At 58.2% G+C, this 55,173-nt stretch carries 59 protein-coding genes and 1 tRNA gene (2 of these 60 running past the window's edge); 30 read left to right on the top strand and 30 right to left on the bottom strand.

Annotation, left to right across the window (positions count from 1 at the left end; translation table 11 throughout):
* Together EV660_RS06945 and EV660_RS06950 are read right to left on the bottom strand one after the other, a co-directional pair.
* Positions 1-187 carry the beginning of a metal ABC transporter ATP-binding protein gene (locus tag EV660_RS06945; protein ID WP_071482162.1) on the bottom strand. Its footprint begins 572 nt before the window's first position, so only the first 187 of its 759 coding nucleotides appear in the window; its start codon is at positions 185-187; the stop codon falls past the left edge of the window.
* Entirely contained in the window at positions 184-684 is a 501-nt protein-coding gene (locus tag EV660_RS06950) for a transcriptional repressor (protein ID WP_084634913.1), read from the bottom strand. Before EV660_RS06950 ends, EV660_RS06945 begins: the two co-directional genes overlap by 4 nt.
* Positions 685-751: 67 nt before the next feature.
* Between EV660_RS06950 and EV660_RS06955 the strand changes: the two genes are divergently transcribed.
* The 6 genes from EV660_RS06955 to EV660_RS06980 all read left to right on the top strand — a co-directional run bounded on the left by EV660_RS06955 (position 752) and on the right by EV660_RS06980 (position 5,003).
* Positions 752-1,804 (top strand): zinc ABC transporter substrate-binding protein, encoded by a 1,053-nt coding sequence (locus tag EV660_RS06955; protein WP_100319165.1) that lies wholly within the window; start codon positions 752-754, stop codon positions 1,802-1,804.
* Between the two features lie 70 nt (positions 1,805-1,874).
* Entirely contained in the window at positions 1,875-2,828 is a 954-nt protein-coding gene (gene ispH, locus EV660_RS06960; protein ID WP_071480981.1) for a 4-hydroxy-3-methylbut-2-enyl diphosphate reductase, read from the top strand.
* The gene (locus EV660_RS06965; RefSeq protein WP_071480982.1) at positions 2,825-3,271 is read left to right on the top strand and encodes a DUF3429 domain-containing protein; all 447 of its coding nucleotides are present in this window, start codon (positions 2,825-2,827) and stop codon (positions 3,269-3,271) included. The genes ispH and EV660_RS06965 overlap by 4 nt, the downstream gene beginning before the upstream one ends.
* A gap of 27 nt (positions 3,272-3,298) precedes the next feature.
* Positions 3,299-3,916: a glutathione S-transferase family protein gene (locus tag EV660_RS06970; protein ID WP_232727278.1), complete on the top strand. Its 618-nt coding sequence runs from the start codon at positions 3,299-3,301 to the stop codon at positions 3,914-3,916.
* Positions 3,916-4,383 carry a ribonuclease HI gene (rnhA, locus tag EV660_RS06975; protein ID WP_071480983.1) on the top strand — a complete coding sequence of 156 codons (468 nt, stop codon included), beginning with the start codon at positions 3,916-3,918 and terminating at the stop codon, positions 4,381-4,383. The genes EV660_RS06970 and rnhA overlap by 1 nt, the downstream gene beginning before the upstream one ends.
* Complete coding sequence (locus EV660_RS06980) at positions 4,380-5,003, top strand: trimeric intracellular cation channel family protein (protein WP_071480984.1); 624 nt, start codon at positions 4,380-4,382, stop codon at positions 5,001-5,003. The genes rnhA and EV660_RS06980 overlap by 4 nt, the downstream gene beginning before the upstream one ends.
* Positions 5,004-5,011: 8 nt before the next feature.
* Here the strand turns inward: EV660_RS06980 and EV660_RS06985 are convergent, their stop codons facing one another.
* The 3 genes from EV660_RS06985 to EV660_RS06995 form a co-directional block, all read right to left on the bottom strand.
* Entirely contained in the window at positions 5,012-5,251 is a 240-nt protein-coding gene (locus EV660_RS06985) for a GlsB/YeaQ/YmgE family stress response membrane protein (protein ID WP_071480985.1), read from the bottom strand.
* Positions 5,252-5,254: 3 nt separating this feature from the next.
* The gene (gene rlmN / locus EV660_RS06990; protein WP_071480986.1) at positions 5,255-6,433 is read right to left on the bottom strand and encodes a dual-specificity RNA methyltransferase RlmN; all 1,179 of its coding nucleotides are present in this window, start codon (positions 6,431-6,433) and stop codon (positions 5,255-5,257) included.
* 94 nt (positions 6,434-6,527) lie between these two features.
* Complete coding sequence (locus EV660_RS06995) at positions 6,528-7,058, bottom strand: invasion associated locus B family protein (protein WP_375781716.1); 531 nt, start codon at positions 7,056-7,058, stop codon at positions 6,528-6,530.
* 184 nt (positions 7,059-7,242) lie between these two features.
* Between EV660_RS06995 and EV660_RS07000 the strand changes: the two genes are divergently transcribed.
* Together EV660_RS07000 and EV660_RS07005 are read left to right on the top strand one after the other, a co-directional pair.
* Positions 7,243-8,262, top strand: coding sequence for an asparaginase (locus EV660_RS07000; RefSeq protein ID WP_232727279.1), 1,020 nt, complete (start codon positions 7,243-7,245; stop codon positions 8,260-8,262).
* A 102-nt stretch (positions 8,263-8,364) separates the two neighbouring features.
* Positions 8,365-8,598: a hypothetical protein gene (locus tag EV660_RS07005; RefSeq protein WP_071480987.1), complete on the top strand. Its 234-nt coding sequence runs from the start codon at positions 8,365-8,367 to the stop codon at positions 8,596-8,598.
* Positions 8,599-8,700: 102 nt separating this feature from the next.
* On the opposite strand, the gene rpsI is transcribed toward EV660_RS07005, so the two are convergent.
* Together rpsI and rplM are read right to left on the bottom strand one after the other, a co-directional pair.
* The gene (rpsI, locus tag EV660_RS07010; protein WP_071482166.1) at positions 8,701-9,180 is read right to left on the bottom strand and encodes a 30S ribosomal protein S9; all 480 of its coding nucleotides are present in this window, start codon (positions 9,178-9,180) and stop codon (positions 8,701-8,703) included.
* 2 nt (positions 9,181-9,182) lie between these two features.
* Positions 9,183-9,644 carry a 50S ribosomal protein L13 gene (rplM, locus tag EV660_RS07015; RefSeq protein ID WP_071480988.1) on the bottom strand — a complete coding sequence of 154 codons (462 nt, stop codon included), beginning with the start codon at positions 9,642-9,644 and terminating at the stop codon, positions 9,183-9,185.
* Between the two features lie 199 nt (positions 9,645-9,843).
* On the opposite strand from rplM, the gene EV660_RS07020 reads away from it, so the two are divergent.
* Positions 9,844-10,602 carry a methyltransferase family protein gene (locus tag EV660_RS07020; protein ID WP_232727280.1) on the top strand — a complete coding sequence of 253 codons (759 nt, stop codon included), beginning with the start codon at positions 9,844-9,846 and terminating at the stop codon, positions 10,600-10,602.
* A 79-nt stretch (positions 10,603-10,681) separates the two neighbouring features.
* Here the strand turns inward: EV660_RS07020 and EV660_RS07025 are convergent, their stop codons facing one another.
* On the bottom strand, positions 10,682-11,467 hold the full coding sequence (locus EV660_RS07025) for a hypothetical protein (RefSeq protein ID WP_071480989.1): 786 nt from the start codon (positions 11,465-11,467) through the stop codon (positions 10,682-10,684).
* Positions 11,468-11,572: 105 nt separating this feature from the next.
* Here EV660_RS07025 and EV660_RS07030 point away from each other — a divergent pair, with 105 nt between their 5' ends.
* The 5 genes from EV660_RS07030 to EV660_RS07045 all read left to right on the top strand — a co-directional run bounded on the left by EV660_RS07030 (position 11,573) and on the right by EV660_RS07045 (position 15,730).
* On the top strand, positions 11,573-12,520 hold the full coding sequence (locus tag EV660_RS07030; RefSeq protein WP_244927314.1) for a DMT family transporter: 948 nt from the start codon (positions 11,573-11,575) through the stop codon (positions 12,518-12,520).
* Between the two features lie 247 nt (positions 12,521-12,767).
* A complete protein-coding gene (locus EV660_RS07035; RefSeq protein WP_071480990.1) occupies positions 12,768-13,700 on the top strand; it encodes a sulfurtransferase in 933 nt (310 codons plus the stop codon).
* Between the two features lie 88 nt (positions 13,701-13,788).
* Positions 13,789-14,904 carry a YeeE/YedE family protein gene (locus EV660_RS07040; protein WP_071482169.1) on the top strand — a complete coding sequence of 372 codons (1,116 nt, stop codon included), beginning with the start codon at positions 13,789-13,791 and terminating at the stop codon, positions 14,902-14,904.
* Positions 14,901-15,074 (top strand): hypothetical protein, encoded by a 174-nt coding sequence (locus EV660_RS18590; RefSeq protein ID WP_168800290.1) that lies wholly within the window; start codon positions 14,901-14,903, stop codon positions 15,072-15,074. Before EV660_RS07040 ends, EV660_RS18590 begins: the two co-directional genes overlap by 4 nt.
* A gap of 77 nt (positions 15,075-15,151) precedes the next feature.
* On the top strand, positions 15,152-15,730 hold the full coding sequence (locus EV660_RS07045; RefSeq protein ID WP_134013889.1) for a hypothetical protein: 579 nt from the start codon (positions 15,152-15,154) through the stop codon (positions 15,728-15,730).
* Positions 15,731-15,789: 59 nt separating this feature from the next.
* Here the strand turns inward: EV660_RS07045 and pgi are convergent, their stop codons facing one another.
* The 8 genes from pgi to EV660_RS07085 form a co-directional block, all read right to left on the bottom strand.
* On the bottom strand, positions 15,790-17,397 hold the full coding sequence (gene pgi, locus EV660_RS07050; RefSeq protein WP_071480992.1) for a glucose-6-phosphate isomerase: 1,608 nt from the start codon (positions 17,395-17,397) through the stop codon (positions 15,790-15,792).
* 67 nt (positions 17,398-17,464) lie between these two features.
* Entirely contained in the window at positions 17,465-18,136 is a 672-nt protein-coding gene (pgl, locus tag EV660_RS07055; RefSeq protein ID WP_071480993.1) for a 6-phosphogluconolactonase, read from the bottom strand.
* On the bottom strand, positions 18,136-19,581 hold the full coding sequence (zwf, locus tag EV660_RS07060; RefSeq protein WP_071480994.1) for a glucose-6-phosphate dehydrogenase: 1,446 nt from the start codon (positions 19,579-19,581) through the stop codon (positions 18,136-18,138). The genes pgl and zwf overlap by 1 nt, the downstream gene beginning before the upstream one ends.
* Positions 19,582-19,695: 114 nt before the next feature.
* Complete coding sequence (locus EV660_RS07065; RefSeq protein ID WP_071482170.1) at positions 19,696-20,280, bottom strand: HNH endonuclease; 585 nt, start codon at positions 20,278-20,280, stop codon at positions 19,696-19,698.
* Positions 20,281-20,728: 448 nt separating this feature from the next.
* Positions 20,729-20,804: transfer RNA gene (locus EV660_RS07070), tRNA-Thr, on the bottom strand.
* Positions 20,805-20,851: 47 nt separating this feature from the next.
* Entirely contained in the window at positions 20,852-22,309 is a 1,458-nt protein-coding gene (locus tag EV660_RS07075; RefSeq protein WP_071480995.1) for a heme biosynthesis protein HemY, read from the bottom strand.
* Between the two features lie 10 nt (positions 22,310-22,319).
* Positions 22,320-23,819, bottom strand: coding sequence for a hypothetical protein (locus tag EV660_RS07080; RefSeq protein WP_071480996.1), 1,500 nt, complete (start codon positions 23,817-23,819; stop codon positions 22,320-22,322).
* 56 nt (positions 23,820-23,875) lie between these two features.
* Complete coding sequence (locus tag EV660_RS07085; protein WP_071480997.1) at positions 23,876-24,619, bottom strand: uroporphyrinogen-III synthase; 744 nt, start codon at positions 24,617-24,619, stop codon at positions 23,876-23,878.
* 99 nt (positions 24,620-24,718) lie between these two features.
* Between EV660_RS07085 and tsaD the strand changes: the two genes are divergently transcribed.
* Genes tsaD through EV660_RS07105 form a run of 4 tightly spaced genes read left to right on the top strand, consistent with a single transcriptional unit; the run spans position 24,719 to position 27,507 of the window.
* The gene (gene tsaD, locus EV660_RS07090) at positions 24,719-25,852 is read left to right on the top strand and encodes a tRNA (adenosine(37)-N6)-threonylcarbamoyltransferase complex transferase subunit TsaD (RefSeq protein ID WP_071480998.1); all 1,134 of its coding nucleotides are present in this window, start codon (positions 24,719-24,721) and stop codon (positions 25,850-25,852) included.
* A complete protein-coding gene (locus tag EV660_RS07095) occupies positions 25,849-26,799 on the top strand; it encodes an NAD(P)H-dependent glycerol-3-phosphate dehydrogenase (protein ID WP_071480999.1) in 951 nt (316 codons plus the stop codon). Before tsaD ends, EV660_RS07095 begins: the two co-directional genes overlap by 4 nt.
* A gap of 13 nt (positions 26,800-26,812) precedes the next feature.
* Positions 26,813-27,088, top strand: a complete 276-nt coding sequence (locus EV660_RS07100) for a YciI family protein (protein ID WP_071481000.1) — start codon at positions 26,813-26,815, stop codon at positions 27,086-27,088.
* Positions 27,088-27,507 carry an EVE domain-containing protein gene (locus EV660_RS07105; protein ID WP_071481001.1) on the top strand — a complete coding sequence of 140 codons (420 nt, stop codon included), beginning with the start codon at positions 27,088-27,090 and terminating at the stop codon, positions 27,505-27,507. The genes EV660_RS07100 and EV660_RS07105 overlap by 1 nt, the downstream gene beginning before the upstream one ends.
* 107 nt (positions 27,508-27,614) lie before the next feature.
* Here EV660_RS07105 and EV660_RS07110 read toward each other — a convergent pair whose 3' ends face one another.
* From EV660_RS07110 to ccmI, 7 genes are all read right to left on the bottom strand, one after another.
* Positions 27,615-29,231 (bottom strand): ABC transporter ATP-binding protein, encoded by a 1,617-nt coding sequence (locus EV660_RS07110; protein ID WP_071481002.1) that lies wholly within the window; start codon positions 29,229-29,231, stop codon positions 27,615-27,617.
* Positions 29,232-29,236: 5 nt separating this feature from the next.
* Complete coding sequence (locus EV660_RS07115) at positions 29,237-30,151, bottom strand: ABC transporter permease (RefSeq protein WP_084634916.1); 915 nt, start codon at positions 30,149-30,151, stop codon at positions 29,237-29,239.
* A gap of 2 nt (positions 30,152-30,153) precedes the next feature.
* Positions 30,154-31,107: an ABC transporter permease gene (locus tag EV660_RS07120; protein WP_071481003.1), complete on the bottom strand. Its 954-nt coding sequence runs from the start codon at positions 31,105-31,107 to the stop codon at positions 30,154-30,156.
* Between the two features lie 83 nt (positions 31,108-31,190).
* Positions 31,191-32,753 carry an ABC transporter substrate-binding protein gene (locus tag EV660_RS07125; protein ID WP_071482172.1) on the bottom strand — a complete coding sequence of 521 codons (1,563 nt, stop codon included), beginning with the start codon at positions 32,751-32,753 and terminating at the stop codon, positions 31,191-31,193.
* 220 nt (positions 32,754-32,973) lie between these two features.
* Positions 32,974-33,207, bottom strand: a complete 234-nt coding sequence (locus EV660_RS07130) for a DUF1289 domain-containing protein (protein ID WP_084634918.1) — start codon at positions 33,205-33,207, stop codon at positions 32,974-32,976.
* Positions 33,208-33,279: 72 nt separating this feature from the next.
* Positions 33,280-33,762 (bottom strand): Holliday junction resolvase RuvX, encoded by a 483-nt coding sequence (ruvX, locus tag EV660_RS07135; RefSeq protein ID WP_071481004.1) that lies wholly within the window; start codon positions 33,760-33,762, stop codon positions 33,280-33,282.
* Positions 33,762-35,027, bottom strand: coding sequence for a c-type cytochrome biogenesis protein CcmI (gene ccmI / locus EV660_RS07140; RefSeq protein WP_071481005.1), 1,266 nt, complete (start codon positions 35,025-35,027; stop codon positions 33,762-33,764). Before ccmI ends, ruvX begins: the two co-directional genes overlap by 1 nt.
* Positions 35,028-35,242: 215 nt before the next feature.
* On the opposite strand from ccmI, the gene EV660_RS07145 reads away from it, so the two are divergent.
* From EV660_RS07145 to EV660_RS07170, 6 genes are all read left to right on the top strand, one after another.
* Positions 35,243-36,490: a sarcosine oxidase subunit beta family protein gene (locus EV660_RS07145; RefSeq protein ID WP_071481006.1), complete on the top strand. Its 1,248-nt coding sequence runs from the start codon at positions 35,243-35,245 to the stop codon at positions 36,488-36,490.
* A gap of 106 nt (positions 36,491-36,596) precedes the next feature.
* A complete protein-coding gene (locus EV660_RS07150) occupies positions 36,597-36,782 on the top strand; it encodes a hypothetical protein (RefSeq protein WP_071481007.1) in 186 nt (61 codons plus the stop codon).
* 36 nt (positions 36,783-36,818) lie between these two features.
* Positions 36,819-37,142, top strand: a complete 324-nt coding sequence (locus tag EV660_RS07155; RefSeq protein ID WP_071481008.1) for a sarcosine oxidase subunit delta — start codon at positions 36,819-36,821, stop codon at positions 37,140-37,142.
* The gene (locus EV660_RS07160) at positions 37,139-40,156 is read left to right on the top strand and encodes a sarcosine oxidase subunit alpha family protein (protein ID WP_071481009.1); all 3,018 of its coding nucleotides are present in this window, start codon (positions 37,139-37,141) and stop codon (positions 40,154-40,156) included. Before EV660_RS07155 ends, EV660_RS07160 begins: the two co-directional genes overlap by 4 nt.
* Complete coding sequence (locus EV660_RS07165; RefSeq protein WP_071481010.1) at positions 40,149-40,733, top strand: sarcosine oxidase subunit gamma; 585 nt, start codon at positions 40,149-40,151, stop codon at positions 40,731-40,733. Before EV660_RS07160 ends, EV660_RS07165 begins: the two co-directional genes overlap by 8 nt.
* Before the next feature lie 82 nt (positions 40,734-40,815).
* Positions 40,816-41,415, top strand: coding sequence for a superoxide dismutase (locus EV660_RS07170; RefSeq protein ID WP_071482173.1), 600 nt, complete (start codon positions 40,816-40,818; stop codon positions 41,413-41,415).
* A 100-nt stretch (positions 41,416-41,515) separates the two neighbouring features.
* Here EV660_RS07170 and EV660_RS07175 read toward each other — a convergent pair whose 3' ends face one another.
* The 4 genes from EV660_RS07175 to ugpB form a co-directional block, all read right to left on the bottom strand.
* Positions 41,516-42,568, bottom strand: coding sequence for a sn-glycerol-3-phosphate import ATP-binding protein UgpC (locus EV660_RS07175; RefSeq protein WP_071481011.1), 1,053 nt, complete (start codon positions 42,566-42,568; stop codon positions 41,516-41,518).
* A gap of 3 nt (positions 42,569-42,571) precedes the next feature.
* Positions 42,572-43,420, bottom strand: coding sequence for a sn-glycerol-3-phosphate ABC transporter permease UgpE (gene ugpE, locus EV660_RS07180; protein WP_071481012.1), 849 nt, complete (start codon positions 43,418-43,420; stop codon positions 42,572-42,574).
* Between the two features lie 13 nt (positions 43,421-43,433).
* The gene (gene ugpA, locus EV660_RS07185; protein WP_071481013.1) at positions 43,434-44,318 is read right to left on the bottom strand and encodes a sn-glycerol-3-phosphate ABC transporter permease UgpA; all 885 of its coding nucleotides are present in this window, start codon (positions 44,316-44,318) and stop codon (positions 43,434-43,436) included.
* Between the two features lie 77 nt (positions 44,319-44,395).
* A complete protein-coding gene (gene ugpB / locus EV660_RS07190) occupies positions 44,396-45,718 on the bottom strand; it encodes a sn-glycerol-3-phosphate ABC transporter substrate-binding protein UgpB (RefSeq protein WP_071481014.1) in 1,323 nt (440 codons plus the stop codon).
* Between the two features lie 180 nt (positions 45,719-45,898).
* Between ugpB and EV660_RS07195 the strand changes: the two genes are divergently transcribed.
* From EV660_RS07195 to EV660_RS07205, 4 genes are all read left to right on the top strand, one after another.
* On the top strand, positions 45,899-46,819 hold the full coding sequence (locus EV660_RS07195; RefSeq protein WP_071482174.1) for a LysR substrate-binding domain-containing protein: 921 nt from the start codon (positions 45,899-45,901) through the stop codon (positions 46,817-46,819).
* Between the two features lie 145 nt (positions 46,820-46,964).
* Positions 46,965-47,129 carry a hypothetical protein gene (locus EV660_RS18595; RefSeq protein WP_157798936.1) on the top strand — a complete coding sequence of 55 codons (165 nt, stop codon included), beginning with the start codon at positions 46,965-46,967 and terminating at the stop codon, positions 47,127-47,129.
* A 47-nt stretch (positions 47,130-47,176) separates the two neighbouring features.
* Entirely contained in the window at positions 47,177-48,718 is a 1,542-nt protein-coding gene (locus EV660_RS07200; RefSeq protein ID WP_071481015.1) for an acyl--CoA ligase, read from the top strand.
* 4 nt (positions 48,719-48,722) lie between these two features.
* Entirely contained in the window at positions 48,723-49,700 is a 978-nt protein-coding gene (locus EV660_RS07205) for a 2-dehydropantoate 2-reductase (protein WP_071481016.1), read from the top strand.
* A gap of 128 nt (positions 49,701-49,828) precedes the next feature.
* Here the strand turns inward: EV660_RS07205 and EV660_RS07210 are convergent, their stop codons facing one another.
* Positions 49,829-50,494, bottom strand: coding sequence for an alpha/beta hydrolase (locus EV660_RS07210; protein WP_071481017.1), 666 nt, complete (start codon positions 50,492-50,494; stop codon positions 49,829-49,831).
* Positions 50,491-51,123, bottom strand: coding sequence for a DNA-3-methyladenine glycosylase family protein (locus EV660_RS07215; protein WP_071481018.1), 633 nt, complete (start codon positions 51,121-51,123; stop codon positions 50,491-50,493). The genes EV660_RS07210 and EV660_RS07215 overlap by 4 nt, the downstream gene beginning before the upstream one ends.
* A 71-nt stretch (positions 51,124-51,194) precedes the next feature.
* Here EV660_RS07215 and EV660_RS07220 point away from each other — a divergent pair, with 71 nt between their 5' ends.
* Both EV660_RS07220 and EV660_RS07225 read left to right on the top strand, forming a co-directional pair.
* Complete coding sequence (locus tag EV660_RS07220) at positions 51,195-52,412, top strand: MFS transporter (RefSeq protein ID WP_071481019.1); 1,218 nt, start codon at positions 51,195-51,197, stop codon at positions 52,410-52,412.
* A gap of 97 nt (positions 52,413-52,509) precedes the next feature.
* Positions 52,510-54,393 carry an acyl-CoA synthetase gene (locus tag EV660_RS07225; protein WP_071481020.1) on the top strand — a complete coding sequence of 628 codons (1,884 nt, stop codon included), beginning with the start codon at positions 52,510-52,512 and terminating at the stop codon, positions 54,391-54,393.
* Between the two features lie 43 nt (positions 54,394-54,436).
* On the opposite strand, the gene EV660_RS07230 is transcribed toward EV660_RS07225, so the two are convergent.
* Positions 54,437-55,173, bottom strand: the 3' portion of a protein-coding gene (locus EV660_RS07230; protein WP_071481021.1) for a glutamate-5-semialdehyde dehydrogenase. The gene runs 520 nt beyond the window's last position; the window shows 737 of its 1,257 coding nt (coding positions 521-1,257); the start codon falls outside the window, past its right edge — the gene reads right to left on this strand; its stop codon occupies positions 54,437-54,439.

Raw genomic sequence — 55,173 nt, forward strand, 5'->3', positions numbered from 1 at the left:
CCCGGGTGACGCGCCCGCGCGAGGGGGCAACGACCCCCAGAAGCGCGCGCAAAAATGTGGTCTTGCCAGATCCATTCGGCCCGACAATCGTCACGATCTCGCCGCGCTCCAGCTGGAAATCAATATCGAACAGAACCTTGCGCCCGCCATAGCTGACGCCCAAGCCTACCGCTGAAATCAGGCTCACGCTTGCGCCCCCTGACAAGCGCGACACAACCCGACCGCTTCGATCGTTGCACGATCAAGCGCAAATCCTGCTGCATCGGCCGCGGCACTCAGCGCGGCATTGACCGCACCGGCCTGCGCCTCGGTCACACTGTCGCAGGATTCGCAAATCAGAAAGGCCGCGCGATGGTCTTCGCTGGGCTGCGCGCAGGCCGTAAATGCATTCAGCCGCCTGATCCGATGTGCCAGCCCATTCTCTACCAGAAAGTTCAATGCTCGATAGGCAACCGGAGGCTGCGTGCCAAAACCCTCCGCCGCCAGCCGCTCCAACACATCATATGCACCAAGGGCCCCATGCGCCTGAAGCAGGATTTCCAAGGTTCGCCGGCGCACAGGGGTCAGGCGCACCCGTCGGTCTTTTGCGCGGGCCTCGGCCAGATCAAGAATTGCCTGCACATTCGCTGTGCCACTATGGCTGGCACAGCAAAAACCACCCTGCCTTGCATGCTCTGTCATCATTGCCGCCTTGACTGTTATGATATAACGTTAGATAGGTCTTGGGATGATATAACACAAGGAGGACAGGATGCGCTACTCACTCGCGCTGGCTTGCGCCATGATGGCCACACCAATTGCCGCCAAGGACTTGAATGTTGTTACCGACTTTGCGGTGACCCATTCTCTGGTATCGATGGTGATGGGTGATGTAGGCAATGCTGAAGTGTTGCTTGACCGCGGTGGTGACCCGCATTCGTTTCAACTTCGCCCCTCTCAGGCCAGATCCCTGGCCGATGCAGACCTGATTTTCTGGGTGGGTGAAGAGCTGACGCCCTGGATGGCACGCGCACTGGCAGGGATAGAGGCACAAGGCGATGTTGTGACGCTGATCGAGGCGGAAGGGCTGCATTTGCAAGACTTTGCACTTGGCCACGGCCACAGCCACGACCATGACGACCATGGGCATGACCACGATGATCACGGCCATTCTCATGATGACCACGGCCACAGCCACGACGATCACGGCCATTCCCATGATGACCACGGCCACAGTCACGACGATCACGGCCATTCCCATGATGACCACGGCCACAGTCACGACGATCACGGCCATTCCCATGACGGTCTTGACCCGCACGCGTGGATGAACACCGGAAATGTGAAGATCTGGCTGGACCTGATCGCAGAGGAACTGGCTGAACATGACCCGGAAAACGCCGCGACCTACCGCGCAAATGCCGAAGCCGCGCGCGCTGAAATTGCCGATCTTTCGACAGAGATAACTGCAATTCTGGAACCTGTGGGCGCCGCACCTCTGGTCATGTTCCATGATGCCTATGGCTATATGATGGACCAGTTCGGGGTCAATGTAGCAGGGACGATCGCACTGGGTGACGCAGCCGCTCCGGGGGCCCAACGCCTCAGCGAATTGCGGGCGCAACTGCAGGAAGGGGGCGCTGTCTGCATCTTCCCAGAGGTCAATCACAGTTCGCGCTATATCGATATGGTGGTTGAAGGCACGGGTGTGCGTGTTGGCGCAGAACTGGACCCTGAAGGCGTGTTGCTGGAACCTGGTGCAGATCTTTATCCGACGCTGATGCGAAACATCGCACAGGCGATGGCCAATTGCGTCGCAGGGTAGTCGGCGCAAAATACTGGACGCCAAGGCCCGCAAGGGTTAGGTCTGGCCCTGAAAGATCAAGGGCCAGACCATGACAGACCTTCCCCCTCTCAAGCTTTATCTTGCCGCCCCGCGCGGGTTTTGCGCAGGCGTGGACCGTGCCATCAAGATTGTCGAAATGGCATTGGAGAAATGGGGCGCGCCTGTCTATGTCCGCCACGAAATCGTGCATAATAAATATGTTGTGGACGGGTTGCGCGCTAAAGGCGCTGTCTTTGTCGAGGAACTCGACGACTGCCCGCTGGATCGTCCGGTGATCTTTTCCGCCCATGGTGTGCCGAAATCAGTGCCCGAGGCCGCACAGGCCCGCCAGATGCTGTATGTGGACGCAACCTGCCCGCTGGTCAGCAAAGTGCATATCGAGGCCGAGCGCCACCATGCAAACGGCTTGCAGATGGTCATGATCGGGCATGAAGGCCACCCTGAAACGATCGGCACGATGGGACAACTGCCAGAAGGCGAGGTGCTGCTGGTCGAAACGCCCGAGGATGTGGCCATGCTGGATGTACGCGACCCCGCGAAGCTGGCCTTCATTACCCAGACCACCCTTTCGGTCGATGATACTGTAGGAATCGTCGCGGCCCTGAAAGCGCGCTTTCCCGCGATCATCGGTCCGCATAAAGAAGATATCTGCTACGCGACAACCAACCGGCAAGAAGCAGTCAAGGCAATTGCACCTAAGATCGACGCGCTGTTGGTCATCGGGGCGCCCAATTCCTCGAACTCGCAGCGACTGGTTGAAGTGGGGCGCGCCAAGGGCTGCACTTATGCACAGCTTGTGCAGCGCGCAACCGAGATTGACTGGCGTGCGCTGTCGGGCATCGGGTCGGTCGGCATTACTGCGGGCGCGTCGGCACCGGAAGAACTGGTGAATGAAGTGATCGACGCGTTCCGCGCGCGCTATGCTGTTACAGTCGAACTGGTCGAAACAGCGAAAGAGCGCGTCGAATTCAAGGTCCCGCGCGTGTTGCGCGAAACGGCATGATCCCGCGTCCCGCGCTATTGCTCGGCCTTTCGGGGCTGCTGCCGTTCATCTGGGGTGTCGCGACACTTTTGTCCCCCGCACTGGCGCAGACCACGCTGGACCTGATCGGTCCGCGCTTTACCGGGCCATATGTCCTGATCGCTTATGGGATCGTCATCCTTGGGTTTATGTCGGGGGTGTTATGGGGCTTTGCCGCGCGCGGGGCGGAAACAGCCTGGACCGGCTATGCTTTATCAGTCGGCCCTGCGCTATGGGCATTCTTTTTCGTTGGCGGGGGGCCGACACAGGCATTGACCGCTTTGATCACGGGCTTTGTCATCTTGCTGGTTATTGATTTGCAATTCAGCCGCTGGGGCCTGACCCCGCATTGGTGGATGCCGTTGCGACTGATTCTGACAAGCGCGGTCGTGCTATGTCTGGCGGCAGGTCTCTGGCTGGGGTAAGGCTGTGCACTAGGTGCGATGTAAGCCATGAAAGACCAGACAATGAAGCTTTACTCCATGCCGTCTTCTGGCAACAGCTACAAAGTGCGGCTGCTTCTGGGGCTGCTGGGGCGGGAAGATGTGGAACGCATAGATGTTGAATACGGCTCTGCCACGTTAGAACGCGCACATGCTGATGGGCGACTGCCCTTTGGCAAGACGCCGGTTCTGGAGTTGGACGACGGTATACTTTTGCCCGAGTCAAACGCGATTCTGTCTTATCTGGGGCAAGGCAGCCCGTTTGTTCCGACCGACCCTGTGGTCCATGCTCAAATGTTGTCCTGGATGTTCTGGGAACAGAACCAGCATGAAGGCGTAATTGCCGTGCGCGCCGCTTTGCTGAACTATCCGCACCGCAAGGCACAGGCGACACCAGAGCGCCTGGCGGAACTGCTGGTCAGTGGCACTGGCCTGTTGCAGATCATGGACGACCATCTGAGCGCGCGCGACTGGCTAGTGGGCAACGCCCCAAGCCTCGCCGATCTCTGCCTCTATGCCTACACGCACACGGCAGAGTCGCGCGGGGGCTTCGATCTGACGCCTTTCGCGGGCCTGCGCGGCTGGATCGCGCGCGTGGCAGCGTTGCCCGGATATGTGGGGCTGTGATGCCTGATCTTGTCGCCTACACTGACGGAGCCTGCTCAGGCAACCCCGGCCCCGGTGGCTGGGGCGTGTTGATGCGTGCCATGCGCGGTACAGAGATCATCAAGGAACGCGAACTATCGGGCGGAGAGCACGAGACGACAAATAATCGCATGGAGTTGATGGCCGCAATCTCGGCGCTGGAGGTGCTGGACCGGCCAAGCGAAATTACCATCGTCACCGACAGCGCCTATGTGAAGAACGGCGTGACAGGCTGGATTCACGGCTGGAAGCGCAATGGATGGCGCACATCAAACAAGAAGCCTGTCAAGAATGTCGAACTCTGGCAGCGCCTTGACGAAGCGCAAGCGCGACACAAGGTGACATGGGAATGGGTCAAGGGCCATGCAGGCCACCCGGAAAATGAACGCGCCGATGAACTCGCCCGCGCCGGGATGGCCCCATACAAACCTGCGAAGAATACATCATGACCTTGCTCCAAGGCCTTGATTATGCATCCGTATTCATTTTTGGCCTGACAGGGGCACTGGCAGCCAGCCGTGCGCAGCTGGATATTGTGGGCTTTGTGTTCTTGGCATGTTTGACTGCTGTTGGCGGCGGCACGTTGCGCGATGTCATCCTGAACCGCGATGCCGTGTTCTGGGTGGCCGATCCGGGAATGATCCTCTCTGGCTGTATCGCAGCGGTTCTTGTTTTCTTCACAGCCCATCTGCTGGAATCTCGCCTGCGTGCGCTGGAATGGCTGGATGCGCTTGCGCTTGGAGTTGCTGTGCCAGCCGGTGTCGGCGTCGCGCTTGGAATGACGCAAACCTGGCCGATTGTGGTCATCATGGGCATTGCGACAGGCACTTTCGGCGGGTTGATGCGCGATGTGGTCTGCAATGAGGTGCCGCTGATCCTGAAAAAGGGCGAGTTATACGCAACTGCGGCATTCGCGGGTGCCTTGGCTGCGGTTCTTGTGACCCTGCTTGGCGGCTCAACGCTTGTCGCACTGCTTGCATGCGGCGTGACAACCTTTGCGCTACGCGCGGGTTCCTTGCTGTTTGGGTGGTGCCTGCCCGTTTACAAAAGCCGCCCCCCGCGCAGCTAGGCGCCCGTTCAGCGCCGCCCCTGATATTGCTGCCACAGCCAAAGCAATACCAGCGAGCCCAGCAATGCCAGCACGAATGCGCCAACCCAACTGGCCGAGGTCATCATAAACCGAAAGCCCATACCACCCACCACAGCCCCCAACACACCGATGACCATTGCTGTCGGTAGGTCTGTGTCCATCCGCATCAGTCGTGTGGCCAAAACACCTGCCAAAGCCCCGATGACGACCAGCAAGATGACCGGCATAACCTAATGCCCTACCTGAGCCGCAATCTCGGCCCGCGAAAGGCGTCCGCGGTCTGTCGCGGATTTCAACTGACCACACGCGGCCATGATATCTTCGCCACGCGGTGTGCGGATGGGGCTGGCATAACCCGCCTTGTGGACAATGTCAGAGAATGCCTCGATCCGCGCCCAGTCCGACCGTTGATAAGGCGCGCCTGGCCATTCGTTAAACGGAATCAGGTTGATCTTTGCTGGAATGCCCGCGATCAGCTTGACCAGACGGCGCGCATCAGCGTCACTGTCGTTGACATCCTTCAGCATCACATATTCGAACGTAATCCGCTCGGAATTAGACAGGCGCGGATATTCACGAAGAACGTCCAGCAATGCCTTGATATTCCAGCGCCTGTTGATTGGAACGAGTTTGTCACGCACCTCATCGGTTGTTGCGTGGAAGCTGATGGCAAGCAGACACCCAATCTCGCTTGCAGTGCGCGCAATCTCTGGCACCACCCCAGAAGTGGACAAGGTGATCCGACGGCGAGAGATCGAAAGCCCCTCGCCATCCATCACGACTTTCATTGCGTCGCGTACATTGTCGAAATTATACAGCGGCTCGCCCATACCCATCAGAACGACATTGCTTACAAGGCGAGATTCATCCTTGGGCGCGCCGGGAACAGGCCATTCACCCAGATCATCACGCGCGACCAGAACCTGGCCGACGATTTCCGCCGGCGTCAGGTTGCGGACCAGTTTCTGAGTGCCAGTGTGGCAGAAAGTACATGTCAAAGTACAGCCAACTTGTGAAGAAATACAAAGTGTTCCACGGCTTTCTTCAGGTATGTAGACCGCTTCGACCTCGTGCCCGCCCGCAATGCGCAACAGGTATTTTCTTGTGCCATCTTCCGAAACCTGACGGGTCACGATTTCAGGGCGCGAAATTTCGAAATTCTCGGCAAGCTGGGCGCGATAGGCTTTTGCAAGATTGGTCATAACCCCGAAATCCTGCACACCCCAGTGATAGATCCACTGCCAGATCTGCCCCACACGCATCTTGGCCTGTTTTTCCGGGGTGCCCATTGCGATCAGGGCCTCCGCCATCTGGTCGCGGGTCATACCCACAAGATTGCGCTTGCTCCCCTCTGCCGGTTTACGCGGCAGGGTCAGAACGTCCTGTGTGATCGGGGCATCTAAGCGCATACCGGCCTCTTTTCGGTTGAAACATTCATGGCATATAGCAAAGCCGCCCAGGTTTTACAGCCCGGGCGGCGCGAAATTCGCTGACCAGCGCTGATTATTCAGCGCATTGGCGCGACGCTTCTTGTGATGCCGCAGTAAAACCGAACAGCGAGAAGGTGTCGCGCGTATTCGTCCCGCGCGATGACCGGGCAGATACGACAGCATCTGCGCCTGCACGCATCGCAGCAAAAATACGCTGGTCTTCCTCAGGCGATCCCGCCCAAGCCCATTCACCATCCACAAAGAGTTGGAACTCATTTGAGCCGATGGTCACATCAACAGTCGAATCTGCTGCGAAAGGATAGCCGCCAGTGAATGAAATTTCGGGTGTATCGCTACCTGGGCGATATGTGGCAAATAGCAAAATATCACCGCGCCTTACCTGAACAGGCTGGCCACCACGCGTGTTGACAGTTTCGCGCGGCGCGGAAACTGTCCAGCATTCCTTCGGGCTCTCCTCGACGAAGACGCTCCAATCCGTTTCTGCTGCGACGCGATTGCTGGATTCCTGTGCCTGTACAGCCGAGGCAAGCCCTGCCCCGTATACACCTGCGGCCAGTGCAAGCGTCGATCCGAATTGCCTCAGTGACATCATTTGCTGCCATGCCTCCAATTGACCCGGCCCCGATTTTGCGCCACGCATGCCGATAGCATTCCCGCAGCGAGTGGACCTTCCATGATGTGTCTTATCGTCTAGATGGCGGAAATTCAAAGCCCCATTGGCAATAAATCGCGCAGGCGTGAGCAGTTGTGCAGCAGGAGAGAATGAAATGAGCAACAAAATGCCGAGCAATCCCAGCATCGACACTGGCGCTGTGCCACTGGTCGAATTATGGCGCGGCGACATTTTGGAAAGTCTGCATCGGGGACATGCAGTCGTCATGCGCCCCACAGGCGAAATTGTCGAAAGCTGGGGGCAGGCAGATGCAGTGATCTACCCCCGTTCAAGCTGCAAGATGGTTCAGGCGCTGCCCTTGCTGGAATCGGGTGCAGGGCGCGATCTGCTACCAGAGCACCTTGCGCTGGCCTGCGCCTCGCACCAAGGGGCAGAGATACATGTGGCCCGTGTTGCAAAATGGCTGGCAGATATCGGTTTGGGAGAAAGCGACCTTCGATGCGGCTGCCAGGACCCGCAGGATATCGCGCAGCGCGACCACCTGATCAAGACTGACCGCCAGCCCTGCCAATTGCATAATAACTGCTCGGGCAAACATGCCGGTTTTCTGACGCTTAACCGTCACCTTGGTGATGATCCCGAATATACACTGCCGGACCATCCGGTTCAGCAAGCCGTGCGTCAGACATTCGAAGAGGTGACAGGCATGACCTCACCCGGATTCGGCATAGACGGTTGTTCCGCGCCAAATTTTGCGACCAGCCTGTCTGCACTGGCCTTTGCCATGGCGCAATTTGCGGCCGCATCTGAAACGGGTGACGGTCGGTCGCGGGCAATGACCGCGCTTCGAGAGGCCATGATCCAGCACCCGGATCTGGTTGCAGGCGAAACACGCGCCTGCACTGATTTGATGCGCGCAATGGGTGGGCGCGCTGCGATTAAAACCGGGGCAGAAGCGGTATTTGTGGCGATCCTGCCCCAGCAGGGCCTCGGGATTGCGCTAAAGATCGTTGACGGCGGTGTTCGCGCAGCAGAAGCGGCGATCACAGCACTTTTGATCCGACATGGTGTGCTAAGTCCGGAACACCCCATTGTCCAAAAATATCTTGGCCCCCTGTATAGCAGGCGCGGTTTGCACGCTGGGCATGTCTGCACCGCACCGGGTTTTTCATGACAGGACTGTGATGGAGCAAATCGTGCTGCAACGCGGCGAGTTGCCTTTTACAACATCTCGCCTTGGTATATGCAGTGAAGCTTTTAAGGAGGGAATGCCACCATGTTCAGGTTTCTGTTCGGCAACAAAGCCAGCGCAGCGCAAATGAAGCGTGAAACACAACGCGAAACGATCGAGCGGGCACAGAAAGAAATCAACGAGATACTTGCAACGCTGACACCCAAGGCGCGAATCACAATTTACCCTGAAGAAGGTACTTTCGCCATCGAGCTTCCAGAACAGATGCCGGATGAAGCGAAAGCCCTGCCTGCGCCCACGACCGAGACGGCGGGCTGACAACAGGCATCTGGGCCTGATCAAACGCTCTCGTTCGTTACGCGCAATGCAAAACGCCCGCTGCGAAAGCTGCGGGCGTTTTGTTGTGATATATACTCGAAATCAGCGCTTCGAGAACTGGAAGCTACGACGTGCTTTCGCCTTGCCGTATTTCTTACGCTCCACAACACGGCTGTCGCGTGTCAGGAAGCCCGCGGCTTTCAGCGACCCACGCAGAGCCGGGTCAAACAGTTGCAACGCTTTCGAGATACCGTGCTTGACAGCACCGGCCTGCCCCGAAAGTCCACCGCCCTTGACCGTTGCATTCACATCGAACTGGTCAACAACGCCTGCAACCTGAAACGGCTGACGCAGGATCATTTGCAAGACCGGGCGCGCAAAATATTCGCTCATCTGCTTGCCATTGACAGTTACCTTGCCAGAACCGGGCTTGATCCAGACGCGGGCAACCGCATCCTTGCGCTTGCCTGTTGCATAGGCACGGCCCAGGTCGTCACGAACGGGTTCGCGTGCAGGCGCTTCATCTTCAACCGGCGTAACGGCGGATTTCAGATCGTCGAGGGTTTTGAGATCTTCAGCCATGATCATGCACTCCGCGTATTTTTCTTGTTCATCGCGCGCACATCCAGCACTTCCGGCTGCTGTGCCTCATGCGGATGTTCCGTACCCGCATAGACGCGCAGATGCGTCATCTGCTGACGCGACAATGGCCCACCGGGCAGCATGCGCTTCACGGCCTGCATCACCACGCGTTCGGGGAAGCGCCCCTCTAGAATCTGGCCCGTGGTGCGCGATTTGATCCCGCCCGGATAGCCAGTGTGCCAATAGTTCGGCTTGTTGCGCTTGTTGCCCGTCAACTGCACCTTGTCGGCGTTGATGACGATAACATTGTCGCCCATATCCATATGGGGTGTGAAAGAAGCCTTGTGCTTGCCGCGCAAGCGCATGGCGATGATCGAGGCGAGGCGGCCCAGCACGATGCCTTCGGCATCGATGATGATCCATTTCTTCTCGATCTCTCCTGCTTTGAGAGAGTAGGTTTTCATGTCGTGACCCTGACGTAAGTGATCCATTATTGCGCATCTCAGCGCGATGGCCCGCTTTTATTGATTTCAAAGGCCAAGTCAAGGGCCTGATGTTCCATTTAATACAGCAAAAACAATTGCTTAAAATTATGGTATTATATTACCCCATTATTTACTACGCGTTTTGCCTGGGCGAACATGCAAGCCAGTGCCTTTGCAGATGAAAGCCAAATGGAACCGCACTCTGATCATGCGGTGCGTGCAGCAATGGACACTTGACAATATTCTTACCGATAGAAATAACGCTGACACACATTTTCGTGAGGCCATTGTGACAGCGACGAATCCTGTTTTTACTAAAAGTAAAAAGTCAAAGAAATTAACATGGTGGGTGAAGAACCGGATCAACGCATTGCGAGTTGCTGCCGTGCTTCTCGTCCCATTTCTGGTTATGCTTCAGCCTGGTGTTTCACCTGCATCCCTATCTTTCGCGCTTATGGACATGGCTGGAATCCTGTTGGTGTTTGCCGGCGTGCTGGGCCGGTTCTGGTGCATTGTTTATATCGGCGGGCGCAAGTCAGAGGTCGTTTTTCAGGATGGTCCATATTCGATATGTCGACATCCGCTATACCTTTTCTCAACAATCGCGACACTTGGCTTGGGGCTGATGCTGGGCAGCATTGTGCTGTCTGTGCTGTTCGCCGGTATCGTGTATTTCATCCTCTCGCGCACGGCGAAGGGGGAAGAAAAGTACCTGCGGGCAGAGTTCGGGACCGACTACGACGATTATGCGGCCCGCGTCCCGCGGATCCTTCCCAATGCCGCTCTTTGGCAGACACAGCCATATGTGACGGCAGACCTCAAACATCTGAGGGGCAACTTCAAGGACGCGCTGGTCTTTATCATGTTGATCCCGGCCACCCGTATTATTGTATGGCTGCGTGAAACATATGACCTTGGTTTCATTCCGATCTTCTGACGCGATCAAAATACCTGAACCATGCCGCTGACGATCTACGGCTATGCGCTGCTATAACCTGCTCGTCGAAACCAGAACGTCAGCGCAATTTAGGTGGATTGTTTGGGTCACTGCCCGGCGCTTGATTCTGGGCTGTTTCCGGTTCTCGTTGCGGCAGATCGAAACGCAAGCCCACACGCGCGCAATCTGCGGCGCGAAGGTCATCGGCATTCAGGAAAGTCACATCTAACATCCCTGCCTCAACGCCAGAAAAGCTCAACGCGGCTTGCACAGCGCGCGCAAGCGCGGCTTCCGCGCCGGGTGCCGGATCGACAATCGCAAGCATATGTCCCCGCGTGCCATTGTCATATTCTGCAAGAGTCAGATACGCCATGCGGGCCAGCCCCTCCATGCGCGCAAGGCGCTGGTCCAACGCCAATAGCAGGTTTTCAGGCAGACCTTTGGGCGGGTGCAATGCTGTGACACGCGATTGTAATTCTTGAGGGCGCTCCAACAGCATCTGGGCCAACCACTCGATTATCTCAGGCGGCAGCAATCGCGATGACGGCGCAACGCCAAGGTTCAACCCCAGCCCCAGACCCTGCCCTGTCAGCATTTCGACCAATGCGCGGCCGGGCAAGGCCGCATAGGGCGCGGGCAGTCCGGTAAATTCGGTCAGGCGCGCTTCAGTATCAAAAGCCAGCACAATCGGCCCATCTTCCAGATCAAACACCTTTGGCTCGACCGCGTCCCCCTCGGCCTCGCGTTCCAGCAGCAAGAACATCTCTGCCTCGACCAGTCGAGAATAGTATTGCAGGCGCATCGCGCCATCGTCGGGCGCGGCTTCGGCGTTGGACCATGCAATATCGAGCAGCGTTTCTTCCATTTTGCAGCCTTTCAAATGGTGCGAGTGCAGCTAAAGCGCCCAAGGCAGAATGGCAAGTGCGCAGCTGGCGGCTTGTATCTTGTGACAGGGGTTTCTATTACACATGTGAACAATATCGGAGCCGCCATGCTGTCAAGCAGGACATCTGCCAGACCCCTGACAGGAATAACACTGAACCTGTGTGCGTTGCTGGTGCTGGTCAGTATGGCGGGTGTGGTCAAGGCCGTGTCCGCATATGTGCCGACCGGACAAGCCGTTTTCTCGCGGGCCTTCTTTTCGCTTCCGTTCATCCTCATTTGGATTGCCCTGCAAGGGCCACTCATGGATGGGTTGCGCATGACACAGCCACGCCTGCATCTGCTGCGCGGCCTCGTTGGCTCTGCCACTTTGGGCATGAATTTCCTCGCCCTTTCGCTGTTGCCGTTACCCGAAGTGACGACAATCGGGTTTGCGGCACCAGTGCTGACTTTGGGCTTCGCGGTTGTGTTTCTGGGTGAAAAGGTGCGCCTGTTCCGCTGGACCGCTGTCGCAATAGGGCTGGCAGGGGTCATGATCGTGGTCTGGCCCCGCCTGTCGCTAGGTGGCACGGTGGATGAAATGGCACGTCTTGGTGCATTGATGGCCTTGGGGGCGGCAGTTTGCGCCGCCTTGGTCAAGATTATCGTTCGCCATATGGTCGCAACGGAGTCGACCCCCTCGATCGTGTTCTGGTTTGCGGTGACGGCCAGTGCACTCTCTTTACTGACACTGCCTTTCGGCTGGGTCGTGCCATCCGGCAAGGTCATGGTATTGCTGGTTCTCACAGGTGCCCTGGGCGGTGTGGGGCAATTGATGATGACCGCAAGCTACCGTTTTGCAGATGCCTCGGCTCTGGCACCTTTCTGGTATGCACAACTGTTCTTTGCCAGCTTCATCGGCTACGCCTTTTTTGGCGAGATCCCGACCGGGCCGATGATTGCCGGGGCAACTCTGGTCATTGCATCTGGCCTGTTGATCCTGTGGCGCGAATCGCAACTCGGTCGAAAACCGCAGGAACGCCTGCCACATTCCTGAAGGACAGTTTCCGCAGTTGCCGCCGCTCTTATCTTGAATAAGGCCGTAGTCGCTAGAAAGCCGCAACCGTGCAGAATTATTTTCCGAAATATAGCGTCAAGCGCTTAACGTTTCCTGTCCTGCCTGCGTGTTGTAAACACGTGTCGCCTGCCAGCGCAGCCACAAAAGCCAGTTTGCCTTGCCTTGGCTGACTGCGCCGCCTATCTGCGCAGCAACACTCGCAAATCATCTCGCAAGGAGATTACTGATGCTGCGCACAACCGCCCTAAGCCTTTCCCTGCTCGCCCTGCCCTCACTCGCACTTGCGACCCCACAGGGCTGGGGCCCGCTTCTGGAACCCGCTGAACTGGCTGCAATTCTGGAAACTGAGGATAATATTCGCATCATCCACGTGTCCGGCGATTTTGAAGCAGGCCATATTCCCGGCGCGGCCTATTCGCCCTATGCAAACTGGCGCGGTGGGCCGTCCAACCCCGGCGCGCTGCTGCCTGAGCTGGAATACGAGCTTGAAGCTGCACGCGTCGGCGTAGAAGCAGACGTGCCTGTTGTCATCGTTCATTCTGGCGAGAACCAAACCGACATGGGCACGGCAGCGCGCGTATACTGGACGCTGAAATCCCTCGGTGTGCAGGATCTGGCGCTGCTGAATGGCGGTTTCGCTGCATGGCAGAACGCTGAATTGCCCGTCTCGACGACTCCTGTCGAAGTTGCAGAAACCGATTTCATGGCAGAATGGACCAATGAATGGTACATCTCGACCACTGAGGTTGCAGAACTGGTAGATAGCGGAGAAGCCCGCCTTCTGGATAGCCGCCCAAGCGGGTTTTTCGAAGGGCTTGCATGGTCAATCGCACGTCCCGGCACGGTCCGCGGCGCAGAAAACCTTGAGTATGGTGACTTTTTCGACGGCAACCGCATGGTCTCATCCGAGCGGGCGTTTGAAGTAGCCGAAAGTAAGGGATTGCTTGAAGCGCCTGTGACAGTATCCTTCTGCAACACAGGGCATTGGGCGGCGCTGAACTGGTTCGCCCTCAGTGAATTGGCCGGTATCGAAAACACCCGCCTTTACGCAGAAAGCATGGCTGAATACGCGGTTCACGGCCACGAGCTTGACAATGAACCAACGCGGCTTGCCTATCTATGGCGCTCGACCAAGCGCTGGGTTGAGGGCTTGTTCTAAGCCGCGCCTTAGGGCAACGTAACCTAAGACATGTCTGATGACGCGCGCGGCCAAGGCGCGCGTCCTTACTTTTTCGAAAGGCTCCCCAATGTTCCTACAGCGTGCCACTGTGCTTCTGATTGTATTGGGTTTCACACTATTCGCGTTTGTCATGGCCGGCCCGCGCGCCGGGCTTCTGGTTCTGGTCGGCCTTGGGTTCGGACTTGTGCTGGAAGGGCTGCGCTTCGGATTCGCCGGACCTTGGCGCATGATCGTCACGGATCGTGACGGGCGCGGGCTACTGGCGCAACTGATCGCAATCGCATTGGTTGCTGTGGTCGCGTTCCCACTGATGGCAGGCAGCGGAGGCGAGTTGGTTCCCGCTCATGCACCGGTCGGAATCGGCATGATCCTGGGCGCTTTCGTCTTTGGTGCAGCCATGCAACTGGTCATGGGCTGCGGATCGGGGACATTGGTGAACGCAGGTAGCGGCAATCTGGTCGGATTGATCGCGCTGGCCGGTTTCATTGCAGGCAGCTTTGTCGGAACATTGCATCTGGGCTGGTGGTCCAGCCTTGGCAGCCTGCCTGTCATCTCTGCCCAGGGCAGTTTTGGCGAGACTGGCGGCCTTGTCCTGACCCTTGCAGGCTTGGCTATCGTGGCGGTGATTGCCTTTCTGCGCAGCGCACCCGGCAAACGCATCCCTCCGCGCCGCCTGTGGATTGCGGCGGTCTTGATTGCCGCACTCGCACTGGCAAATCTGGTCATTGCGGGCCAGCCTTGGGGTATTGTCTACGGGCTTGGGCTTTGGGGCGCAAAAATCGCGCAGGCCGGTGGCGCTGATCTGGCCTCGACCGCTTTCTGGGCCGCAGAGGGCAACGCGACACGTCTTGCAGAGTCAATCCTGACCGATGTCACATCGCTTACAAATATCGGGCTGTTGATCGGGGCGTTTGCCGTGATGCGTTGGCGCGCGGACCCCGGTGCACAGACACAAGCGCTGACGCTTGCCTCTTACGGAGCCGTACTGCTCGCCGCTCTGGTCTTGGGATACTCGGCACGCATGGCCTTTGGCTGCAATGTCGGTGCCTTCTTCAGCGGCATCTCGACCGGATCGCTACATGGCTGGGTGTGGCTGGTCGCGGCTTTTGCAGGCTCAATTCTGGGCATCAAGTTGCGGCCTGTCCTGTTGCGACCACGTATCAGCGGGGGGGCCTACGCATGAGCGCGCGCATCTCTCGCCCGGTAACCGGATTTCTGGCCTTGGCACTGATCACGGCCATTCTTGCACTTGATCTTGGCCAAAGTGGTGCGCCGGACCTGTTCACAGCGCCACCTGCATTTGCATTTGGTTCCGGTGCTGCACCCGAAGGCGCGCATTGCACTGGCGGATAATTTCGAATTCGGGCTGGCAGGCAAAGGCGTTTTCTGCTTTGCTGCGCACCGGACCAATTGAATTCGGGAGATCTATCATGCGCGGCTTATTCCTTGTCCTTCCGGCAGCAGCCGTTCTGGCCGCCTGTGTCGAAGTCGATATGACAGTCGAAGTCCTGGGCGAGGATGAGGCGCGTCTGACGGGTTTCATCCAGATGGAACGCCAGATGTACGAGATGACGGGGGGCGACGACTCCTTTTGCCCCGAAGAGGATGGTGGCTCACTCGTACTCAGTGACAGCCATGCGAGATGCACATTCGACCAGATCGGCACCTTTGCCGAGTTGATGCGCCCGGATGCGGCAGATGACGTGCCAACCGATATTCAGGGTGAGTTGACCTATCTAGACAGCAATCGCGTGCGCGCCTTGTTCCCCTTGTCCGCGATGAATGACGGCATGGACGAAATGATGGACGACCCGCAGATGATGGCAATGATGCGCCAGATGTTTGCCGGCATGTCGATCAGCTTTACCGTGCAGGGCCGCGAAATCGAAAGCTCGACCGGCACCATTTCGGACGATGGGACACGCGCGACCATTCAGCTGGGTGTGGATGATCTGATTTCCCCCGATGCTGCACAGATGGATGACTTCGAGACAATCGTTCGCTTCTGACAGTGCTGCAGAACGTAGAAAAAGCGCTGCCTCAGGCGGCGCTTTTTCATTGCAAAAGCCTAGTCCTGTTGATTGCGCACAAAGCTGATCAGCGCCTGCGTGGACGGATCCTTGTCAGACGCGTCAGCGCCTTCCAGCAATGGGCCCAGTGCCGTTGCCAGCTCCTTACCCAACTCCACACCCCATTGATCGAAGGAATTGATGCCAAGCACAACCCCTTCGACAAACACACGGTGTTCATAAAGCCCGATGATCTGCCCAAGCACAAACGGGGTAAGACATGGGTAGATTAATGTGGTCGAAGGGCGGTTGCCTGCAAAGACCCGGTGCCTTGCCTGCCGCTCCAGTTCAGCACCCTCAAGCCCCTTCTTTGCCATGATGGCGCGCGCCTCCTCCAACGAGCGCCCGCGCAGCAACGCTTCCGATTGCGCAATGCAATTCGCAACCAGCAAGCGGTGATGATGGGCCAGCGCCGGTTCATGCCCCTTGGCCGCCAGCAGAAACTCACAGGGGACAATCCGTGTGCCCTGATGGATCAACTGGTAGAAGGCATGCTGACCATTTGTCCCCGGTTCGCCCCACACAACCGGGCCGGATTGGCGTTCAAGATCGCGGCCATCCATATCGACGCGCTTGCCATTCGACTCCATCTCCAGCTGTTGCAGATAGGCCGGAAGCCGTGCAAGCCGCTGATCATAGGGCAGAACCGCACGGGTTGCATATCCGCAAAGCTGATTATGCCAGATGCCGACCAACGCCAGCATGACAGGCATGTTCTGATCCAGCGGAGCGTTCAGAAAATGGGTATCCATTGCGCGCGCGCCTGCAAGGAATTCCGCAAACCCTTCTGCGCCAATTGCAATCATCAGGCCAAGCCCGATCGGTCCCCAGACCGAATACCGCCCCCCGACCCAATCCGCGAAACCAAACACGCGTTCGTGTGCGATGCCAAACTCGGCTGTCTTGTCCAACGCGGTGGATACAGCCGCGAATTGCGCCCCCGGATCGGCGACGCGCTCTGCCATCCAGTCCCGCGCCGTGCGCGCATTGGTCATCGTCTCTATTGTCGTAAAGGTTTTCGAGGCCACGATCACCAGCGTCGTTTCCGGGTCCAAGTCCTTCAGCGTGTCCGCGATATGTGCGCCATCGACATTGCTGACATAATGCAACCGTGGCCCGTCATGATAGGGCGCCAATGCAAGCGTCGCCATTGCGGGGCCAAGGTCCGATCCACCGATCCCGATATTGACCACATCGGTAATCGGCCCGCCCTGCCCCACAAACCGCCCCGCGCGCACATCCTGTGCAAAGGCATAGGCACGCGCGCGGATCGCACGCAATTCGGGCATGATGTTTTCACCCTCAACCTCGATCACCGTATCATCTGCGGCGCGCAAAGCCGTGTGCAAAACGGCGCGCCCCTCGGTCTGGTTGATCTGCGCGCCTGTGAACATTGCAGCGCGTTTATCAACAAGCCCTGCATCTTCGGCCATCCGCACCAGAAGTGCGCGACCGGTTTCGTCTATATTCGTCTTGGAATAATCGAAGCGCATACCGTCGGCCTGCACGCAAAAAGCCTCCGCGCGATCCGGATCAGCAAAAAGTTCTTGAATATGTCGCGCTTCGGTCGCGCGTTGATGCCGCGCCAACTCATTCCAGTTGCTCATGCCCTGTCCCTGGCTCATTTTCTTGCTCTAAATACTCAAATCAGGGGGCGCAGCCCCCTGCACCTGTTTATTCTGCCCAATGCACCTGCGCCTGATCCAGCACACAGGCGATCGGCGCCTCTCTCGGTGAAAGTTTTGCTGCTCGCTCTAACGAATCGCGTTTGGCGGCACCTGTGATCAAAACATGTACTCGTACCGCCGCGCGTAGCACAGGCGCAGTCAAGGTGATGCGCGGCTCCCCTGCGGAATCGGCACGCATGGCCATCAGTGGCGGCGCATCGGCGCCAAGCGCCGCTTCCAGATTGTCTGCGCCGGGAAAGAGCGATGCGGTATGCATATCTTCCCCCATACCCAGAAGCAGGACCGATACAGGCAGATGTGGGACAAGCCCTTCGATCACCCTCTCAAGCGCAGCTTCAGGCTCGGGGGTGTTGGCAAAGAGTGGGATCAACTTCGCCTGTGCAGCCTTATCGCGCAACAACCTCTCACGCAGCAACCGCGTGTTTGAACGCGGGCTGTCCTCGGGGACCCAGCGCTCATCATTCAGCACGACTGACACTTGTGACCAGTCCAGTTCTACCCCGCTTAGGGTGTCGAAAACAGGCCCCGGTGTTGTCCCGCCCGGAACGGAAAGTGTGGCGCGGCCATTGGCACGCAGGCTTTCCCCCAGTTCGGACGCTATGCGCTGCGCGACACGCAGCATCATCATTTCCCGGTCGGGATATTCATGAAACTCCATCACCTGATCTCCCGCCAGCGGCGCCCATCCTTGTGCATGAGCATAAGCGCGCCTTCCGGCCCTGTCGATCCCGGCTCATAGGGTTCTGGCTGATCTTCGCGCAACTCCCACCCCTCGATCACAGGGTCGACCCAGGCCCATGCGGCCTCGACCTCATCTCCGCGCATGAACAAGGTCTGGTTTCCGCGGATCACATCCATGATCAATCGCTCATAGGCATCGGGTATGTCCAGATCATTGCCCAAAGCCTCTGCAAAGCTCATGTCAAGTGCGACATCCTTCAGTCGCATCCCGCCGGGTCCGGGTTCTTTGATCATCACACGCAGATCCATGCCTTCATCGGGTTGCAGCCGGATCACCAGCACATTTTCGCGCCATTGGTTCGATTCACCAAAGATCGAATGCGGCGGCTCCTTGAAGGTGACCGCGATCTCTGACACGCGCGATTTCATCCGCTTTCCGGTGCGCAGATAAAAGGGGGTGCCCTTCCACCGCCAATTGGAAATATGCATCTTCATGGCAATAAAGCTCTCTGTGCGGCTGTCAGGGTTGCCGCTGTCGACCAGGTAATCCTCTTCACCGCGCCCACGGTATTGCCCGCGCACATATTCGCCCGGCTTGATCGGGTCCAGCGCGCGGATAACCTTCAGCTTTTCGTCGCGCATCGCATCAGGCTCAAAGCTGTGCGGGGGCTCCATCGCGATCAGGCACAGCAATTGCATCAGATGGTTCTGTACCATGTCCCGCATCGCGCCCGAACTGTCATAATATTCGCCGCGACCATCAACACCGACAGTTTCTGCCACAGTGATCTGCACATGGTCAATGAACTGAGAATTCCACAGCGGTTCAAACAGAATATTGGCAAAACGCACGGCCATAAGGTTCTGAACGGTTTCCTTGCCCAGATAATGGTCGATCCGATAGATCTGGTCCTCATGAAAATACTCGGCCAGCGTGGCATTCAGCGCGCGCGCAGTCATCAGATCCTTGCCAAAGGGTTTTTCCACGACGATCCGTGAATTGCGATCCGCGATCCCGCGTTGGTGCAGGCGTTTGGCGATACCCCCAAACAATGACGGCGCCACCGAGAAATAGAAGGCGCGCACCATTTCGGGACGCATCATGCTGCCCAGCATATCCCAGCCATCATCACCTTTCGCGTCGATGGTGACATAGTCCAGCATCTCAAGAAAGCTGGCAATCTTGTCGTCAACCAGCTCTTTGTGATTTAGAAACTCTTCCAGTGCAGCGCGGACCATGCTGCGAAAGTCATCGCGCGGAATATCGCTTCGGGCTGCTCCAACGATTTTTGCGCCTTTCGGGATTTGGCCTTCTTTCCAGCGCCGATACAGGCCAGGCAGGATCTTGCGCCGCGCCAAATCCCCTGTCGCTCCGAAAATGACGAGGTCAAACTTTTCAACCGGAATGACGCGTGCGACCATGTTACCCCCTCGTCTGAAAACCTGCTCAGCGCCTTATTCCGCTATCGTTAGCGCTATCATGGCCTCGTTTACAGTGTGGCAGTTGACCTGTCCAGTACGCAAACGAAACCGCGCTCAGGCTTCGAGTTCGGTATCCCAATACAAATAATCCAGCCAGCTGTCATGCAGATGGTTGGGCGGAAAACGTCTGCCAAGATTGCGCAACTGCTCGGACTCAGGACGTATCGGCCGTGTGCGCAGCTTCATTCCAGACTCTCGTAGCGTCTTGGACCCCTTGCGCAGATTGCACGGGGCGCATGCTGCCACGACATTTTCCCAACTCGTGACACCGCCCAATTTGCGCGGCAAAACATGATCAAAGGTCAGATCATTTCTTGAACCACAATACTGACAGGAAAACTCATCACGAAGGAACAAGTTGAAACGGGTGAACGCCACGCGTTTACGCGGTTTGACATATTCGCGCAGCACCACGACCGAGGGCACGCGTATTTCCATTCGCTGGCTGCGCACCACCTGCTCATATTCCGCAAGAATATCGACTCTGTCCAGAAACACTGCCTTGACCGCGTCCTGCCACGGCCATAGCGACAGCGGATAATAAGAAAGCGGCCTGTAATCCGCGTTCAGCACCAATGCCGGAAACTGACGCAGCGCAACCGGGTCGCGCACAAAATCTGATCTGAAATCACCATCCACAGGTGCCACCTCCGATCTGGTGGCCCTTGGGGCGACATCTTGCGCGCGCCCCGCAGGGCCGAAACTATGCTGCGCCACAGCATTTGTTAGCTGCGACTATATATAGCGCGTAGCATCTGGCAAGCCTTAAGATGCCACCAAATGTCGCATGGTCGCAGGCTATTGGAGTTTTGAAACATCTGCATGAATAGCAGATGCTTTACTGCGGCCTGAGCGAAAGCTGATTTCTTTGCGTCAGATGACGAAAAGCAACATCTGCTCTCATAAAAAATGCTGCTGTGATGGCGCGGCAAGACCAAAGTCGCCCACGACCTCGTGGCGAATTCTGTCAAATATTTCGCTTTCGTTGAACAAAAAAGAAGCACAAAAGCAGCAATGGACTCAATTGCGCCGCCATCCGCGAGCTTTAACAGATCAAACAACTTGATCCACACAATCTGGAATTGCCTGGTGCCGCTGAAGGGACTCGAACCCCCGACCCCATCATTACGAATGACGTGCTCTACCAACTGAGCTACAGCGGCAACTTCGCGCGGTCTTTAGCACCGGTTTTTGGTGCCGACCAGACCCTTTAAGCAGATTTATTCTCGACGTCTGCGGTTTCGACGATATCGCCCTCAACGACCGCATCTGATGTTTCGACCGGCTTCGGCAAATTGCCCACGATCAGGGGCAAAAGCTCCGTTTGCGTGGCAGAAGGACCAGTGCTGTCGGGCGCATCGTGCCACTCCAGCGTGTCAAAGGCACCACAATTGTCGCAAACTGCCTGCCATGACGCATGCACATGCTGACATTTCGAACAAACCCACTGGGGGCCGCGCTTAGCAGTCAATGCCCGCGCAAGCCAGCCGCGCACAACTGCATCGTCAGCCCCTTCGCCACGCTCGATTGCAGCCATGATGGTCAAGGCACGCACAGTGGGATCGCTTTCATACAGATCACCCAGCGCGCGGCGCGCCCCTGGAAAATCCTCTGCCGAGATGAGCAATTCGGCGCGCAGCAGCTTGGTTTCCGCAGCATTCGGATGCATGCGCAAGAGTTTTTCAAAACGGGTCTTGCGCTGTTTGGGCGTCTCGTCTTTCTCGATCGCGGCGAAAGCGGCGGCAAGATCCGGGTGGGGTTGCGCCTTCCACGCCCGTTTGATGACTTTGGCCGCATAGCTGCCTTTGCCTTGCGCACTTAACGCCTGCGCCGCCGCAACAGCCGCCGGGATAAGGTCTGGCGACAGGCGGTTGGCCTCTATCGCAGCCTCTCTTGCGCGTTGCAGTTCGCCTTGTGCCGCCAATTTATCGGCATCTTGCAAGGCCAGAATGGCATCACGCCTGCGCCAGACATCGCGCGGCAGGCTGCCAGAGGTTTTCTTCAGCAGCAATGTCTTGCGCGCCCCACCCCAATCCTCTGCCTCGGTCTGCATTTGTAGCAAGGCGTTCTGCGTCGGCTCATGCGCGGGCTGCATTTCCAGCGCCTTGGCCGCAAGTGCGCGGGCTTTTTCCTTGTCACCCTGATCCAGTTTGGAGCGGAGTAGCCCCTGTACAGCAACAAATCTGCTGCGGTTGTCAGACAACAGGGCCTTGTAACGTTCTTCTGCCAGTTCGCGATTGCCCTTCATCTCTGCGGCCTGAGCTACAAGAAGATTGGTCATCACAGGCCGGTTCAGGAGTTTGTGCGCCTTTTCGGCCTTGACGATCGCGGTTTTGCCATCCCCCTCGGCCTGCGCCACCAGTGCCAGAAGCAGTGCATCCAGACCGCGCTTTTCACGGTTGCGCATGAAGAAACGCCGTACGGCGGTTTCGTCACCATTCATGAAGCGAAGTACCGCGAATGAAAGGCCGATCAACTTCAGGATCAGCCAGAGTGCCGCCAAAAACACGCCAAGTGCGATAAGCGCCTGCATGGGGCCAAGCACGAATTCCATGTCAAAAATGCGCAATCCGACCGTCTGGTTGCTGTCCATCAACTGGCCCGCGCCATAGGCCAGCCCAACAACCACACCAACAAAGAGAAGGATTTTGAATAATGTCCAGAACATAGAGACTTCCTTACTCTGTCGAAATGGCGTTGATCAATTCAGGCAAGGCATCACGCGCGGCAACCCGCGCCTGAGCCGCGTTCAGCCAGCCCCCCATCGCCGCTTGCGCGGGCTCTGGCAGGGCTGCAATTTCGGCGAGCGCGGCTTCCAGATCCCCTGCTTCAAGTGCCGCACCTGCGCGCGACAAAATGGCGTCGGCATCATCCCCCTGTCGCGGCGCGGTCGAGCGTGCGCCGGTTTGGGCCCGTAAGAAATTTCCGAGACGGTCAGCCGTGCTTTCGGCGGGTGCATCTTGCAATGCGACGCGCAAGGCCGCACGCGCGGCTTGCGGGAAATCTTCTTGCAACCCCTCTAGCGTGGGAATGCCGCTTGCTGCGGGTGCAACCAAAGCTTCGGGGACACGCACGCCCGCCCCTTCCAGCCGGGAAACCGCATCAGGATAAGGCACACCCGTTTCCAGCGCAGCACGCACACTGTCCAGACCCGATTGCGCAAGTGCAACATCCACTGCCGCTTCGGCTTCGGCGACGCGACGTTCGCCAAGATCGCGCAGATCAGCCATATCCGCACCAAGCGCTGCAATCTGTTCTTCTGCCTCGGCAAGCGCCGCACGCAAGCTGTCCACCTCTTCTGAAACAGTGCCAAGCTGTTGTGACAGGCCATCAGTCATATCTTCAAAACGCGCCTGCAAAGGCCCAAGATCGGCTTCATCCCCTGATCCGATTTGCCCACGCAATTCTGCAAGCTCTGTTTGCAGCGCAGAGAGATCGGCTGGCGCTCCAACGTCTTCCAACTCTGCCCGCAGCCCTGCAATCTCGGTTCTGATCTGGCTTATCTCGTCAGCGGAACTTGGGGCCTGCTGTTGAAACCCCATATAGGCAGCACCATACCCGATACCGCCAGCAAGCAGCCCCCCGATCAACATCGGGAAAAACCCGCTTTTGCGCGGTTGCGGTTGTTCAGCTGGCGCACCTGGTGCGGGGTGCGCAGAGGCATTGGGTTCGTGGCTGTCCTGCTTGACCTCTTCGACCGGATCTATGGTTTCCGGCGCATCGGGTTTGTCATTTGCCTCTGAAGATGATGTCAGATCAGCGTCTTGCGCTGCACCTTCAGGTTTCGTCCCAACATCCTTGGTTTCGGCGGCTTCAGGTGCCGCCGCGACATCCTCGGCTGACGGCTCAACACTCTCGCCTGACGCAGGGGTGTCCAACGTGGTGTCATCAGTCACCTTGCTGGCCTCTGGCGGCGTTATGTCTTTGGCCAATTGTGCTTCTTCTGCGGTCGCAACGGTTGCTTCCTTCTCAAGGCTCTGAGTTGCGCCTTCGGAAGGTGGCTCTGGTAGCTTGGAGTTCTGAGACCCTTCGCTTACGTCAGAATCAGCATTCGGGGTGTTCTGTGCTATTTCTGTATCGACCGGGTCATTTGTATCAATTGGGCGCGTGGGTTCCGATCCTGCCGCATCACTGGCGTTTGATGTCGGCGATTTCTTTCTGGTCGTTCTTCGCGCCACTTTGTTACCCTCACTCCCCGGTGCGGCATTGCTGCCACTAAACCATTCACTTCACCTTATCGTGGCTTTTGAGCAGGCTCAAGCGTCTGCTGCACGTCATAGAGCTTTGCGCACATAGACGCGGCATCAGGTCGCGCCGCAATGTGACAGCTTGCAGCCTGCTCGAAGGATACCGCCTGTAGTGCCGCAGCACTGATGCCGATCAGATGCACACGCGCCTTGCTTGTGTCGATTGTCTGCAAGGCTTCTCCCAGCAGACGGCCCGAGCGCGGCGAAAACACAGGCAGCACTACATCGCCCCCCCGCTGCACCCTTTGGGCCACAGAATCGTCAAAACTGCGGGAAAACTGCTCATATCCAACCACTGAGGACGCATCGTGCCCAAACGCCTGAAGCGCTGCTGCTATATCTGCAATGGCATGGCGCCCCCGAATATGCAGGATTGGTCCCAGAAGCGGCGCTTGTGCCAGATCCGCCAACAATGCCTTTGCGTCCCCACCTGACTGGTGCACCGCAGCAAAACCCGCCTCAAGCGCAGCTTGTGCCGTTCGCGGACCCACAGCCCAGACAGGCCAGTCGCGACGATCGGTCGCAAGCGCCAATGCGCTGACCGCGTGCTGAGATGTGACGATAAGCGTGCGTGCGGAGGCAAAATCGGCCTCTTCCAGCGAAAGCAACACAATCTCCAACAGTGGCGCGATCAGAATCTCTTCCTGCCAGCCTATGTCACGGGCCTGCTGCGCAAAGCGTTCCGACTCAGGTTTTGGGCGCGTAAGCACAAGGCATGGGCGTTGCGGCATGATTCATCCGAAGTTATCATGGGTTTGGGCAGCATGGGATTGTGCCCCAGATGCACCAGTGGTAGCTGGAATTGGCCTGCAATGGCAACCGGAGTCGGAATGACGTTGGCCACCCTGAACAAGACCCCTGCCCTCGAATCCACAACACTGACCGTGCTGGGGATCGAAAGCAGTTGCGATGATACGGCTGCTGCGGTGATCCGTCATGCGCCGGCTGCGGCGCCCGCAATACTGTCGAATGTGGTATGGGGGCAGACAGACTTGCATGCGGATTTTGGCGGTGTTGTCCCGGAAATCGCCGCGCGCGCACATGCCGAAAAACTGGACCTCGCAGTGGAGGAAGCGCTTGCTGAGGCCTGTGTCACGCTGACCGATCTGGATGCAGTGGCGGTCACCGCAGGGCCGGGCCTGATTGGCGGCGTTCTGTCGGGTGTCATGCTGGCGCGCGGGATTGCCACCGCGACCGGCCTGCCACTTCTGGGGGTAAATCATCTGGCGGGCCATGCCCTGACACCGCGACTGACAGATGCGACGCCATTTCCTTACCTGATGCTGCTGGTGTCAGGCGGGCATTGTCAGTTCCTGCTGGTCAAAGGCGCCGACTCCTTTACGCGCCTTGGCGGCACGATCGACGACGCGCCCGGCGAAGCCTTTGACAAGGTCGCCAAATTACTGGCCCTGCCTCAACCCGGTGGCCCAAGCGTTGAAACCGCCGCGCAGAATGGTGACAGCGCACGCTTTGCCTTGCCGCGCCCTTTGCTGGACAGACCGGGCTGCGATATGTCTTTCTCTGGCCTGAAAACCGCCGTGCTGCGCACGCGCGATGCGCTTGTTGCCGAACATGGCGGATTGCGCGAACAGGATCGCGCAGATCTATGCGCCAGCTTTCAGGCCTCTGTGGCCGACCTGCTTGCGGGCAAAGCACGACGCGCGATTGCTTTGTATATGGACCTGAGCCCGGCTCAGCCGACACTTGCCGTTGCGGGCGGGGTTGCGGCCAACCAGACACTGCGCGCGGTTCTGCAGAAGGCGGCGCAAGACGCAGGCGTGCAATTTCTGGCGCCACCACTTGCCCTGTGCACAGACAATGCCGCAATGATCGCATGGGCCGGGATCGAACAGATCCGCGCTGGCAAGACCGCGCCACAGGATTTTGTGGCCCGCCCACGCTGGCCATTGGACACGGAAGCGAAGCCTCTCATCGGATCGGGCAAGAAAGGAGCAAAGGCATGAGCGTGGCAATCTTGGGCGCAGGTGCCTTTGGCACGGCGCTGGCCTGCGCCTTGGGCGATGCAACGCTATGGTGTCGCGACCCTGCACAGGCCGACAGCCTTCAGCACCAACGTGAGAACGCGGCAAAACTGCCCGGTGTACCGCTGCCCGATGGCGTGAAAGTCACCAGCGATCTTGCGCAAGTGAATGCCGAGACAGTGCTGCTGGCTATACCCATGCAACAGACCCGCCCTTTTCTGGAGGCACATGGCGAGTGTTTTCTCGAACGCCGTCTGATCGCCTGCTCCAAAGGCATTGACCTGGACCTGATGATCGGCCCGGTGGGGGTTATACGCTCGGTTCTGCCGAGTGCACATGTCGCCCTCCTGACCGGCCCGAGCTTTGCCGATGACATTGCGCGTGGACTGCCAACCGCGCTGACGCTAGCCTGTGACGAAGCAGAGTTGGGCATGGAGCTGCAGGAACAGCTGTCTACCCCGAATTTACGGCTGTATCGCAATTCAGATGTGATCGGGGCGGAACTGGGTGGCGCATTGAAAAATGTAATCGCAATTGCGGCAGGCGTCACGATAGGGGCTGGACTGGGCGAATCTGCACGCGCGGCACTGATGGCGCGGGGCTATGCCGAAATGCAGCGGCTTGCGCTGAGCCTTGGCGCACAGCCAGACACCCTGGCCGGACTGTCTGGGCTTGGCGATCTTATCCTGACCTGTGGCTCTGAGAAATCGCGTAATTTCCGCTACGGGATGGCTTTGGGACAGGGCGCAGCATTTGACAGCACAACGACAGTCGAAGGCGCGGCCACCGCACGCGCAGTTGCAAAACTGGCAAAGTCGCGCAGCCTCGACATGCCTGTAACGCGCATGGTCGCGGCGCTTGTCGAGGGATTGATTACCCTGCCAGAAGCGCTGGCCGCGCTTCTGGCCCGCCCTTTGACTGATGAATGAAAGGACTGCCTGAATGCCACTTTACATGATGCTGTGCACTGACAAACCCGGCGCGCTGGAATTGCGCAAGACCACCCGCGAGGCGCATCTGTCCTATGTCGCGCAGACGGGCTGCGTCGCGCAGGCAGGCCCGCTTCTGGATGATGCAGGCGAGATGGCCGGTTCGCTGATCGTGCTGGATGTGCCTGACATTGAGGCCGCCAAACAGTGGGGCGCGCAGGATCCCTACGCACTCGCCGGACTGTTTGAAGCCGTGCGCGTGCAGGAATGGAAAAAGGTGATCGGCTGATGCGCTACTGGCTGATGAAATCAGAGCCGGATGCATTCAGTTGGGATGACCTTGTTGCAAAGGGCGATGCGGGCGAGGAATGGGACGGGGTGCGCAACTATCAGGCCCGCAACAACATGCGCGACATGGCACTGGGGGACCGGGCATTCTTCTATCACAGCCAGAAAGACAAGGCTGTGGTCGGGGTCTGCGAGGTGATTGCCCTGTCGCACCCGGATTCCACCACAGATGACCCGCGCTGGGACTGTGTCGATGTGAAGGCGGTAAAACCCCTTTTGCGCCCGGTCACCTTGCAGATGTGTAAAGCCGACCCGCGCCTGAGCGACATGGCGCTGGTCAAGACCTCTCGGCTGTCGGTGCAGCCAGTCACGCAAGCGCAATGGGCGATTATCTGTGACATGGGCGGGATTGATCCCTGAAGGGGATTGGGGGACTGCCGTCCCCCTACGCCCCCTGCCTCAAGGGGGGTGCACCCCCCTTGAGAAACCCTGCGGATATTTGAGCAAGGATGAAAGCGCAGACGCAGTCAGGTCTGAGACTGGCGCGCGGCAAGCAGATTGCTGAGCCAGTCAGGATGCATTTCGGGCACGGATGACAACAGAAGTTCGGTATAGGGCGCATGCGGCGGGGCAAATACTTGCGCTTTCGCGCCCTGCTCGACAATCGCGCCATGCTGCATGACCACCACGTCATCGGCAATGGCGCGCACTGTGGCCAGATCATGGGTAATGAACATATAAGCCAGCCCAAGCTCGCCTTGAAGTTTGTCCAGCAAGCGCAAAATCCCTTCCTGCACGATCTGGTCAAGCGCCGATGTCACCTCGTCGCAGATGACAACTTGCGGATCGGCGGCCAGCGCGCGGGCAATCCCGATGCGTTGTTTCTGCCCCCCCGATAACTCTCCGGGCAGGCGGTCGATATAAGCGTCCGGTTCCAGCTCGATCATATCAAGAAGCGCGCGTACCCGTTCGCGCAGCGCTCGCCCTTTCAGCCCCAGATACATCTCGGCGGGCCGTCCGATGATCTCGCGCAGCGGGAGCTTCGGGTTGAGCGCAGTATCGGCCATCTGATAGATCATCTGGCATTGGCGCAATTGTGCACGGCTACGGGCACGATAATCAGGGGGCAATGCCTTGCCATCCAGAAGCACCTCACCCGCCGTTGGAGGAAGTAGCCCGGTGATCACGCGTGCGGTGGTTGATTTTCCCGACCCGCTTTCACCCACCACAGCCACTGTGCGGCCTGCGTGGATATCAAAGCTGACATTGTGCAAAACGGGTGTTTTCCCGTAAGCAGCAGTGACCCCGCGAACCGAAACGATGGGCGCATCGGTGGCCGGAGGCTGCAGGGCGCGCGCGAAGCTGCGCACAGCCCAGAGGCTTTTTGTATAGGCTGCGCGCGGGGCGGCCAGCATGGTGCGGGTATCGGCTTCTTCGACCTGCTCCCCACGAAGAAGGATCTTGATGCGGTCCGCCATCTGCGCCACCACCGCCAGATCATGGGTGATGTATATCGCCGCTGTATCAAACTGGCGCACGATGTCACGAATGGCGGCCAGAACCTCGATCTGGGTGGTCACATCCAAGGCAGTTGTGGGTTCGTCAAAGATGATCAGGTCAGGACGGCAAGCCATTGCCATTGCTGTCATTGCGCGCTGCAACTGCCCGCCTGACACCTGATGCGGATAGCGAAAACCGATCTCGGCCGGGTTTGGCAGGCGCATCTTGTCATAGAGTTTGACCGCGTCTGACTGCGCCTGCGCGCGGGTCATGACCTCATGAAACAGCGGGGCCTCGGCGTATTGATCGATCAGCTTATGCGCCGGGTTGAAACTGGCGGCTGCCGATTGCGCGACATAGGCGATGCGGCGTCCACGCAGGCTGCGCTTCCTCCGCTCTGAGGCGCTGCGCAGGTCAATCCCGTCAAAAACAATCTCACCCCCGGAAATGCGACAGCCATCGCGCGCATAGCCCATCGCGGCCAGTCCCAGTGTCGATTTTCCTGCCCCGGATTCGCCAATCAGCCCCAGAACCTCGCCACGGTGAAGGGTAAGGTCCACACCCTTGATGATGGGCAACCAAGCCTCTCCGGCGCGGCCCTCGATATGCAAATCACGAATGCTCAACAGCGGGGTGTCGGTCATGCAACTCACTCCTTCAGGCCGGATGCGCGGTGCAACTGCCAATCGACCACAAAATTTACCGCGACGGTCAGCAGGGCAATTGCGCCAGCGGGCAGAAGCGGCGTGATGTCGCCAAAGGTGATCAGCGTGGCATTGTCGCGCACCATAGAGCCCCAATCAGCCATCGGCGGTTTGATCCCCAGCCCCAGAAAAGACAGCGACGATATGGTCAGAAACACGAAACAGAAGCGCAGCCCGAATTCCGCAACCAGCGGTGCCAGCGCATTGGGCAATATCTCGCGCCGGATCAGGTACCATGACCCTTCACCCCGCAGACGCGCGGCCTCGATATAATCCATCACGACGATCCCCTGCGCCACCGAACGCGAAATGCGATAGACGCGGGTTGCATCCACTGCCGCAATGACAAGGATCAGCGTCAGCACCGAGGTGCCGAAGATTGTCAGAAGCAGCAAAGCGAAGATCAGCGAGGGAATTGCCATTAACGCATCGACAAAGCGCGACAGCACCTGGTCCAGCCAACCGCCGCGCAGGGCCGCCCAGATGCCAAGAAACGCCCCCACGACAAAGGCCAACGCGGTTGTCGCAAAGGCAATGCCGACAGTGTTGCGCGCACCATAAATCAGCCGCGACAGCATATCACGCCCCAGCCGGTCCGTGCCCAGAAGATGCGCGCCGCCCCAAGGCTGAAACTGCGCGCCCACGACCTCGCGCTCAGCAAATGGTGCAAGGAGGGGGGCAAAGACAGCAACAAACAGGTAAACGGCGACAACCATGATTCCAAACGCAGCGGTCAAAGGCATGTCGCGTGCGACAATCGCTTGATTGTGCGGCAAGGCGCGTGAAAGAGTTGCTCGAAAGACGAAGGCCAAAGTGAAACTGCCAAGCAGAAACAGGATCAGGAAAACCGGCAATGACATGCTTAACCCCGCTTCATCAGGCGGGGATTGGTCAATGTGGACAACACATCCGCCGTGAGGTTGAGCAACACATAGGCAGACGCGAAAATCAGCGCGATGGCCTGCACCACCGCAATATCACGTTTGGCCACCGAATCGACCATCAATTGCCCAAGACCGGGATAGACAAACACCACCTCGACCACGACCACGCCTGTGATCAGATAGGCCAGATTAAGGGCGATCACATTGATAATCGGGGCCAGCGCATTGGGCAGGGCATGGCGCAGAACGATCCGCAGAGGAGAGGCCCCTTTCAGGCGCGCCATCTCGATATAGGGGCTGGCCATCAGATTGATGATCGCCGCGCGCGTCATGCGCATCATATGGGCAGTGACGACCAAGGTCAGGGTCAGCGCAGGCAGAAAGCTCATATACAGCTTGTCTGCAAGGCTGCTCGCCGGGCTGATGCGCACCATTGACGGAAAATAACCGCTTTGCGCCAGCCAGAGTACCAGAATATAGGCGACGAAAAATTCGGGAAAGGAAATCGCACTCAGCGCACCCGCATTGGCAACACGATCAAAGATCGTGTTGCGCCATAGCGCGGCCAGTATTCCCAGCACCAGCGCAAGCGGCACTGCAAGCGCGGCTGCATAAAGGGCAAGGAAAAGCGTATTGCCCAAGCGCTGCTCGATCATATCGGCAATGGGACGGCGGGTCGCAAGCGAGACACCGAAGTCACCCTGCAAGGCCCCTGTCAGCCAAGCCCAATAGCGCACAGGCGCAGGGTCGTTCAGGCCAAGCTGCGCGCGCAGGGCTGCCAGTGTTTCGGGCGTAGCTGATTGCCCGAGGATCGCTGATGCCAGATCGCCCGGCAACAACTCGGTCGCGCCAAAAATCACGATAGACACCACAAACAGCGTCAGCGCGCCTAGCGCAAGACGCTGCGCAATCATCTTGAGGACCGCGTGCATTGTCCCCCCCTTTGATTGTTTTTGTTGCGCCCGCATTGGGGCGAGCCCCCCGGCCCGTGTGGTGGGCCGGGAGTGTTGTCAGATCAGGTGAACCACCAGCGTTCCACGCAACGGAACCCATCAAGGTTCCAGTTGGCCGAAATCCGTTCTGGCGTGGCCACATTCAACGCAGTTGCCATGACGTAATTGTTGTTCATGGGAATGATCACAGACCCTTCAAATGACACGATCTGCTGCATTTCATGGTACATTTCACGGCGCAGATCCTCGTCAATCTCGGATCGTGCCCTGACCAGCAATTCGTTAAACCGCTCATGTTCCCAGAAACTGTCATTCCAGCTTGAACCCGAGGCGTAGCCTGTGGTGAACATCTGGTCCTCGACTGCGCGACCGCCCCAATAGCTGGCAACAAAGGGCTTCTGCATCCAGACATTGTCCCAGTAGCCGTCATTGGGTTCACGCACCAGATCGATATTGATCCCGCATTGCCGCGCGGTTTCAGCAAATAGCGCCCCTGCATCGACCGCACCGGAGAAGGCAGCATCTGCGACATGCAAAGTGACGTTTAGACTGTCCATGCCGGCCTCGCGCAGGTGATAACGCGCGCGGTCGGGATCAAATGTCTTGGCTTCCATTTCAGCGTGGAAATAGCGGTTTGCCGGGCCAATCGGGTTGTCATTGGACACAGCTCCGTGCCCACCAAGGATTTTATCGACCATATCTTCGCGGTCGATGGCATATTTCAATGCCAGCCGCACGTTATTGTCGGAAAACGGCGCTTCGCGGCTGTCCATCGGAAAGACATAATGCGCATTGCCTGGAATGGACAGAATGCGCGCGGTGCCGCGTGCTTCCAGCATCCCGATGGTCGCCGGATCAATCTGATCTATCAGATCAACGCCGCCGGTCATCAGAGCGTTCAACCGCGCCGTGGAATCGAGGATCGAGAGGATTTCAACACGATCAAAATGCGCGCGGTCGGACTTCCAGTAATCAGGATTGCGCGTCAGGCTGGCTTGAACGCCGGGCTCATAGCTTTCCACCACATAAGGGCCACAGCCATCATAAGAGGTGGGATCAATCCGGCCATCGGTTCCGGGCATGATGGCAAGGTGATAATCCGACATCAGATAGGGGAAATCGCCATTCGGCGCGTCCAGTGTGACCACGACATTCTGACCATCCACCCGAATATCGGTGACCGGGTCAAAGAAGGTCTTGATCGCAGAGGTCGCGTCTTCTCCACGGTGGTGATTGAGTGATGCGAGCACATCTTCCGGTGTAACGGTCTTTCCAGAATGGAAAGTTACGCCCTCGCGAATCTTGAACACCCAAGTCGCGCCATCTGTGCTGTCCCAGCTTTCTGCAATCTCTGGAACAAGCTGGCCTTCGTTATTCACCTCAATCAACTGGTTGTGGCGCGACGCCGCGAAGACCTGCACATACAGGTTGTCCCAAAGCCCCGGATCAAGCGAGTCCGTGCTGGAGCCATGCCCAATGCCAATACGGAATGTGCCACCGCGCTGCGGCTCTGCATGCGCCTTGCGCATGCCCGCAGGCAGAATAAGGCCCGCAGCCCCAAGGGCAGCAGCCCCTTGCATTAATCCACGACGCGTCACGCCATGACGATTGGTCAAGTTTTTCATGTTCGTCTCCCTGTTTTCATTGTCGCCATAAGCCTTTGGCCAAGGCGCAATCATGCCCGGCTTATTGGCCGTGGCGATCCCATCTTCCCCAGATTATCATGAGGGGTTGTAACAGAATTACAACTGATTTGATGTATCTGACGCAAGGTTTAACCGCTGTCGCGCGCCAGTCAACCCTTTGGGTTGATTGATTGGTCAATCAATAATTGTCAGAGGTGGTTTATTCCCGACCGGCACGCCCTGCCCGCCCACCGCGCCGCTTGGCTAACAAGCTGTTGCGTTGTGGAAGTTCAGCCATGATCTGGCTGCGCTGGTCGGGACTCATGCGCGACCATTGGGTGATTTCGTCGATTGATCGCAAACACCCGACACACAGCCGCGCCTCAGGATGAATGATGCAGGTTTTCACGCAGGGGCTTTCAATCTCGTGTCGTTTCCATATCTGGTCAGTCATGCACCCTGCTCACTTTGGTTTCGAGAGAGATAGACGTCCGGCGTCATTCTGCCAGTGGGCAAAGCAACTGTATCAAGCATTCTTGCGACGCATCACAGCGATTCGGTCTAGCGCGCCCTGCAAGATCACCCCTGCCGCGACATGGTCAATAACTTCTGCGCGCTTGCGCCGGGAAGTGTCCGCCTCTAGCAGCGCCCGTTCGGCGGCAACTGTGGACAAGCGCTCATCCCAGAAACTGATTGGCAAGTCGGTCAAGTTGGAAAGATTGCGCGCAAATGCGCGCGTGGACTGACAGCGCGGCCCCTCCGTGCCGTCCATATTGCGCGGCAGGCCCAACACCAGCCCAGCGATGTCGCGTTCTGTGACAATTTTCAGCAAATCTACGGCATCAGCCTTGAACTTGCTGCGCCGGATGGTCTGCAATGGAGAAGCGACTGACAGCATTCTGTCAGAGACGGCAATACCGATGGTCTTTTCCCCCAGATCAAGCCCCGCCAGCGCCTGCCCCGATGGCAGAATACTGGCGAAGTCTTCAAACTGGTCAAATACCGCCATCAAGGGCCCGAAACACTAAGGCCAGCCTCTTCAGCGGCTGAATTTATCAGGGCAAGATCCTCTGCGCGCGCAGCAAACACCGTGCGCGCCTCTTGCAGAATCGCGACCGCCTGCTCATCCCGCTCCAGCACAGTTAATGCACGGATCAATTGTGCCCATTCCTCGGCAGTGCCGCCGTCATTGGCAAGCCGTGCTGACAGGCCCCCGACCATCTCTTCAATCATTTGTGCGCGTTCTTCCGGCGGCATCTGCTGCGCGGCTTCCAGATCAATGTCGTCTGGACCGCGTGCACCAGCAGGTGCAGGCCTTGGCGGAAGCTGGTAGCGAGGCTCACCAGAGATGCGCGCAAGTTCTGGAAGAGCTGCCCTGATCTCGGGCATCCAGGGCGCATCGCCGGGGCTTAGGTCATGCAATCTGCGCCAGACACGGAATGTCATATCGGGGCGCCCAGTCTGCGCATACATCCGACCCGAGTAGTAGAGGGCGATGTTATTCGTCGTATCGCGCTGCAAAATCTGCTCGATGATGCTCTCTGCCTCAGGCGAGACGAAACCACCTGTCGCGATCACCATGAGATCGAGAAGATAGGCGTAATCCTCGACACCTGCAGCATCACCCCTCAGTTCGATCACCTGCACCTGCGCTTCGATCGCGGCACGGTAATTGCCAAGGCGCGCCTCGTTCTGCGCCAAAAGGCTGAACCCGGTCACGTCTAGCGGGCGAGAGACTAATGCTTCCCGCAGTTGTTCGACCATCGGTTCCAATTCACTACGGCCCGGAAAATCTTCTGGCTCAGGAAAAGCGGCGGCGAACTCTGCCTCCATCTCTGCCTGACGCGCGCGGGTGCGGCGGATCTCGGCGGCTTCGGCGTGCCGCTCCAGCAGGGGCATGTCGGAATAGCCCGGCGCGCCGACACTGAGATACAACAAACCACCGCCTGCTACCGCAACCAAGATGGTCGCAAAGGCGATGGCTCGCATGGCCTTGGGTGCAGGGCCACCGACCGGGCGGCCACGGTCACTTTTATCCAGTTCCAGAATACGGCGCGAAACCTCAAGGCGCAGACGCTCTGCCTCTCCCTCGTCAATGGTTCCGCGCGCAAGATCATGTTCAATCTCGGTGATCTGATCGCGATACACGCGCATTGCGCGTTCCGTCCCGTCAGCGGCTGCTGCCTGCCCCGCCCGCGACATAGCGCGCAACAAGATCACGCCCACCAAAAGCGCGATAACAAAGAAACCAGCGCTCTGAACAAAAAAGCTCATTCTTCCTCCTGACAGTTAGCGCTTCTCTATCCTGTCTTGCCCAGACGCAAAAGCCGAAATCCCACATGCGCCCCTCACATTTGGGCAACCGCGACGGCAGGTCGCAGCTTTGGGCAATTTCGGTTTTCGTCGCCCAAGTGACGCTTCTGGAAAACTTCCGCGCTCTGCTGTAGGCGACACAGCACACACCGCCCTGACGCAGGAGTCGCCCGCGCATGACACGTTATTCTGCCTTTGCCATCGCCAGAGAGGCCTTTCGCCAGCAGAGCGGCTGGAAACAGGCTTGGTCCAGTCCCGAACCGAAACAAGACTATGATGTCGTGATTGTCGGCGCAGGCGGGCATGGGCTGGCCACGGCCTATTACCTGGGTCGCCGCTTCGGGATCAAGAATGTCGCGGTCATTGAAAAAGGCTGGCTGGGCGGCGGAAATACCGGGCGCAACACCACGATCATCCGGTCGAACTATCTGCAAGACCCTTCGGCGGCGATCTATGAGAAATCACGCAGCCTGTATGAAACACTGTCGCAGGAATTGAACTACAATATCATGTTCAGCCCCCGCGGCGTCATGATGCTGGCCCAGACCGAGCATGAAAAACGCGGCTATCTGCGGACCGAGCGTGCAAATGCGCTGCAAGGGGTTGAAACACGCTTCATCCAGCCCGCCGAGGTCAAGAAGCTTGTGCCGATCATCAATCTGAATGGCCCGCGCTACCCTGTGCTGGGGGCATTGTGGCAAGCGCGCGGCGGCACTGCGCGCCATGATGCGGTGGCTTGGGGCTATGCGCGCGCCTGCTCTGATATGGGGATGCATATCATCGAGCAATGCGCGGTCACGGGCGTCGAGTCCGAAAATGGCACGGTCAGCGCTGTGAATACGACCAAAGGCAGAATTGGCTGCAAGAAGCTGGGCATTGTCGTGGCGGGCCATTCGGGTGCGCTGGCCGATATGGCGGGCTTTCGCCTGCCTGTCGAATCCGTGGCGCTTCAGGCGCTGGTATCAGAACCGATCAAGCCCTGCATGGATGTGGTCGTGATGGCCAATACGGTGCATGGTTACATGTCGCAATCCGACAAGGGCGAGATGGTCATTGGTGGTGGCGCGGACGGGTTCAACAACTACACGCAGCGCGGGTCGTGGCACCATATCGAGGAAACCGTGCGCGCATTGGTCGAAACCTTCCCCATGATCTCGCGGTTGAAAATGCTACGCCAATGGGGCGGGATTGTGGATATGACCGGCGACCGCTCGCCCATCATCTCAAAAACACCGCTGGGGAATTGCTTTATCAATTGCGGCTGGGGCACCGGCGGGTTCAAGGCCATTCCCGGCTCTGGCTGGGCCACGGCAGAGCTGATCGCCAAGGGAGAGCCGGGACCATTGAGCGCCGAATTTTCGATGACCCGATTCCGCGAGGGCCGCTTTATCGACGAGTCGGTGGCGGCAGGGGTGGCGCATTGACGCAGCCCCATGAAATAACGGCAAAATCTTGCCAGAAACGGTGTCGCCCTATGGTGAAATTCAAAAATTCATGCATACATCCCCTCATATCTCATCAGGAGGGATCATGCGTAACACACTCGAAAGATTCGTCGCGCGGATACAGGCAAGCCCGCACAAACTGGCAGGTTTTGGCCTTGGGCTTGTTCTGCCGCTCATGCTGGTTGCCGTATTCTGGGCACAGGCCGATGGGGGCCTTGGCGGTCCATTGGTGGACCCGCGCCCGCCTGCATTTATTGTGTTTACTGACTGACTCGCAGGCGCGCCCTGCCAAAAGGAGGGTCGCGCCATGCTGCTGTTAACCTGCCCCTGCTGCGGCGTCACAGCCGAAGAAACCGAATTCTCTCCGGGGGGCGAGGCGCATCTGAAGCGCTTCGGCCCTGGGTCTTCGGATGACGACTATGAAACTTACATGTTTCAACGCAAGAATCCGCGCGGAGTGCATTTCGAGCGCTGGCGCCATGCCTATGGCTGCGGAAAATGGTTTCTTGCCGCGCGCGACACCATGACCCTCGAAGTATTTGGGACATACCCCGCCCAGACCACCGAGCCCCCGCCCGAGATCATTGCCAAGATCAAACAGAAACGCCCGGAATGGGAGGGGTTTAAATGAGTCATCGTCTTGCCACTGGCGGCCGGCTGATTGATCGTGCCCAAGAGCAGAAATTCACCTTCAATGGAAAGACCATGCGGGGCTTCAAGGGCGATACGCTCGCCGCAAGCCTGCTGGCGAATGGTCAGGTGCTTCTGGGACGGTCTTTCAAATATCACCGGCCGCGCGGTGTCGTTGCCTCTGGTGCTGAAGAACCCAACGCGCTGGTCGGGCTTGGGCGCGGTGACAGCTATGAGCCGAACCAACGCACCACCACGACCGAATTGTTCGATGGGCTGGTTGCAGAAAGCCAGAACCACTGGCCCAACCTGAATTTCGATCTGCTGGCGCTGAACAATCTGGTGCCGCAATTCCTGACGGCGGGGTTTTACTACAAGACCTTCATCCAGCCGCGTGCCTTCTGGAAGCATGTCTATGAACCCATCATCCGCCGTTCTGCCGGGCTGGGCAAGGCACCTGCAACAACAGCAAAAGACCCCGACCGCTACGAACAGATTTATGCATTTTGCGATGTGCTTGTCATTGGTGGTGGGATTGCCGGGCTACAGGCCGCGCTGAGCGCTGCACAGGCGGGCGCAAAAGTCATGCTGTGGGAACAGACCGCATATTGGGGCGGTCGCGCGCCCGTTGACATGGTCGAAATTGATGGCGAGCCAGCAGATGTCTGGATCAGGAGAACCGTTGAAACCCTTGAAAACATGCCAAATGTTCAAACGCGCCTGCGCTGCATGGGTGCGGGTGTCCATGATCATGGCTATGTTTTGGGATATGAGCGTGTGGCCGACCACATCCCGACCTCTGACGCCCCGCGTCACCGTTTGTGGCGGATGCGCGCGGGCCAGATCGTAACCGCCACCGGCGCGATCGAACGGCCCTTGTCCTTTGCGGGCAATGATGTGCCAGGTGTGATGCTGGCCAGTGCCATGCGCGATTATGTCGTCAATTTCGCTGTTGCGCCTGGCAAGGAGGTGGTTGTTGTTACCAATAACGACGATGCCTATCGTACAGCGATCACGCTGCGAAAAGCAGGCGTGGGGGTGGCTGCGGTGGTTGATGCCCGTCAAGACCCCCAAGGTGCCCTGCCAATGCACGCCCGTGAACTGGGAATTCGTATCCTGACAGGCAAAGGCATACGCAAGGTCAAGGGCGGCAAGCGCGTTACTGGGGTCGAGATTTGCCGGATTGACAGCAAGGGAACGGCCTATACCGACAAATTGGATTGTGATGCGGTCGCCATGTCGGGCGGTTGGTCACCGGTTGTGCATCTGTGGTCGCATTGCGGCGGCAAGCTGATCTGGGACGAGGATGGCAGCTTCTTCCGCCCCGACCCTGACCGTCCCCCGCTGGGCGCAAATGGTTCAGGTTTTGTGCAGACCTGCGGTTCAGCCGCAGGCCAGATGGGTGCAGTGCTGGCAGATGCACATGCATCAGCCATCAAGGCGGCCGAAGCACTTGGAACGACAGTGGCAGCCGCTGCCGCGCCTGCCACGGACACCATGCCCGATGCCGCACCGATGGAACCGGTCTGGATGATGCCGCGCAATGCGGAATATGACCTGCGCATGAAAATGTGGCTGGATTTCCAGAATGATGTGAAGGTCGCTGATGTGCAACTGGCGGCGCGCGAAGGCTATCAATCGGTTGAGCACACCAAGCGCTACACCACGCTGGGCATGGCAACAGATCAAGGCAAGCTAAGTAATATCAATGGCTTGGCAATTCTTTCTGATGCATTGGGTCAACCGATCCCCGCGACCGGCACCACCACATTCCGCCCCCCCTATACGCCCATTTCGCTTGCCGCGATTGCAGGTGAGGCGCGCGGCACCGTGTTCCAACCGCTGCGCCGCACCCCATTGCATGACTGGCACACGGAAAATGGCGCGGATTGGGAGCCTGTCGGGCAATGGCGCAGGCCCTATACCTACCGCCAAGCAGGCGAAAGCCGCCATGATGCCGTGAACCGTGAAGTCAAGAATACGCGCCAGAACATAGGCTTGCTGGACGCTTCTACACTTGGAAAAATTCTGGTCAGCGGGCCGGATGCGGGCCGTTTTCTGGACATGCTCTACACCAATATGATGAGCACGCTGAAGCCCGGAAAATGCCGCTACGGCCTGATGTGTAATGAAAACGGCTTTTTGATGGATGATGGCGTTGTCGCCCGGATTGATGAGCAGTCGTTCCTTGTGCACACCACATCTGGTGGGGCCGATCACATTCATGCCTGGATGGAAGACTGGCTGCAATGCGAATGGTGGGACTGGAAAGTGCACACCGTCAATCTGACCGAGCAATTCGCACAGATTGCAGTTGTCGGGCCAAAGGCGCGCACGCTGCTGGAACGTCTGGGCGGCATGGATGTCAGCCGCGAGGCCCTGCCCTTCATGGAGTGGCGCGACGGCAAGCTTGGTGCCTTTGATGTCCGTGTGTTCCGCATCAGCTTTTCCGGCGAATTGAGCTTCGAGATCGCCGTCCCTGCCAGCCAGGGCCGCGCTTTCTGGGACAAGTTGATGGAAGAGGGCAAAGACCTGGGCATCATGCCCTATGGGACTGAGGCGCTGCATATCCTGCGCGCTGAAAAAGGTTTCATCATGATCGGTGATGAAACCGACGGCACAGTTATCCCGCAAGACCTTGGCCTGAACTGGGCCATCAGCAAGAAGAAAGAGGATTTCCTTGGCAAGCGCGGGATGGAACGCGAAGCCATGATCGACCCCATGCGTTGGAAACTGGTCGGGTTGGAGACGCTCGACGGCTCGGTGCTGCCGCATGGGGCACTGGCTGTGCGCGCGGGCAAGAATACCAATGGGCAGGCCATAACCGAAGGGCGCGTGACCTCGACCTATTATTCCGCAACACTTGGGCGCGGCATTGCCATGGGGTTGGTTGAACGCGGGCCAGAGCGGATGGGAGAGGAAATCTCCTTCGCGGGGGAAGGCGACAAACGCATCACCGCCCGGATCATTGATCCGGTGCTGTATGACAAGGAAGGCGAGAAGCAGAATGTCTGATCTGGCACAAAGCGCGCTGCCCGGCGCAGAGTTCGAAGGTTTCGTCACCATCCGTGAAGCAGGCTTGCAGGGTATGGTTACCCTGCGCGCTGACCTTGCTGCCAAGCCCGTCATCAAGGCGATCAAAGATGCCACTGGATGCGCCATACCCAAACAGCGCCGCGTCACCTTGGGCGAGGCCGCAAGCGTCGCATGGATGAGCCCGGATGAGGTGATGATATTCTGCGCGCATGACAAGGCGGCCAGCATTGCCAGCGCGCTTGCCACAGCGCTAAAGGGCAGCTTTGCGACGGTCGCTGTCGTATCCGATGCGCGTGCCGTGTTTTCAGTGCAGGGCGCGGCATGGCGCGACGCGCTGGCGAAAATCTGCCCGGTGGATTTCAGCACCCTGAGCGAAGGGGACATCCGCCGCACCCGTGCGGCACAGGTCGCCGCTGCAATCTGGGTTTCGGGTAAGGAGGAGGCAACACTGGTCTGTTTCCAGTCTGTTGCGGGCTATATGTTCGATCTGCTTTCGACTGTTAGCGCAAAGGGATCAGAGCCTGATCTGTATCGCTTACCCACAGAAACTTCGTAGTTATTTTTCGCTGCCCCTTGACCTGCGGCGGCTCAAGCCCCTTATTCAGGGCAGCGAGATGAAAATAACATACGAGGATAATATGGCTTTTACCCTTCCTGATCTTCCCTACGCGCATGATGCACTTGCCGATCTGGGCATGAGCGCAGAGACGCTGGAGTTTCACCACGACATTCACCACAAGGCCTATGTCGATAACGGGAACAAGCTGATCGCAGGCACCGAGTGGGAAGGCAAATCTGTCGAGGATATCATCACCGGCACCTATCAGGCAGGCGCAGTGGCGCAGTCTGGCATCTTCAACAATGCCAGCCAGCACTGGAACCACGTGCAGTTCTGGGAGATGATGGGTCCGGGCACTGGCGGTATGCCGGGTGAGCTGGAAAAGGCACTGACAGAAAGCTTCGGCTCGGTTGACAAGTTCAAGGAAGAATTTGCCGCAGCGGGTGCAGGTCAGTTCGGGTCAGGCTGGTGCTGGTTGGTCAAGGACAAGGATGGGTCGCTGAAGGTCACCAAGACTGAAAACGGCGTCAACCCGCTGTGCTTCGGGCAGACAGCGCTTTTGGGCTGCGATGTGTGGGAGCACAGCTATTACATCGACTTCCGCAACAAGCGTCCGGCTTACCTGAGCAACTTCCTTGAGAAGCTGGTAAACTGGGAAAACGTTGCTTCACGCATGTGATTGCGATTGATGGAATGCAAAACGGGGGCGCTTGAGCGCCCCCGTTTTCATTTTATTCCAGACCAGTCGCGACAGCGCCAAGCCAACGGCGCAGCCAGTGTCACGCCATGCGCTTGCCAGATGCCCGGTCAAAGGGGTGCAGTTTCCCGCGCGGCAGGCTGAAAGTCAGCTTGGCCCCCTCTGCCACATCCGGGACATGCGGCAGGCGTGCGACGATCATGTCGTCATGCCCGTCAAACCGCAAATGCAGATGGCTTTCGGCACCGGCAGGTTCCAGCAACATTAGCGTCCCCGTCAGGCTGATTTCTCCATCCTTCGGCGCGGCAAGCGACAGATCTTCAGGGCGAATGCCGATCAGATCGGCTTGCGTGGGCACATGCGACAGCGCCTCGGCGGAAACAAGGCCGCGCAGATACTCGGACGATAGCATGTTCATGGCCGGTGACCCGATGAACCCGGCGACAAAGGTCGTCGCGGGACGGGAATACAATTCCATAGGCGTGCCAACCTGTTCAATCTGCCCCCCGTTCAACACGACAAGGCGGTCAGCCATTGTCAGCGCTTCCAACTGGTCATGGGTGACATAAAGCGAGGTCGTGCCAAGGCGCTTTTGCAACTGGCGGATCTCGACCCGCATCTGCACGCGCAGTTTCGCATCAAGATTGGACAGCGGTTCGTCAAACAGAAAGGCCGCGGGTTCGCGCACCAGCGCACGCCCCATTGCGACCCTCTGGCGCTGCCCGCCCGACAGTTGGCGCGGTTTGCGGTCCAGGAACTGGCCTATTTCCAGCATCTGGGCGGCCTCATTGACGCGCCGTTGAATTTCGGACTTTGCAAAGCCACGATTTTTCAGCCCATAAGCAAGATTGTTATAGACGGTCATATGCGGGTAAAGCGCGTAATTCTGAAACACCATCGCAATATCACGATCTGCGGGTTCCAGATTGTTAACCACCCGATCACCAATTTTCAGGCTGCCCTCGCTGATCGTCTCCAGACCTGCCACCATGCGCAGAAGCGTGGATTTCCCGCAGCCCGATGGGCCGACCAGCACAATCATCTCGCCATCGGCGATATCCAGATTAACGCCCGTTACAGCACGGACACCGCCTGTATAGACCTTGCCCAGATTATCCATGAAAATGGATGCCATGTCTTATTTCTCCGTCTCGGTCAGGCCTTTGACAAACAGGCGCTGCATGAACAGGATCACGAGGATCGGTGGAAGCGCGGCCAGCACAACAGTGGCCATGACCAGATGCCAGAGCGGTTCCGAGTCGCCGCCCGTAACCATGCGCTGAATGCCCATAACAATCGTGTAGTATTCAGGGTCCGTGGTGATCAGAAGCGGCCATAGATACTGGTTCCAGCCATAGATGAACATGATCACGAACAGCGCCGCGATATTGGTGATCGACAAGGGCATCAGAATATCCTTGAAGAATTTCATCGGCCCTGCCCCGTCCACGCGTGCCGCTTCCATCAATTCTTCAGGCACTGTCATAAAGAACTGACGGAACAGGAATGTTGCCGTGGCGCTTGCAATCAGCGGGATCGACAGGCCCGCGAAGCTGTTCAGCATTCCCAGATCAGCCACCACCTGAAAGGTTGGCACGATACGCACCTCTACTGGCAGCATCAGCGTCAGGAAGATGACCCAGAAAAAGAAGATGCGGAAAGGAAAGCGGAAATAGACGATGGCAAAGGCGGATAGCAACGAGATGGACAGCTTGCCCAAAGTGATCGCCATGGCCATGACGAAACTGTTCCACAGCATCCCACCGATTGGCGGCGTCCCCGCGCGCGAGCGCCCTTCGGTGATGACGGTCTTGTAGTTTTCCAGCGCATTCGGGCCGGGCAAAAGCGGCATCACACCACGAATGAATGTGCCCGGCGGATGGGTCGAGGCGATGATGGCCACATAGACCGGAAAGATCACGATGGCCACGCCAAGGATCAGAACCAGATGGGCGAAAAAATTGCCCCAGCGATTGTTTTCAACCATGTTTCCGGCCCCTTCAGTAATTCACGCGCCGCTCGATATAGCGGAACTGGATGACGGTCAGCACAATAACGATAGCCATCAGGATGACCGATTGCGCGGCGGAAGAGCCGAGGTTCAGGTTCACAAACCCGTCCCGATAGACCTTGTAGACCAGAATATTCGTGGCCTGCGCTGGCCCGCCTTCGGTTGTGGCATGGATCACGCCGAATGTATCGAACATGGCATAGACAACATTTACCACCATCAGAAAGAAGGTGATCGGCGACAATAGCGGGAAAACGATTGTCCAAAAGCGCTTGAACCGACTGGCCCCGTCTATCGCGGCGGCCTCGATCAGCGAATGCGGGATGGATTGCAAACCAGCAAGGAAAAACAGAAAATTATAGCTGATCTGCTTCCATGCAGCGGCGATGATCACAAGGATCATGGCATCGGTGCTGGACGACCGGTGATTCCAGTCATACCCAAACCCCTTGAGCATATAGGGCATGATCCCGATCGAGGGGTTGAAGATGAACCACCACAGCACCCCTGCGATGGCGGGTGCAACTGCGTAGGGCCACACCAGAAAGGTGGTATAACTGTCGCGCGAACGGATCATACGATTGACCATGACCGCGAATAGCAGCGCCACGGACATGGACAGGAATGTTGTGCCAAGGCTGAAAACCAAAGTCACCTTGAGCGAATTCAGATAAAGCGGATCAGCAAAGAGCCGGTTGAAATTGTCGAACCAGACAAAATTGGTCCGCAGACCAAAAATATCCTGTCTGAGAAAAGACTGATAAAGCGCCTGACTTGCAGGCCAGATGAAAAAGATCAGCGTGATGATCACCTGTGGGGCCAGCAAGGCATAGGGCAGCCATTTGCTGGAAAAGGTCATGCGCTTTGTCTGCATGGGATTTGGCCTTGATCTGCGGTTAAAAACAGTGCCCCCGGACCTGCGATCCGGGGGCACTCGCCTGAGAAGTGTGCTTAGTTAAGCCCAGCTTCGAATTGGCGCAGCAAGTCATTGCCACGGCGCACGGCGTCATTTGTCGCCTGTTCACCTGTTTTTGCACCTGTCATGACAGCTTCCATCTCTTCCGAGATGACATCGCGGATCTGCACGAAATTACCGAAGCGAAGCCCGCGAGAATTCTCGGTCGGCTCGTTCAGGGTCATTTGCAGGATCGACGTATCGGCACCGGGGTTTTCGTCGTAATACCCCTGTTCACGCGTCAGATCGAAAGAAGCCTGCGTAATCGGAAGATAGCCAGTGTCCTGGTGCCACTCTGCCTGCACTTCGGGCTGAGAGAGGTATTCGAAGAAGCGTGCAACCCCTTCATACTCCTCGTCCGACTTGCCAGTCAGCACCCACAAGGTTGCGCCACCGATGACCGAGTTCTGAGGTGCGCCCTCAACATCATCATAATGGGGCTGGAAGCCGAAGCCGACATTGAAATCCGTGTTGCGCAGAACGCCTGCGCGGCTGGCGGACGACCCAAAGACAATTGCGCATTCACCTGCATAGAATGCAGGAAATGCATCAGGGCCAGGGCCAGGGCCACCCCAACGGAACGCGCCCGCATCCTGCCATGCTTTCAGATTGTCCCAATGGCGGGCGACCAGTTCGTTATTGAAGACGAATTCTGTCTCGAACCCTTCGAAACCGTTGGCCAAAGTGCCCAGTGGAATGTTGTGCCATGCGCTGAAATTCTCCAGCATGACCCAGCTTGGCCAAGAGGTGGTGAACCCGCAAGGCGCAGCACCGGATTCCAGAATCGCAATAGAGGCTGCCTCAACATCCGCCCAGGTTGCAGGCGGGGTTTCCGGGTCCAGTCCAGCGGCCTCGAACACATCCTTGTTGTAATACATGATCGGGGTGGACGAATTGAACGGGAAAGACAGCATGTTGCCATTCGGATCAGTGTAATAGCTGACAACAGCAGGCAGATAGGCTTCCGGGTCAAACGGCACGCCCTTGTCTTCCATCAACTGGTAGATCGGGTAGATCGCGCCCTCGGCTGCCATCATGGTGCCGGTGCCAACTTCGAAAACCTGCACGATATGCGGCTGCTGATTCGCGCGGAACGCAGCGATCGCGCCAGTCATCGTTTCAGTATAGGTGCCGCGAAAGCTGGGGCGGACAACGAAATCGCTCTGGCTGGCGTTAAACCCTTCGGCCACACCTTCCAGCAATTCGCCCAATTCGCCACCTAGGGCGTGCCACCACTCGATGGTGACCTGAGCGTTTGCCAGAACCGGCGACAGTGCTGTGCTTGCTGCAAGGCAAGCCCCGTAGACATGTTTCTTCATGATACCCTCCCTTTGGAGATAGCAATTTCATTGGCATGTTGATCGCGAACCCCGTTGGCAGCCCGCTTGCTATCTGAAGTAAACTCGCATTGTAACAATCATAAGACAAGACAATTTATTGGCGATACACCATAACAGTTTATTATATATCGAAGATCCATAACCAGAGTATTGGCCAAGATGCACACCCAACTCAGCCCACGGCAACTGGAAGCCTTTCTCGCAGTGGTCGAACATGGCTCCATGACGCGAGCATCGCAGGCTTTGGAGATTTCGCAACCAGCGGTCAGCCGCCTGATCGCCGATCTGACCGAAGCACTTGGTTTTGCACTGTTTGACCGGCGCGACGGGCGGCTGGTGCCCACACAGGAAGCGCGATTCCTTTTGCCGGATATCCGGCGCAGTCTGGACCTTCTGACCCGGATATCTGAGACGGGGCGCAACATCACCCAGAACAAGGCGGGTGAATTGCGAATCGCCTGTTTGCCGGGTTTTGCGATCAGTCATCTTCCCGAAGTTCTTGCAGTGTTCCTCGAACAGCGCGCCGGCGTCAGGGTGACAATAGAGCCTGATCGTCCAGAACGCATTCTGGAATGGATGGTCGGGGAACAGTTTGATGTAGGCATAACCGATGGATTTGAAGGCCATCCAGCGGTTGAAAGCGAGACGATTGATATCCGGACAGTCTGTATTTTCCCGCAGGGCCACCCATTGCGGCGTCACACGGTCATCCGTCCGCGCGATCTGGCGGACCTGAAACTTATCCATACCAGACGCGAAAGCATGTTCTACCGGTTGCTCAGCGAAGCTTTCGTTGCAGATGGCAAAAGTCTGAACACCTTCATTGAGGCACGACAATTCACGACAGCTTGCGAATTTGTCCGCCGTGGCATGGGCGTTTCTGTCATCAGCGAATTGGATGCCGCGCAATATATCGGCAGGGGAATCGAATTCCGCCCATTTGCGCCAGTTATCCCGCATCGGCTGTCGCTGGTCCGGCCCATCCACAAACACCCGTCGATGATCGCGCTGGAGTTTCTGGAAATCTTCATGTCCAGCCTTCAGGCATATGCAATACACCCGGACAGATCCGAGATTTAGCAATATCTTTTAGGCGGCTTTGACCCCGTCCAGCGCGTGCATGATGTCTGGCTGATCCTTGTGTTCGAGAGTGTGGGCGATCTGTTGCGCAAGGCCGATTATCCAATGGCGCCTCTGGTTGCTGGCCTTAGTGCTAGGGCCGGTCATGGAACAAAGCTTTCACCAGGCATTGATTGCGGCACAGGGAGATGTCACAACTTTCATCACCCGCCCGCTTTCAGGAACATTCATTGCACTGGCATCCATTTTCTTTCTGCTGCCGCTTGCTTCGAAACTGCGCAAGCACCGTCAGGCTGTACACTCGGGCTGATCCGCCCAAAAGCAGTCTATCCCTGCCAAATCGGAGAAGGAACTACCATGTCCAACACCCTGCACGCTCTGTTTGCGCCGCATCCTGATGATGCGCCTGCTCTTGGTGCACCCGACCGTCCGTGGTTGACACATGGCGCGCTGCGCGCACTCGCGGCCCGCACGCTGGCCGCGTTGCATGGCGCTGGTGTGGGGCGGGGCGACCGCGTGGCAATCGTTCTGCCCAACGGACCCGAAATGGCCTCGGCCTTTGTGACCATTGCACAGGGCGCGGTTACAGCCCCGCTCAATCCAAACTACCGCGTGGATGAATTCGACTTCTATCTCCAAGATCTGAAGGCCAAGGCCATCGTTTTGCCCACAGGCTATGACGGCCCCGCGCTACAGGCCGCAACCCGTCATGGCCTTGTGATCCTGCGGCTTGGCTTTGATCCGGCAGAACCGGCAGGCAGCTTTACGCTCGTGGCCGAGGGGCAAGCCATTGGCACACCCGACACCGCGCTGTCAGGACCAGACGATATTGCGTTGATCCTGCATACCTCAGGCACAACGTCGCGCCCCAAAATTGTGCCGCTCTTGCAGCACAATGTTGCGGCATCGGCCCGCCATATCGGCACCTCTCTGGACCTGACGGCTGCGGATCGGTGCCTGAACGTCATGCCACTTTTCCATATCCACGGGCTGGTGGCCGCGATTTCCGCCAGCCTTGCTGCGGGTGCATCTATCTGGTGCGCCCCCGGATTTGACGCGCTGCGCTTCTTTGGCTGGCTGGATAGCGCGAAGCCAAGCTGGTACACAGCCGTCCCGACCATGCATCAGGCCATTCTGACCCGCGCCGAACGGAATACTGAGATTCTAGGGCGCATCCAGCTTCGGCTGATCCGGTCGTCCTCTGCCTCCTTGCCGCCTCAGGTCATGGTGCAACTGTCCAAGACTTTCGGCTGCCCGGTGATCGAAAGCTATGGGATGACCGAAGCCGCCCATCAGATGACCACAAACCCCTTGCCGCCACGCGCGCAAAAGCCCGGCTCTGTCGGAATTGCTGGCGGGCCGGAAGTGCGCGTGGCCGATGAAATCGAAGATCGGCTTCTGCCAATGGATGCCATTGGCGAAGTCGTAATCTCTGGCCCCAATGTCACCCCGGGATATGAAGCGAATGAAGAAGCGAATGCCAAGAATTTCTTCGAGATGGAGGGCAAGCGCTGGTTCCGCACTGGCGATCAGGGCGCTTTTGATTCAGATGGCTATCTGAACCTGACGGGACGGTTGAAAGAGATCATCAACCGCGGCGGTGAAAAGGTCAGCCCGCTGGAGGTAGACTCAGTGCTGATGGATCACCCCGCCGTGGCGCAGGTGGTGACATTTGCCCTGCCCCACCCCAAGCTGGGCGAAGAGGTTGGCGCAGCCGTGGTCCTGCGCGAAGGCGCTGAGGTAACGGATCGTGATATCCGTGACTTTGCCGCCTCCCGGCTGGCCGATTTCAAGGTACCGCGCAAGGTTGTGATCCTGACCGAAATACCCAAGGGTGCCACCGGAAAGTTGCAACGCATCGGGCTGGCCGAAAAGCTGGGCCTCGTGACGGAGGCGTGAACGAATGAAAATCTGTATTTTCGGCGCAGGGGCCATTGGTGGCTATATGGGCGCAAAACTTGCCAAAGCGGGCGCGGATGTCAGCCTTGTGGCACGCGGCCCGCATCTGGCAGCCATGCGTGACAAAGGGCTGACCCTGATCGAGGGGGGCGAGCGCTTCACTGTGCCGGTCACTGCATCAGAAGACCCGGCAGAACTTGGGCCGCAGGACTACGTGATCATCACACTCAAGGCGCATTCGGTCCCCCCCGTGGTGGATCAGATGCAGCCTCTAATCGGCGATGGCACAACTATTGTGTCTGGCGTCAACGGTGTACCTTGGTGGTATTTTCACGGCCTTGAAGGGCCGCTTGCCGAAACGCAGCTTGAAAGTGTTGATCCCGGTGGCGCGCAATGGCGCGGTTTTGGTCCAGACCGCGTCCTGGGCTGTGTTGTCTATCCAGCAGCCGAAGTGATCGAACCCGGAACCATCCGCCATATTGAGGGCAACCGCTTTTCACTGGGAGAGCCTTCGGGCGAGAAGTCGGAACGCGCCATGCGGCTATCTAAGGCTCTGAATTCTGTGGGGCTAAAAGCGCCGGTCCGGCCCCGTATCCGCGACGAGATATGGGTAAAGCTATGGGGTAACCTGTCCTTCAACCCGATTTCCGCGCTGACACATGCCACGCTGGACGTACTGTGCACAGATAGCGGCACCCGCGCCGTCGCGCGCGCCATGATGGTCGAGGCGCAAGAGATTGCCGAGAAGTTGGGGGTGAAGTTCCCGATTGATGTGGACCGGCGCATCGACGGGGGGGCCGCCGTGGGTGCGCATCGAACCTCGATGCTGCAAGACCTTGATGCCGGGCGCCCGATGGAGATTGATGCGCTTGTCACAGCGGTACAAGAACTGGGCCGCCTGACACAAACGCCAACCCCGACCATCGACACTATCCTTGCCTTGATCCGCCTTCGCGCCCGCTCTGCAGGGCTGTACGGCTAGACTTACGCGCCAGATGACCGAGACCACAAGGACGCGCGTGTCATAGCAATCGCATGGCCACAATCACGCAGTCAGACCGCCGTGCAATACAAGATGCGCGGCGGCGTGGTCCTGCAAAATGGCTAGGTCTAGCCCGGAAGCTTTTCGCGCAGGAATGACAGGGCCAGCGACAAGCCATCATGGGCAATGCCATGTGCCGTCCCCTTGGAGATGTGGCTGTAGGTTTCAAAGCCGGCCGCGACCAGCGCATCAGCCGCCTCAGACAGGCTTGCCAGCGGCACCACATCATCCTGATCGCCATGGATAAGCAGGATCGGCAGCGGCGAGACGGCTTCACTGTCCAGTTTCTCGGGCACCATCAAGCGGCCGGAAAAGCCAACCAGCCCTGCCAGCGCCGCATCCCGGCGCGGGGCGATGTGCAGGCTCATCATCGTGCCTTGTGAAAATCCGACCAAGGCCACGCAATCAGCGGTCAACCGTTCATCGGCAAGCACTTTGTCAACAAATGCGTTCAGATCCACGGCAGACGCTTCCAGCCCGGCAAGTGCCTGTTCTTCGCTGGACCCGTCCAGCCACGGGATCGGGAACCACTGATACCCAAAAGGGTTGCCAGCGCATTTCTCAGGTGCATTCGGCGAGAAGAACACGGTATCCGGCAGATGCGGGCCTAGCGGGTCAGCCAGCCCCAGAAGGTCCGCGCCATCTGCCCCATAGCCGTGTACGAAAATAACCGCCGATTTCGCCTTGCCCCCCGAAACGGGCCCCCGACGCTCAGACTGCAGCGCGCGTGTCATATGATTCCTTCCCTCTCGGTTTCAACGCGGTAATAGGCCCACAACAGCCCCGCCGCAACCGTGCGCCAGGGCGACCACTCTGCCGCCATGCGGCGCAGCGCGGCCTCTCTCGGGCGGTCGGGCAGATCAAACAACCTTTTCGCAGATTCCTGCAAGGCCAGATCGGCAGGCGCAAAGACATCGGCGCGGCCAAGGCTGAACATGGCGTAAATTTCCGCTGTCCAGCGCCCGATACCGGGCACTTCGGTCAGGATACGGGTGATCTCTTCATCTGGAAGACGGCGCAAGGACTCAAAATCTATACCTGCTGCGGCCAGCGCGCGGGCATAGCGCATTTTCTGGACGGACAGGCCCGGTGCGCGCAAGCTGTCATCGTCAGCGGCCAGCACCGCCTCGGGGGTGGTCAGCCCTGCCCCTTCCATCCGCCCCCAGATGGCGCGTGCGGCGTGGGTGCTGACCTGCTGGCTAACAATGGCAGATAACAGATGCGCAAACCCGTCCGGCCTCCGTCGCAATGGCGGGGTGCCTGTTTGTTCAAGAGCATAGGCGAAACGCGGATCACGCTGCGCCAGCCATGCCGCACCTTCTTCCATGCATTGCTCACTTGTCAGGATACGCCCGACCGTCATCGCTGCGCCATTTTGTTACACATGTAAAACACCCCTTTCCCACACGCCGTATTCGGTCTAATCCTGCGCGCATGAGCGATACAGTTTCAACCCCCGATAACAGCCGCGCCAAGCGCAATGTCATGGTGCTTGTTGCCGCGCAGGCCGTCGTCGGCGCGCAATTGCCGATTCTGTTCATCATCGGCGGCTTGGCCGGGCAGATGCTGGCGTCGAATCCGTGCTGGGCCACATTGCCCATTTCGCTGATCGTACTGGGGTCGATGGCGGCGGCGACGCCGCTGTCCAGCTTCATGCAGGCTTATGGGCGTCGCGCGGGGTTCTGGGTTGCATGTGGGGCGGGTGCTGTGGGGGCGGCGATTTCAGCCTACGCACTGATGCTTGGCTCTTTTGAATTGTTTCTGCTTGGCTCTTTCATAACCGGCACCTATATGTCGGCAAACGGGTTCTACCGCTTTGCTGCGACAGACACCGCCAGCCCGGAATTCAAGCCGAAGGCGATTTCCTATGTCATGGCCGGCGGGCTGTTATCGGCCGTATTTGGCCCGCAACTGGTGTCCCTGACAACAGATGCGATGCCAGTGCCGTTTCTGGCAACATATCTGACCGTGATCGCCCTGAATATCGCAGGCGTTGCCCTGCTAAGCGCTCTGGACATTCCAACCCCGCCCAAGCAGACCAGCACATCGGCGGTGGGACGAACGCGGCGCGAGATGCTGCAAATCCCGGTTATCGCTGTGGCGATCATCTGCGGAACAGTATCCTATGCGCTGATGAATCTGGTCATGACCTCGACGCCCCTTGCTGTTGTGGGCTGTGGTTTCGACACATCAGATGCCGCCAATATCGTCTCGGCGCATGTGCTGGCGATGTATGCGCCTTCTTTCTTCACGGGTCATTTGATCGCAAGGTTCGGTGCACGCGCTATTGTTGGAACAGGGCTGGTCATTCTGGCCGCTTCAGGCGCAGTCGCCATGACCGGCGTGGAGCTGGAGCAGTTCTATATCGCCTTGATTCTGCTGGGCATTGGCTGGAATTTCGGGTTCATCGGCGCGACGACGATGCTGACAGCCGCCCACGCCCCGGAAGAGCGCGGGCGCGTTCAGGGTATGAATGACATGATCGTCTTTGGCGGTGTCTTTGTTGCATCGCTCAGTTCCGGCACGTTGATGAATTGTTCGGGCGGCGATGCCGAAACAGGCTGGCAACTGGTGAATATGGCAATGCTGCCCTTCCTCGTGCTTGCCGGGTCGGCGCTGATCTGGCTGGCCATGCGCCCGCGCGACGCCTGAGCGAGCACACGCGACTTTGACGCATAGCCTCCCACCTATGCCTTGCCTGAGGTTCAGATCAATGATCTGTTAGCCACATTGGGAAGGGAGGCCCGCCATGCATCCATTCAAGACCAGCGCCGACCTGCGCGCGATCGAGGCTGAAAGTGCCTGGGAAGATCGCGATATGCCCGTATCTGTCTATCAAGCGCTACAACAGACCGCACAGCGCCACGGCGCGCGAAATGCCATCAGTTTTCAGATGTTTTCCGCACCCGGCACAAAGGCCCAGACATTGACATGGGCCACATTTCTCAGGCGTGTGACGCAAGCGGCCAATCTGTTTCGCAGCCTCGGGGTCGAGGAACAAGACAGCGTGGCCTATATTCTGCCCACGCTGAATGAAACTGCAATCACGCTGCTTGGAGGTATGACTGCGGGGTGTGTCTCGCCGATCAATCCGCTGCTGGAGCCGGACAAGATGGCGGCGCTCTTGCGCGAGACAGGCGCGAAAGTGGTGGTCACGCTGCGCTCTTTTCCAAAAACAGATGTGGCGCAGAAAGTTGCGCAGGCGGTTGCAATGGTGCCAACCGTCCAGACTGTGCTGGAAGTGGATATGCTGCCCCATCTCAGCCCGCCCAAAAGCTGGATCGTGCCGTTTATCCGCCCGAAAAACCCGCATCAGCACCATGCAAAGGTTCTGGACTTTCACCGCGAACTTGAACGCCAGCCCGGTGATGCGCTGTCTTTTGACGCACCAACGTCAGACCGGATCGCCGCCTATTTTCATACCGGCGGCACGACGGGAATGCCCAAGATGGCGCAGCACCGTTATGGCGGGATGATCTATAATGGCTGGCTGGGCGCAGAGCTTTTGTTCACCGAAAAGGATGTGCTGCTCTGCCCGTTACCGCTGTTTCATGTCTTTGCCGCCTATCCGATTCTGATGTGCTGCATCATGTCAGGGGCGCATGTCGTCTTTCCCACGCCGCAAGGCTACCGTGGAGAGGGCGTCTTCGATAATTTCTGGAAGCTGATCGAACGCTGGGGTGTCACCTTCATGATCACCGTGCCCACAGCACTCTCAGCACTGATGCAGCGCAAGGTTGATGCGGATATCAGAACACTGCGCACGGGGATTTCAGGCTCTGCCGCGTTGCCGCGCGAAACCTATAAGCGGTTCGAGCAAGCGACCGGCGTGCAGATCGCCGAAGGCTACGGGCTGACAGAAGCAACCTGCCTTGTCTCCTGTAACCCTGTAGATGGAATGAAAAAAATCGGCTCGGTCGGGTTGCCCCTGCCCTATACCGAGGTGCGGATCTTGCGCAGTAAAAACGGCGACATGGTCGCCTGCGCCCCCAACGAAGTTGGCGAGATTTGTATCAGCAATCCCGGCGTGACCCCACCAACCTATACCGAGGCGAAGAAGAATGATGACCTCTATGTAGACGGGCATTTCCTGCGCACCGGCGATCTGGGGCGGCTGGATGAAGATGGCTATCTATGGATCACAGGCAGACAAAAAGACCTGATCATTCGCGGCGGTCACAATATTGATCCCGCCGAGATTGAAGAAGCCCTGCTAAGCCACCCGGATGTTGCCTTTGCCGGGGCCATTGGTCAGCCCGATGCCCGGGCGGGTGAATTGCCCTGCGCCTATGTGGAGTTGGTCTCAGGGGCCACGGCGACACCCGACACCCTGCTTGAGCATGTTACGGACCGTGTCTCAGAGCGCGTGGCGATCCCGAAACATATCGAGATACTGGATGAGTTGCCCAAAACCGCTGTCGGCAAGGTGTTCAAGCCCGACTTGCGGCGCCTTGCGATCAAACGCGTGCTGGATGCCGCGTTTGACGATGAAGGGCTGGCAGCCAAGGTGTCCGAGGTTATCGAAGACAGGCAGCGCGGTCTTGTCGCGCGCATCTCAGCAGAAGGCGGCGTCAGCGACAGTGCTTTGAGCGCGCTTCTGGATCAGTTTACCGTCGCTACAGAGCGTGTTTGATTGCCTTTTTCAGGGCGCGCGCAAATCGCGCCCTGAGCGGCCCTTACTGCCGCACTGTCCCATTGCCTGTGACCAGATACTTAAAGCTGGTCAACTGCTCTGCCCCGACGGGTCCGCGTGCGTGCATCTTGCCTGTGGCGATGCCGATCTCTGCCCCAAGTCCGAATTCGCCGCCATCGGCAAACTGGGTCGAGGCGTTGCGCATCAGGATCGCGGAATCCAGTCCCGCGAAAAAGCGCGCGGCGATGCCATCATCTTCAGCAATGATCGCGTCGGTATGTTGTGATCCGTATTTGCGGATATGCGCCATTGCGCCCTCGACATCGTCAACCACTGCCGCCGCCATGATCATGTCGAGGAATTCATAGCCGAAATCCTCGGGCCGCGCAGGCACCACACCGGGCAGATGTTGCAAGCCCTCGCCCACGCGCATCTCGACCCCTGCTGCGACCAGATCAGCGATGATCTGCGCGCCAAGCCCGTCGACGATGTCGCGGTGGATCAGCAGACATTCCGCCGCGCCGCACGGGCTGGTGCGGCGCGTCTTGGCGTTGATCACCACGCGGCGCGCTTTATCCGCATCGGCACTGGCATCGACATAGACATGGCAAATGCCTTCGAGATGCGAGAAGACCGGCACCCGCGCCTCGCGCTGGACAAGCCCGACCAGCCCCTTGCCGCCGCGCGGCACGATCACGTCAATATGCTCCACCATGCGCAGCATGTCCGAGACTGCCGCGCGGTCGGTGGTCTGGACAAGCTGAATCGCATCTTCGGGCA

Origin of the sequence: Roseinatronobacter bogoriensis DSM 18756, from assembly GCF_004366635.1 — a bacterium.
Classification (GTDB): Bacteria; Pseudomonadota; Alphaproteobacteria; order Rhodobacterales; family Rhodobacteraceae; genus Roseinatronobacter; species Roseinatronobacter bogoriensis.

Excerpts from the sequence above, each read along its gene's own strand:
- EV660_RS07200 (WP_071481015.1), top strand. The coding sequence starts at position 47,177 with ATGTCCAACACCCTGCACGCTCTGTTTGCGCCGCATCCTGATGATGCG.
- EV660_RS06970 (WP_232727278.1), top strand. The coding sequence starts at position 3,299 with ATGAAAGACCAGACAATGAAGCTTTACTCCATGCCGTCTTCTGGCAAC.
- EV660_RS07005 (WP_071480987.1), top strand. The coding sequence starts at position 8,365 with ATGTTCAGGTTTCTGTTCGGCAACAAAGCCAGCGCAGCGCAAATGAAG.
- EV660_RS06965 (WP_071480982.1), top strand. The coding sequence starts at position 2,825 with ATGATCCCGCGTCCCGCGCTATTGCTCGGCCTTTCGGGGCTGCTGCCG.
- EV660_RS06985 (WP_071480985.1), bottom strand. The coding sequence starts at position 5,251 with ATGCCGGTCATCTTGCTGGTCGTCATCGGGGCTTTGGCAGGTGTTTTG.
- EV660_RS07120 (WP_071481003.1), bottom strand. The coding sequence starts at position 31,107 with ATGCACGCGGTCCTCAAGATGATTGCGCAGCGTCTTGCGCTAGGCGCG.
- EV660_RS07100 (WP_071481000.1), top strand. The coding sequence starts at position 26,813 with ATGCCACTTTACATGATGCTGTGCACTGACAAACCCGGCGCGCTGGAA.
- EV660_RS07110 (WP_071481002.1), bottom strand. The coding sequence starts at position 29,231 with ATGACCGACACCCCGCTGTTGAGCATTCGTGATTTGCATATCGAGGGC.
- EV660_RS07165 (WP_071481010.1), top strand. The coding sequence starts at position 40,149 with ATGTCTGATCTGGCACAAAGCGCGCTGCCCGGCGCAGAGTTCGAAGGT.
- EV660_RS07155 (WP_071481008.1), top strand. The coding sequence starts at position 36,819 with ATGCTGCTGTTAACCTGCCCCTGCTGCGGCGTCACAGCCGAAGAAACC.
- EV660_RS07220 (WP_071481019.1), top strand. The coding sequence starts at position 51,195 with ATGAGCGATACAGTTTCAACCCCCGATAACAGCCGCGCCAAGCGCAAT.
- pgi (WP_071480992.1), bottom strand. The coding sequence starts at position 17,397 with ATGAGCAACTGGAATGAGTTGGCGCGGCATCAACGCGCGACCGAAGCG.
- rnhA (WP_071480983.1), top strand. The coding sequence starts at position 3,916 with ATGCCTGATCTTGTCGCCTACACTGACGGAGCCTGCTCAGGCAACCCC.
- EV660_RS18595 (WP_157798936.1), top strand. The coding sequence starts at position 46,965 with ATGGAACAAAGCTTTCACCAGGCATTGATTGCGGCACAGGGAGATGTC.
- ugpE (WP_071481012.1), bottom strand. The coding sequence starts at position 43,420 with ATGGTTGAAAACAATCGCTGGGGCAATTTTTTCGCCCATCTGGTTCTG.
- EV660_RS07215 (WP_071481018.1), bottom strand. The coding sequence starts at position 51,123 with ATGACGGTCGGGCGTATCCTGACAAGTGAGCAATGCATGGAAGAAGGT.
- EV660_RS07075 (WP_071480995.1), bottom strand. The coding sequence starts at position 22,309 with ATGTTCTGGACATTATTCAAAATCCTTCTCTTTGTTGGTGTGGTTGTT.
- EV660_RS07195 (WP_071482174.1), top strand. The coding sequence starts at position 45,899 with ATGCACACCCAACTCAGCCCACGGCAACTGGAAGCCTTTCTCGCAGTG.
- pgl (WP_071480993.1), bottom strand. The coding sequence starts at position 18,136 with ATGGAGTTTCATGAATATCCCGACCGGGAAATGATGATGCTGCGTGTC.
- EV660_RS07020 (WP_232727280.1), top strand. The coding sequence starts at position 9,844 with ATGAAAGCCAAATGGAACCGCACTCTGATCATGCGGTGCGTGCAGCAA.
- rlmN (WP_071480986.1), bottom strand. The coding sequence starts at position 6,433 with ATGCGCTTAGATGCCCCGATCACACAGGACGTTCTGACCCTGCCGCGT.
- EV660_RS06980 (WP_071480984.1), top strand. The coding sequence starts at position 4,380 with ATGACCTTGCTCCAAGGCCTTGATTATGCATCCGTATTCATTTTTGGC.
- EV660_RS07225 (WP_071481020.1), top strand. The coding sequence starts at position 52,510 with ATGCATCCATTCAAGACCAGCGCCGACCTGCGCGCGATCGAGGCTGAA.
- EV660_RS07035 (WP_071480990.1), top strand. The coding sequence starts at position 12,768 with ATGCTGCGCACAACCGCCCTAAGCCTTTCCCTGCTCGCCCTGCCCTCA.
- EV660_RS07170 (WP_071482173.1), top strand. The coding sequence starts at position 40,816 with ATGGCTTTTACCCTTCCTGATCTTCCCTACGCGCATGATGCACTTGCC.
- ruvX (WP_071481004.1), bottom strand. The coding sequence starts at position 33,762 with ATGGCGGTATTTGACCAGTTTGAAGACTTCGCCAGTATTCTGCCATCG.
- EV660_RS07095 (WP_071480999.1), top strand. The coding sequence starts at position 25,849 with ATGAGCGTGGCAATCTTGGGCGCAGGTGCCTTTGGCACGGCGCTGGCC.
- ccmI (WP_071481005.1), bottom strand. The coding sequence starts at position 35,027 with ATGAGCTTTTTTGTTCAGAGCGCTGGTTTCTTTGTTATCGCGCTTTTG.
- EV660_RS07025 (WP_071480989.1), bottom strand. The coding sequence starts at position 11,467 with ATGGAAGAAACGCTGCTCGATATTGCATGGTCCAACGCCGAAGCCGCG.
- ispH (WP_071480981.1), top strand. The coding sequence starts at position 1,875 with ATGACAGACCTTCCCCCTCTCAAGCTTTATCTTGCCGCCCCGCGCGGG.
- EV660_RS06955 (WP_100319165.1), top strand. The coding sequence starts at position 752 with ATGCGCTACTCACTCGCGCTGGCTTGCGCCATGATGGCCACACCAATT.
- EV660_RS07145 (WP_071481006.1), top strand. The coding sequence starts at position 35,243 with ATGACACGTTATTCTGCCTTTGCCATCGCCAGAGAGGCCTTTCGCCAG.
- tsaD (WP_071480998.1), top strand. The coding sequence starts at position 24,719 with ATGACGTTGGCCACCCTGAACAAGACCCCTGCCCTCGAATCCACAACA.
- EV660_RS07040 (WP_071482169.1), top strand. The coding sequence starts at position 13,789 with ATGTTCCTACAGCGTGCCACTGTGCTTCTGATTGTATTGGGTTTCACA.
- EV660_RS07150 (WP_071481007.1), top strand. The coding sequence starts at position 36,597 with ATGCGTAACACACTCGAAAGATTCGTCGCGCGGATACAGGCAAGCCCG.
- EV660_RS07045 (WP_134013889.1), top strand. The coding sequence starts at position 15,152 with ATGCGCGGCTTATTCCTTGTCCTTCCGGCAGCAGCCGTTCTGGCCGCC.
- rpsI (WP_071482166.1), bottom strand. The coding sequence starts at position 9,180 with ATGGCTGAAGATCTCAAAACCCTCGACGATCTGAAATCCGCCGTTACG.
- ugpA (WP_071481013.1), bottom strand. The coding sequence starts at position 44,318 with ATGCAGACAAAGCGCATGACCTTTTCCAGCAAATGGCTGCCCTATGCC.
- EV660_RS07000 (WP_232727279.1), top strand. The coding sequence starts at position 7,243 with ATGAGCAACAAAATGCCGAGCAATCCCAGCATCGACACTGGCGCTGTG.
- EV660_RS07125 (WP_071482172.1), bottom strand. The coding sequence starts at position 32,753 with ATGAAAAACTTGACCAATCGTCATGGCGTGACGCGTCGTGGATTAATG.
- EV660_RS07105 (WP_071481001.1), top strand. The coding sequence starts at position 27,088 with ATGCGCTACTGGCTGATGAAATCAGAGCCGGATGCATTCAGTTGGGAT.
- EV660_RS07205 (WP_071481016.1), top strand. The coding sequence starts at position 48,723 with ATGAAAATCTGTATTTTCGGCGCAGGGGCCATTGGTGGCTATATGGGC.
- EV660_RS18590 (WP_168800290.1), top strand. The coding sequence starts at position 14,901 with ATGAGCGCGCGCATCTCTCGCCCGGTAACCGGATTTCTGGCCTTGGCA.
- EV660_RS07210 (WP_071481017.1), bottom strand. The coding sequence starts at position 50,494 with ATGACACGCGCGCTGCAGTCTGAGCGTCGGGGGCCCGTTTCGGGGGGC.
- EV660_RS07175 (WP_071481011.1), bottom strand. The coding sequence starts at position 42,568 with ATGGCATCCATTTTCATGGATAATCTGGGCAAGGTCTATACAGGCGGT.
- zwf (WP_071480994.1), bottom strand. The coding sequence starts at position 19,581 with ATGGTCGCACGCGTCATTCCGGTTGAAAAGTTTGACCTCGTCATTTTC.
- EV660_RS06950 (WP_084634913.1), bottom strand. The coding sequence starts at position 684 with ATGATGACAGAGCATGCAAGGCAGGGTGGTTTTTGCTGTGCCAGCCAT.
- EV660_RS07130 (WP_084634918.1), bottom strand. The coding sequence starts at position 33,207 with ATGACTGACCAGATATGGAAACGACACGAGATTGAAAGCCCCTGCGTG.
- EV660_RS07085 (WP_071480997.1), bottom strand. The coding sequence starts at position 24,619 with ATGCCGCAACGCCCATGCCTTGTGCTTACGCGCCCAAAACCTGAGTCG.
- EV660_RS07115 (WP_084634916.1), bottom strand. The coding sequence starts at position 30,151 with ATGTCATTGCCGGTTTTCCTGATCCTGTTTCTGCTTGGCAGTTTCACT.
- EV660_RS07160 (WP_071481009.1), top strand. The coding sequence starts at position 37,139 with ATGAGTCATCGTCTTGCCACTGGCGGCCGGCTGATTGATCGTGCCCAA.
- rplM (WP_071480988.1), bottom strand. The coding sequence starts at position 9,644 with ATGAAAACCTACTCTCTCAAAGCAGGAGAGATCGAGAAGAAATGGATC.
- ugpB (WP_071481014.1), bottom strand. The coding sequence starts at position 45,718 with ATGAAGAAACATGTCTACGGGGCTTGCCTTGCAGCAAGCACAGCACTG.